At 67.0% G+C, this 56608-nt stretch carries 53 protein-coding genes, 1 tRNA gene and 1 pseudogene (2 of these 55 only partly in view); 28 read left to right on the plus strand and 27 right to left on the minus strand.

Annotated elements, in window-relative coordinates; all coding sequences use genetic code 11:
• Nucleotides 1–381, minus strand: partial view of an FHA domain-containing protein gene (locus tag JOF48_RS19060; protein WP_209683772.1) — the 5' portion only. It extends 102 nt beyond the left edge of the window; 381 of the gene's 483 nt are visible here — the first part of the coding sequence; its start codon is at nt 379–381; its stop codon lies beyond the left edge, outside the window.
• Nucleotides 382–517: 136 nt separating this feature from the next.
• Nucleotides 518–904, minus strand: a complete 387-nt coding sequence (gene gcvH, locus JOF48_RS19065; protein ID WP_209683775.1) for a glycine cleavage system protein GcvH — start codon at nt 902–904, stop codon at nt 518–520.
• Nucleotides 905–1127: 223 nt separating this feature from the next.
• On the opposite strand from gcvH, the gene JOF48_RS19070 reads away from it, so the two are divergent.
• From JOF48_RS19070 to crcB, 3 genes are read left to right on the plus strand one after another with little or no spacing between them, the layout of a single operon-like run.
• The gene (locus JOF48_RS19070) at nt 1128–1805 is read left to right on the plus strand and encodes a hypothetical protein (RefSeq protein ID WP_209683778.1); all 678 of its coding nucleotides are present in this window, start codon (nt 1128–1130) and stop codon (nt 1803–1805) included.
• Entirely contained in the window at nt 1806–2261 is a 456-nt protein-coding gene (locus JOF48_RS19075; protein WP_209683781.1) for a fluoride efflux transporter FluC, read from the plus strand.
• Nucleotides 2258–2635, plus strand: coding sequence for a fluoride efflux transporter CrcB (crcB, locus tag JOF48_RS19080; protein WP_209683784.1), 378 nt, complete (start codon nt 2258–2260; stop codon nt 2633–2635). Before JOF48_RS19075 ends, crcB begins: the two co-directional genes overlap by 4 nt.
• Here crcB and JOF48_RS19085 read toward each other — a convergent pair.
• Both JOF48_RS19085 and JOF48_RS19090 read right to left on the minus strand, forming a co-directional pair.
• Nucleotides 2624–3091 (minus strand): GNAT family N-acetyltransferase, encoded by a 468-nt coding sequence (locus JOF48_RS19085; protein ID WP_209683787.1) that lies wholly within the window; start codon nt 3089–3091, stop codon nt 2624–2626. The two genes, crcB and JOF48_RS19085, sit on opposite strands and share 12 nt — an antisense overlap.
• Before the next feature lie 322 nt (nt 3092–3413).
• Entirely contained in the window at nt 3414–4244 is an 831-nt protein-coding gene (locus tag JOF48_RS19090; protein WP_209683790.1) for an SMP-30/gluconolactonase/LRE family protein, read from the minus strand.
• A gap of 155 nt (nt 4245–4399) precedes the next feature.
• On the opposite strand from JOF48_RS19090, the gene JOF48_RS19095 reads away from it, so the two are divergent.
• Nucleotides 4400–5233: a hypothetical protein gene (locus tag JOF48_RS19095; RefSeq protein WP_209683794.1), complete on the plus strand. Its 834-nt coding sequence runs from the start codon at nt 4400–4402 to the stop codon at nt 5231–5233.
• A gap of 27 nt (nt 5234–5260) precedes the next feature.
• Here the strand turns inward: JOF48_RS19095 and JOF48_RS19100 are convergent, their stop codons facing one another.
• On the minus strand, nt 5261–6004 hold the full coding sequence (locus JOF48_RS19100; protein WP_342591312.1) for a TSUP family transporter: 744 nt from the start codon (nt 6002–6004) through the stop codon (nt 5261–5263).
• A 186-nt stretch (nt 6005–6190) separates the two neighbouring features.
• Here JOF48_RS19100 and JOF48_RS19105 point away from each other — a divergent pair, with 186 nt between their 5' ends.
• Nucleotides 6191–7987: an acyl-CoA dehydrogenase gene (locus JOF48_RS19105; RefSeq protein WP_209683800.1), complete on the plus strand. Its 1797-nt coding sequence runs from the start codon at nt 6191–6193 to the stop codon at nt 7985–7987.
• Between the two features lie 4 nt (nt 7988–7991).
• Here the strand turns inward: JOF48_RS19105 and JOF48_RS19110 are convergent, their stop codons facing one another.
• Nucleotides 7992–8663, minus strand: coding sequence for a GyrI-like domain-containing protein (locus JOF48_RS19110; RefSeq protein ID WP_209683803.1), 672 nt, complete (start codon nt 8661–8663; stop codon nt 7992–7994).
• An 83-nt stretch (nt 8664–8746) separates the two neighbouring features.
• Between JOF48_RS19110 and JOF48_RS19115 the strand changes: the two genes are divergently transcribed.
• Nucleotides 8747–9454: a lysoplasmalogenase family protein gene (locus JOF48_RS19115; RefSeq protein ID WP_245346616.1), complete on the plus strand. Its 708-nt coding sequence runs from the start codon at nt 8747–8749 to the stop codon at nt 9452–9454.
• 39 nt (nt 9455–9493) lie between these two features.
• Entirely contained in the window at nt 9494–10156 is a 663-nt protein-coding gene (locus tag JOF48_RS19120; RefSeq protein ID WP_209683809.1) for an HAD-IA family hydrolase, read from the plus strand.
• Between the two features lie 26 nt (nt 10157–10182).
• On the opposite strand, the gene JOF48_RS19125 is transcribed toward JOF48_RS19120, so the two are convergent.
• The 10 genes from JOF48_RS19125 to JOF48_RS19170 all read right to left on the minus strand — a co-directional run bounded on the left by JOF48_RS19125 (nt 10183) and on the right by JOF48_RS19170 (nt 18423).
• On the minus strand, nt 10183–10413 hold the full coding sequence (locus JOF48_RS19125; protein WP_209683813.1) for a DUF488 family protein: 231 nt from the start codon (nt 10411–10413) through the stop codon (nt 10183–10185).
• A 209-nt stretch (nt 10414–10622) separates the two neighbouring features.
• Nucleotides 10623–10696, minus strand: a tRNA-Pro gene (locus JOF48_RS19130).
• A 147-nt stretch (nt 10697–10843) separates the two neighbouring features.
• Nucleotides 10844–12385, minus strand: a complete 1542-nt coding sequence (der, locus tag JOF48_RS19135) for a ribosome biogenesis GTPase Der (protein WP_209683816.1) — start codon at nt 12383–12385, stop codon at nt 10844–10846.
• Nucleotides 12382–13074, minus strand: a complete 693-nt coding sequence (locus JOF48_RS19140) for a lysophospholipid acyltransferase family protein (RefSeq protein WP_425353749.1) — start codon at nt 13072–13074, stop codon at nt 12382–12384. Before JOF48_RS19140 ends, der begins: the two co-directional genes overlap by 4 nt.
• 30 nt (nt 13075–13104) lie before the next feature.
• Entirely contained in the window at nt 13105–13869 is a 765-nt protein-coding gene (gene cmk / locus JOF48_RS19145; RefSeq protein WP_209683819.1) for a (d)CMP kinase, read from the minus strand.
• Nucleotides 13866–14969, minus strand: coding sequence for a prephenate dehydrogenase (locus tag JOF48_RS19150; RefSeq protein ID WP_209683822.1), 1104 nt, complete (start codon nt 14967–14969; stop codon nt 13866–13868). The genes cmk and JOF48_RS19150 overlap by 4 nt, the downstream gene beginning before the upstream one ends.
• Nucleotides 14970–14977: 8 nt before the next feature.
• Nucleotides 14978–15976, minus strand: coding sequence for a pseudouridine synthase (locus JOF48_RS19155; protein WP_209683825.1), 999 nt, complete (start codon nt 15974–15976; stop codon nt 14978–14980).
• Nucleotides 15977–16099: 123 nt separating this feature from the next.
• Nucleotides 16100–16693: an SMC-Scp complex subunit ScpB gene (gene scpB, locus JOF48_RS19160; protein ID WP_209683828.1), complete on the minus strand. Its 594-nt coding sequence runs from the start codon at nt 16691–16693 to the stop codon at nt 16100–16102.
• Nucleotides 16683–17540, minus strand: a complete 858-nt coding sequence (locus JOF48_RS19165; RefSeq protein WP_209683831.1) for a segregation and condensation protein A — start codon at nt 17538–17540, stop codon at nt 16683–16685. Before JOF48_RS19165 ends, scpB begins: the two co-directional genes overlap by 11 nt.
• Nucleotide 17541: 1 nt before the next feature.
• A complete protein-coding gene (locus JOF48_RS19170) occupies nt 17542–18423 on the minus strand; it encodes a ParA family protein (RefSeq protein WP_209683833.1) in 882 nt (293 codons plus the stop codon).
• 195 nt (nt 18424–18618) lie between these two features.
• On the opposite strand from JOF48_RS19170, the gene JOF48_RS19175 reads away from it, so the two are divergent.
• Nucleotides 18619–19353, plus strand: a complete 735-nt coding sequence (locus JOF48_RS19175) for an ABC transporter ATP-binding protein (protein WP_209683835.1) — start codon at nt 18619–18621, stop codon at nt 19351–19353.
• A 3-nt stretch (nt 19354–19356) separates the two neighbouring features.
• Nucleotides 19357–21042, plus strand: coding sequence for a DUF6297 family protein (locus tag JOF48_RS19180; protein ID WP_209683838.1), 1686 nt, complete (start codon nt 19357–19359; stop codon nt 21040–21042).
• Between the two features lie 25 nt (nt 21043–21067).
• Here JOF48_RS19180 and JOF48_RS19185 read toward each other — a convergent pair whose 3' ends face one another.
• Complete coding sequence (locus JOF48_RS19185) at nt 21068–22111, minus strand: LacI family DNA-binding transcriptional regulator (RefSeq protein WP_209683841.1); 1044 nt, start codon at nt 22109–22111, stop codon at nt 21068–21070.
• Between the two features lie 193 nt (nt 22112–22304).
• Here JOF48_RS19185 and JOF48_RS19190 point away from each other — a divergent pair, with 193 nt between their 5' ends.
• The 5 genes from JOF48_RS19190 (at nt 22305) to JOF48_RS19210 (ending at nt 27314) form a co-directional block, all read left to right on the plus strand.
• Nucleotides 22305–23627: an extracellular solute-binding protein gene (locus JOF48_RS19190; protein WP_209683844.1), complete on the plus strand. Its 1323-nt coding sequence runs from the start codon at nt 22305–22307 to the stop codon at nt 23625–23627.
• Nucleotides 23624–24568 carry a carbohydrate ABC transporter permease gene (locus JOF48_RS19195; protein ID WP_245346617.1) on the plus strand — a complete coding sequence of 315 codons (945 nt, stop codon included), beginning with the start codon at nt 23624–23626 and terminating at the stop codon, nt 24566–24568. Before JOF48_RS19190 ends, JOF48_RS19195 begins: the two co-directional genes overlap by 4 nt.
• Nucleotides 24569–24629: 61 nt before the next feature.
• Nucleotides 24630–25463, plus strand: coding sequence for a carbohydrate ABC transporter permease (locus JOF48_RS19200; protein ID WP_245347131.1), 834 nt, complete (start codon nt 24630–24632; stop codon nt 25461–25463).
• A gap of 49 nt (nt 25464–25512) precedes the next feature.
• Nucleotides 25513–26208 carry a ThuA domain-containing protein gene (locus JOF48_RS19205; protein ID WP_209683850.1) on the plus strand — a complete coding sequence of 232 codons (696 nt, stop codon included), beginning with the start codon at nt 25513–25515 and terminating at the stop codon, nt 26206–26208.
• A gap of 17 nt (nt 26209–26225) precedes the next feature.
• Nucleotides 26226–27314: a Gfo/Idh/MocA family protein gene (locus JOF48_RS19210; protein ID WP_209683853.1), complete on the plus strand. Its 1089-nt coding sequence runs from the start codon at nt 26226–26228 to the stop codon at nt 27312–27314.
• 248 nt (nt 27315–27562) lie between these two features.
• Here JOF48_RS19210 and JOF48_RS19215 read toward each other — a convergent pair whose 3' ends face one another.
• A complete protein-coding gene (locus tag JOF48_RS19215; protein WP_209683859.1) occupies nt 27563–28846 on the minus strand; it encodes an FAD-binding protein in 1284 nt (427 codons plus the stop codon).
• A gap of 738 nt (nt 28847–29584) precedes the next feature.
• Between JOF48_RS19215 and JOF48_RS19220 the strand changes: the two genes are divergently transcribed.
• Nucleotides 29585–30850, plus strand: a complete 1266-nt coding sequence (locus JOF48_RS19220) for a dicarboxylate/amino acid:cation symporter (protein WP_209683862.1) — start codon at nt 29585–29587, stop codon at nt 30848–30850.
• Nucleotides 30851–30936: 86 nt separating this feature from the next.
• On the opposite strand, the gene JOF48_RS19225 is transcribed toward JOF48_RS19220, so the two are convergent.
• Entirely contained in the window at nt 30937–32292 is a 1356-nt protein-coding gene (locus JOF48_RS19225) for a cation:dicarboxylate symporter family transporter (RefSeq protein ID WP_209683865.1), read from the minus strand.
• Between the two features lie 126 nt (nt 32293–32418).
• Between JOF48_RS19225 and JOF48_RS19230 the strand changes: the two genes are divergently transcribed.
• Together JOF48_RS19230 and JOF48_RS19235 are read left to right on the plus strand one after the other, a co-directional pair.
• Nucleotides 32419–34080, plus strand: a complete 1662-nt coding sequence (locus tag JOF48_RS19230) for a sensor histidine kinase (RefSeq protein ID WP_245346618.1) — start codon at nt 32419–32421, stop codon at nt 34078–34080.
• Nucleotides 34081–34083: 3 nt separating this feature from the next.
• Nucleotides 34084–34785, plus strand: coding sequence for a response regulator (locus tag JOF48_RS19235; protein WP_209683868.1), 702 nt, complete (start codon nt 34084–34086; stop codon nt 34783–34785).
• 83 nt (nt 34786–34868) lie between these two features.
• On the opposite strand, the gene JOF48_RS19240 is transcribed toward JOF48_RS19235, so the two are convergent.
• Both JOF48_RS19240 and JOF48_RS19245 read right to left on the minus strand, forming a co-directional pair.
• Nucleotides 34869–35438, minus strand: coding sequence for a dihydrofolate reductase family protein (locus JOF48_RS19240; RefSeq protein ID WP_209683870.1), 570 nt, complete (start codon nt 35436–35438; stop codon nt 34869–34871).
• Nucleotides 35439–35596: 158 nt separating this feature from the next.
• Nucleotides 35597–37501: an AMP-binding protein gene (locus tag JOF48_RS19245; protein WP_209683872.1), complete on the minus strand. Its 1905-nt coding sequence runs from the start codon at nt 37499–37501 to the stop codon at nt 35597–35599.
• A gap of 202 nt (nt 37502–37703) precedes the next feature.
• Here JOF48_RS19245 and JOF48_RS19250 point away from each other — a divergent pair, with 202 nt between their 5' ends.
• The 5 genes from JOF48_RS19250 to JOF48_RS19270 all read left to right on the plus strand — a co-directional run bounded on the left by JOF48_RS19250 (nt 37704) and on the right by JOF48_RS19270 (nt 42590).
• Nucleotides 37704–38363, plus strand: coding sequence for a GntR family transcriptional regulator (locus tag JOF48_RS19250; protein ID WP_209683874.1), 660 nt, complete (start codon nt 37704–37706; stop codon nt 38361–38363).
• A 33-nt stretch (nt 38364–38396) separates the two neighbouring features.
• The gene (locus tag JOF48_RS19255; RefSeq protein WP_209683876.1) at nt 38397–39917 is read left to right on the plus strand and encodes an MmgE/PrpD family protein; all 1521 of its coding nucleotides are present in this window, start codon (nt 38397–38399) and stop codon (nt 39915–39917) included.
• 2 nt (nt 39918–39919) lie between these two features.
• Nucleotides 39920–40849, plus strand: coding sequence for a methylisocitrate lyase (gene prpB / locus JOF48_RS19260; RefSeq protein ID WP_209683878.1), 930 nt, complete (start codon nt 39920–39922; stop codon nt 40847–40849).
• Between the two features lie 49 nt (nt 40850–40898).
• Complete coding sequence (locus JOF48_RS19265) at nt 40899–42035, plus strand: bifunctional 2-methylcitrate synthase/citrate synthase (protein ID WP_209683880.1); 1137 nt, start codon at nt 40899–40901, stop codon at nt 42033–42035.
• 225 nt (nt 42036–42260) lie between these two features.
• Nucleotides 42261–42590, plus strand: a complete 330-nt coding sequence (locus JOF48_RS19270; RefSeq protein WP_203311678.1) for a cupin domain-containing protein — start codon at nt 42261–42263, stop codon at nt 42588–42590.
• An 8-nt stretch (nt 42591–42598) separates the two neighbouring features.
• On the opposite strand, the gene JOF48_RS19275 is transcribed toward JOF48_RS19270, so the two are convergent.
• Both JOF48_RS19275 and JOF48_RS19280 read right to left on the minus strand, forming a co-directional pair.
• The gene (locus JOF48_RS19275) at nt 42599–43123 is read right to left on the minus strand and encodes an 8-oxo-dGTP diphosphatase (protein ID WP_209683881.1); all 525 of its coding nucleotides are present in this window, start codon (nt 43121–43123) and stop codon (nt 42599–42601) included.
• A 62-nt stretch (nt 43124–43185) separates the two neighbouring features.
• On the minus strand, nt 43186–43671 hold the full coding sequence (locus JOF48_RS19280) for a nucleoside deaminase (protein WP_209683884.1): 486 nt from the start codon (nt 43669–43671) through the stop codon (nt 43186–43188).
• A 221-nt stretch (nt 43672–43892) separates the two neighbouring features.
• Between JOF48_RS19280 and JOF48_RS19285 the strand changes: the two genes are divergently transcribed.
• The 6 genes and pseudogenes from JOF48_RS19285 (at nt 43893) to JOF48_RS19310 (ending at nt 52015) form a co-directional block, all read left to right on the plus strand.
• Nucleotides 43893–45392: a xanthine dehydrogenase small subunit gene (locus JOF48_RS19285; RefSeq protein ID WP_209683886.1), complete on the plus strand. Its 1500-nt coding sequence runs from the start codon at nt 43893–43895 to the stop codon at nt 45390–45392.
• Complete coding sequence (xdhB, locus tag JOF48_RS19290) at nt 45389–47818, plus strand: xanthine dehydrogenase molybdopterin binding subunit (protein WP_209683888.1); 2430 nt, start codon at nt 45389–45391, stop codon at nt 47816–47818. Before JOF48_RS19285 ends, xdhB begins: the two co-directional genes overlap by 4 nt.
• 6 nt (nt 47819–47824) lie before the next feature.
• Nucleotides 47825–48643 carry a xanthine dehydrogenase accessory protein XdhC gene (gene xdhC, locus JOF48_RS19295; RefSeq protein ID WP_209683890.1) on the plus strand — a complete coding sequence of 273 codons (819 nt, stop codon included), beginning with the start codon at nt 47825–47827 and terminating at the stop codon, nt 48641–48643.
• A 517-nt stretch (nt 48644–49160) separates the two neighbouring features.
• Nucleotides 49161–49454: pseudogene (locus tag JOF48_RS19300) on the plus strand (ABC transporter permease subunit); the annotation flags it as partial.
• Nucleotides 49455–49526: 72 nt separating this feature from the next.
• Nucleotides 49527–51200 (plus strand): beta-N-acetylhexosaminidase, encoded by a 1674-nt coding sequence (locus JOF48_RS19305; protein WP_245346619.1) that lies wholly within the window; start codon nt 49527–49529, stop codon nt 51198–51200.
• Nucleotides 51197–52015: an IclR family transcriptional regulator gene (locus JOF48_RS19310; RefSeq protein ID WP_342591313.1), complete on the plus strand. Its 819-nt coding sequence runs from the start codon at nt 51197–51199 to the stop codon at nt 52013–52015. Before JOF48_RS19305 ends, JOF48_RS19310 begins: the two co-directional genes overlap by 4 nt.
• Nucleotides 52016–52132: 117 nt before the next feature.
• Here the strand turns inward: JOF48_RS19310 and JOF48_RS19315 are convergent, their stop codons facing one another.
• The 4 genes in view from JOF48_RS19315 to JOF48_RS19330 are tightly spaced (at most 24 nt apart) and all read right to left on the minus strand, a layout consistent with a single transcriptional unit that may run on beyond the window.
• Nucleotides 52133–53527 (minus strand): GntP family permease, encoded by a 1395-nt coding sequence (locus JOF48_RS19315; protein WP_209683894.1) that lies wholly within the window; start codon nt 53525–53527, stop codon nt 52133–52135.
• A 24-nt stretch (nt 53528–53551) separates the two neighbouring features.
• Entirely contained in the window at nt 53552–54187 is a 636-nt protein-coding gene (locus JOF48_RS19320; protein WP_209683895.1) for a bifunctional 4-hydroxy-2-oxoglutarate aldolase/2-dehydro-3-deoxy-phosphogluconate aldolase, read from the minus strand.
• Nucleotides 54184–55815: an N-acyl-D-amino-acid deacylase family protein gene (locus JOF48_RS19325; protein WP_209683897.1), complete on the minus strand. Its 1632-nt coding sequence runs from the start codon at nt 55813–55815 to the stop codon at nt 54184–54186. The genes JOF48_RS19320 and JOF48_RS19325 overlap by 4 nt, the downstream gene beginning before the upstream one ends.
• 3 nt (nt 55816–55818) lie before the next feature.
• On the minus strand, nt 55819–56608 hold the 3' portion of the coding sequence (locus JOF48_RS19330; RefSeq protein ID WP_209683900.1) for a type III PLP-dependent enzyme domain-containing protein. It continues 569 nt past the right edge of the window; 790 of the gene's 1359 nt are visible here — the last part of the coding sequence; its start codon lies beyond the right edge, outside the window; the stop codon is at nt 55819–55821.

Raw genomic sequence — 56608 nt, forward strand, 5'->3', positions numbered from 1 at the left:
GTCCCCATTGACATACGTGCCGTTCAGGCTGCCGGCATCGATGACTTCAAAGCCGCCGTCGTACTTGATGAAGTTCACGTGGCGGCGCGAAACCGTCACGTCATCCAGGAAGATGTCGGCATCGGGATGCCGGCCTGCGGTGGTTACTTCACTGTCCAGCAGGAAGCGTGCGCCTGCATTGGGGCCCTGGTGGGCGATCAGCAGTGCCGAACCTGCGGGAAGCGAGTTCACCGCGTTTTGCTCATCCGGTGCCAGCACCGGAATTGACGTTGGCCCGGCCTGGACGGGAGGGAGCTGAATCGAGGTGGTATCAGATGCACCGGGCTGATCCTGGGAGCTCGCCCGACCCTGCACCTCGGCGCCGTTACCCGTGTCAACCATTGGTACTCCTCCTTGCTGAGTTGTTGCCTGGGTGCGCTTGCGCCCAGTTCAGAAAAATCTACGGGCTTCCGCTGGGAAAGCCCTGACCGGGAGCTGCAACAAAGTGATGTGCACTCCGGGCAAATCCTCGATCCTACTAGCCTACCTTTTCCTGGTAGTCCCCGGCGCTGAGCAGGGAACCATGGCTGGCGGCATCGCTGAGCGTGATTTCCACGAGCCAGCCGGCACCGTAAGGATCGGAGTTGATGAGCGAAGGATCTGTGTCCAGTGCCTCGTTGCGGGCCGTGACGGTTCCGGTCAGCGGCGCATAGATGTCGCTGACGCTCTTGGTGGACTCGACTTCGCCAACAACGGTGTCGGCAGTGACATCCGTGCCAACCTCGGGCATCTGGACGTACACAACGTCGCCCAGGGCGTCCTGGGCAAAGTCGGTGATGCCGACGCGGACAACGCCGTCGGCGGTGGGGGCCGCAACCCACTCATGCTCTGCGGTGTAGGACAGATCTGCGGGAATGTTGCTCATTGTGCGCACCTTTCGGGATTCATCGCTGCCGCGTGAATGTAACGTGAAGTCTCAAGTCAATCATGGTCCGGGGCCGATTGCCCCCACCAACCACAACCAGTCTTTAGTGTATGGGCGATCTTGACAAGTCGCCCCGGATCTCGAAAGAACCTTCTACGGATTTTTCGGCGAAATAGGGCCCGCCAGGGACCATTCGACCCCCTGACTCTGACATGATTCAACTATGACTGAATCAACATCCCCCGCCCCGGCCGGCAAGGCGACCAAGGCAAAGATGGCCCCCTGGCTGTTCTGGACCATCTTTGGCGTGGCAGCGGCCGTGTTCGTGGTGCTGGTTTACCTGGTCGCCTCCGTGACAGTGCCGCTTATGTGGGCCACCGCCATCCGGGACCAGGTGGCGGGCAAGCTGGGCAATGCCATCCCGATCGGCATGTTCTACGGGTTCGTGTTCACGTTTGCGCCCATCACCATCGCCTGGCAGGCCCGCCGGCGCAGCCTGAACAAATGGGTGCGCGTGGGGCTGCTGGTCCTGGGCGTCCTCCTGCTGATCCCGAACCTGCTGACCCTGGGCGTCATGTACGGCTCTTCGGCAACCGCCGCCGACGCCCGCGCCATCTGGGCCACCGGCGCCAACTGGTTCGGCACCTGGAGCCAAATCTTCATGGTGGTGGGTGTGGTGTGCGCCGTCGCCTCCATCGTCCTGGTCCGCATGTGGCTGAGCCGCGGCAGGGCGCTGCGCGCCGTGAAGGCTGCCGAAAAGCAGGAGCGCGAGGCGGTGCGGGTGCAGGAGCGCGCCGACAAGGACGCGGCCCGAGCCGCAGAAAAGGCCGCCCGGGCAGCTGCCAAGGACAACCGGAACGGTCCCGGCGCAGGGAACCCCGCCGAGCCGCCGCAGGCATAAATGCCTTCGCTGCGCAGCCTGGCGCTGGTGGTCGTGGGCGGTACTGCCGGTGTTGCCGCCCGAGAGGCCGTGGCCCTTGTGCCGGGAATGTTCGACGCCGGTCCCCTGCCCTGGGCGGTCATCGCCGCCAACCTTGCTGGTGCGTTTCTTTTGGGCCTGCTCTATGGTGCGCTGGCACACCGGCCCGCCATCCACCATACGACCCGGGCCGGCCAGGCCCTGAGGCTTTTGCTGGGCATTGGTTTTTGCGGAGGCTTCACCACTTACAGCACGTTCGCCGTGGGGGTTGTCCTGCTGTCCCAGTCTTCGGGCTTCGGCGCGGCGGCGGCGTACGGCCTGGGCACAGTCTTTGCCGGGGCGCTTGCATCCTGGGCCGGCCTGGCACTCTGGCACGGCCACGCCCATCCGAGCGGCCCCGCCCACGCCGGAAGAAGCACCCCGGGAGGACGGACATGAGCGTCTGGCTGTTTCTGGCTGCAGCCGTGGCAGGCGGCCTGGGCGCCGCCACCCGCTTCGCCCTGGACAGCTCCATCATCAACAAGTTTCACCTGAACTTTCCGTGGACAACCTTCGCCATCAACGTTTCCGGTTCCCTGGCACTCGGGTTTCTGGCGTCGCTGGCTGCCGGGGCGCTGGTTCCGGAAGGCATGCTGCTGCTCCTTGGCACGGGTTTCCTTGGCGGCTACACCACCTTCAGCACCACAAGCTTCGACACGGTGCGGCTGCTGCAGGAGAAGCGCCACCTGGCGTCCCTGGCCAATGCCATGGGTTCTCTGGCTGCCGGCGTTGGCGCCGCCGCACTGGGGTATTGGTGCGGTTCACTGTTCTAGCGAGGAGTCCCACACCATGTGCAACAGCGGGTGCGGCAGCCCCCGCGCATCCGTTTCCGACCGCCCCACAGGGACGAAGCCGCGCTTGGCGTAGAAGACGGCGGCACGGGGGTTTTGCTCATTGACATCCACACTCAGCTGCGGCCACTGCCCCTTGGCCCATTCCATGAGCCTGCTGCCAACACCCATGGACCGGGCTTCGTCCGCAACAAACAGCATGGACACGTGGTGGGCAGCCATGCCGATGAAGCCAAGAATGCAGCCGTTGCGTTCGGCGACCTGAAGCGTCAGCTGGGGCAGGTACTCGTCCCGGATCAGGGGTTCCAGCGTGTCAATGGCGTCCAGGGAGAGGAAATGGTGCGTTGCCTCGACGGAGTCGCGCCACACATTGGTGAGCTCCTCGACGTCGTCCGCAATCCGCCCGGGACGCAGCACAACTAGGGAAGCAGCATTCATGATTCCCCGATTCTTTGGCAATTTTCCCCACATTACAGCCGCGCTGGGGGGCGCCATGGGGAAGTGGCTGAATCGTTACGACTGTTGCCAAAACGTTGCAGTGCATGGCAGGCCGCGCGTCGATGCGGCCGCGGAGGCGCATGTTGCTTAAACAAGTCGACCCGCAGGAGCATCGGCGAGATACTCAAGCGGGTCTAACCGCAGCTGACTCTGAGAAGAGCGCCTTGGCTACCAAGAACACTACCTGCCGCCTCGCCTGCGGACCGCATCCAGGTGTCCGGTTGAGCTGTATTTCACACTTCGCACAACAGGCACCGGCATTTCATGTTTCTGCCCCGACGGCAAGGGACACGGCAACGGCACGCCCCGACGCCGCGGCAGCAGGATCCATGGCGTCGGGCCACTTCGCTGCCATGACCAGCAGCGTCCCGGCATCCTCCCCGCCCACGGCGCACGAGAAGGCTCCCCGGTCCAGCTCGACGGTGCGCAGCACTTCGCCGCCGCGGGCCACCAGGACGCACTGCCGGTTGGGGACGTCGGCATACCAAATGCCGCCCTTCCCCGGGCAGATCCCGTCCGGCGCGCTGCCTGGAACGGCAGCCCAGACGTGCCGGCCGCCCAGGGAACCGTCGGCACGGATGTCGAAAGCCGTGAGGCACCCGGCATTGGATTCCGCCACGAGCAGGGTGGTGCCGCCGTCCACCACCGCCATCCCGTTCGGGAAGGCGAGGTGCTCGGCAACCACCGTGGCGCTGCCGCCGGGCCGCACCAGGGCGATGATTCCGGAGTCCCGGGCGGGGCCGGGGTAGTTGTAGCCGATGCAGTTGACATAGGCGTTCTCGCCGTGGGCGGCGACCTCATTCCATGGCGTGCCGGAGAGCTGGTTGAGCGAGGCAACGTGGGCGAAGTCCCCAGTGGGTGTCAGGGTTAGCAGTTCGCCGGCAGACCCGGAAACTGTCAGAAGTTCGCCGTCGGGAAGCCAGTCAAAGGTGATGGGAAAGGTGGGCACGGAAAACTGTTGGTGTTCGGTGCCGTCCGGATCCACCGCGTGGATGCTGCGCCGGGTCCAGTCCGCGAACCAGAACCGGCCTCCGTGCCAGCGTGCCGACTCCCCCAGCCCGATGCCTTCCGCGATGATCCGGCGGTTTTCCATTGTTCTCCTGCACCAAGCGTTGGAAGTGGAACAGGGCCAGTTTAGGCTTCTGCCGAACGGTGCGAATGGGTCCGCTTTAATGACACTCACAGATGCGTCGATAGCCTTCGGGGAACAGGCCAGGTGGCAGGGCCCACCCGGGATTTTCTTGCAAAATGAAATGGGGTTCCATCATGGGCGAAGATTCGCGCCGCACCCGTCCGCCGGCTGCTGCCTGGCGGCCGGCACTGGCCGCCACCCTGGCATTTGGCATGGCGCTGGCCGGTTGTTCGGCAGCAGGCGAAACGGGGACGGGCGTCGTCCGGTCCGTGGCAGCCCGGGCCGGCGACGGACCGGCGTCGGACCCGCCCGCTGCCGAGACCACAGCCGCCGCTCCGGAAACGAGCTCCGAGCCGGCGCCGGGACGCTCCCCCGCGCCAACGCCTGGCCCGCCCGCGGCAACCACGAAACCGGCCGGGGCCACCGCAGTGCCGGTCCCGTCCGCCTGCCTGAAGGGAAAGTGGCAGCTTAAGAATGAAACTTTCGCGGACGTCTTGAACAGCATCATGCAGGAAGCCGAGGAGGTGCCCGCCGAGTTCAAGCTGGACGTAGGCGTCACCGGCGAGAGCCTGATGCACTTTGGAGACGACGGATTCTACGGCCAGTCCCTGGAGAACTTCTCAATTGTCATGGGCGCCGGTGCCGCACAGGCCACGCACGTCCAGTCCAGCGCCCACAGCGGCAGCTACGAGGCCACAGACGAACATGTCCAGATCTCGGGGCTCGACGAGCTGTTCTTCGACGCGACGATGAAAGTCGGCGAAGAGGTCACCGTGGTTGCGAGTTCGTCGGAGGCGGGGGCGGCGGTGTCCGTCTTTGGCTACACCGCACTGGTCCCGGGCATGGACACCAGCGCGGCCGACGGTGTGGCCCGGTACAGCTGCACCGGGGCCGTGTTGACGTTGGAGTCCGACGGCGGTGGTTCCGCCCAGTTCTCCCGCGTCGGTTGATCGGGCCTGCCCCGTGTGGCTGCGGGATCAGCCTGCCAGGACCGCAATTCCCCTGATGGTGGCTGCCGTGGCGCCGCCGTAGGCCAGCACCACCATGAGGACGCGCGCCTTGTTCGGGGTGATCCACCTGGCCATGACCTCCCCTGCGACCAAGCCGGCGACGATGGCGGCACAAACACCGGTCCACTCCCACACGTCCATGACGGGCATTGAGGACGGCGATGCCACATACTTGGCAGCGACTGAGGCGACACCGATGGTGAGAAAGTAGGGCTGCATGGTTGCCGCAAACGAGCGCTGCTCCCATTTGGAGGCGACGGCGTAGACGCTCATGGCCGGCCCGCCCACCCCGGCAGTGGTGTTCATGATGCCGCTGGCGGCGCCGGCTACCAGCATGGGCTTGACCCCGGGCTCCGGCGGGAACGACTTCATCCGCAGCGACACCGTCAGGCTGGCCAGCACAATGAGGCCCACGCCGACCTGCAGCCAGGCCCCGGGCACATACTTCACAATGACCGCCCCCGGCACGACGCCCACGACCGCAGCAGACGCCAGGATGAAGAATTTCTTCCAGTCCACGTACCGAAACACCCGAAACAGCACGAGCAGCGAGGCAGCCACCCCGCAGATGTTGACCAGGACGATGCCCGTGACGGGCCCCATCAGCAGCACCACAAAGGGTGCGGCCACGAGCGCGAATCCCATGCCCGTCAGGCGCTGCATGGCGGCGCCAACAAAAATGGCGAGCAGGAGAAGCACAACCACTGCCACTTGTTCGCCCCTCCACTTTGCGTCCCGGTCGATTGTGCCACACACGGCGCCGCGGCTCCTGCCCGGGCCCGGTTTTCCGTCCCGCGGACCCGTCCGCACCCCTGAAACGGGAGTGATCCACGCAACATTACTGGTTAGTAACAAATTTCCCCCACATTCGGCCCAACCCGGGGTACGCTGGCGATTATGAGCCAATACCAGCCTCCAATTGCAGACATCGCCTTCGCCCTTGAGCATGTTGTGGGTTACCCGGACATCGCAAAACTGCCGGGCTTCGAACACGCCGACCTCGACACCGTCGTCGAGCTTCTTGACCAGTGCGGGGAGTTCATGGCGGAGGCCGTGGCACCCCTGAACCGGCAGGGCGACGTCCAGGGATCGCACCTCCAGCCCGACGGGACCGTCAAGACCCCTGACGGATTCAAGGAGGCTTACCAGCAGTACGTCGACGCGGGATGGGGCGCGGTTCCGCTGCCGGAACAGTACGGCGGAGGCGGCTTCCCACGCACCGTCGGCCTGGCCATCCAGGAGATGTTCAACAGCGCCAACCTGGCCTTCTCGCTGTGCCCGCTGTTGACCCAGGGAGCCATCGACGCACTGCTGCATTATGGCAGCGACGAGCTGAAGGACCGCTACCTGCCCAAGATGGTCAGCGGTGAGTGGACGGGGACCATGAACCTGACCGAGCCGCAGGCCGGATCGGATGTTGGCGCGCTGACCACCAAGGCCGTCCAGAACGCTGACGGCAGCTACGCGATCACCGGGCAAAAGATCTTTATCACCTACGGCGACCATGACATGGCCGAGCAGATCATCCACCTGGTGCTCGCCCGCACCCCCGGCGCACCGGAGGGCACCCGCGGCATCTCCTGCTTCATCGTGCCGAAGTACCTGGTCAACGACGACGGTTCACTCGGGGCGCGCAACCCGGTGGAGACGGTCTCACTGGAGCACAAGATGGGCATCCACGCCTCCCCCACCTGCGTACTGTCCTACGAGAACGCCACCGGCTACCTGATTGGCGAAGAGAACAAGGGGATGCGCATCATGTTTGTCATGATGAACGCCGCCCGCCTGGGCGTTGGTGCACAGGGCCTGGCCGTCGCGGAACGCGCCTACCAGCAGTCCCTCGAGTACGCGCAGGACCGCCGGCAGGGCCAGGCCATTGGCGCCGCGGGTGCCAGCTCGGCCATCATTGAGTTCCCGGATGTCCGCCGGATGCTGATGACCCAGCGCGCCAGCATCGCCGCACTCCGCTACCTGTTGCTGCTGGATGCCAGCTACGTGGACAGCAGCACCAACGATCCCGACCCCGCCGTCCGGGCGAGGGCCGACGAGATCGTGGGCCTGCTGACCCCGATCTGCAAGTCGTTCGGCACCGACCTGGGCAATGAGCTGACCTCCCTGGCCCTGCAGATCCATGGCGGCATGGGCTTCATTGAGGAAACGGGCGCAGCCCAGCACGTGCGCGACATCCGCATCGCGGCCATCTATGAAGGCACCAACGGCATCCAGGCCGCCGACCTCGTGGGCCGCAAGCTGGGCATCCGGGGAGGCGCCTCCATCATGGAATTTCACGCCACCATGCGCGAAATTGATGCCGAACTGGCCGCTGCCGGCCCGGATTTCGCATTGGTGCGCGAAGAGCTGGACCGCCAATTCACGGCGCTGGAAACGGCGACCAAGTGGATGCTCAAGACCGGGCTGGGCGATCCCAACTCCGTCCTGGCCGGTTCCTCACCGTACCTGCGGATGTGGGGGCTGTGCACGAGCGGATGGATGCTGGCGCGGGCTGCCGTTGCGGCAGCAAAGACGGACGACGCGCGGCTGGCCCAGGAGCAGCTGGTCCTGGCCCGCTTCTACGCGCAGCAGCTGCTGCCCCAGTGCGCCAGCCTGCTGGGTGCCGCAACGGCCGGCGCCGACGACCTCTTTGCGCTCGATGCCCACAGCCTGGCGGGCGCCAGTTTCAAGGTCAACAGCTAGCCCGCTACTCCTTGGCGGTGCCGAACACTGCGGCACCGCCAACGGGCGCGGCGACGCCCACGGCGGGTTTGACTGGCTGGCGCAGGATGGTTTTCAACTTTTCCGGTGCCGCACGGCGCGGATCGCTGAGGTAGATCTCATGGTGGCGTCCGTTGAAGTCCAGGCTGTTGGCGGGCATGAACTCGCCGTGGAGCTTGGCCAGGACCGGGCCTTCGCCACTGTAGGGGCCAATGTGCAGGATCTGGACGCACAACCCCTCGGACAGCGTCTCCACGCGCACGAGGGGAAGTGCGGGCACGTCCTTCTTGGCTGCCACCTGGCCGGCCACGGCGGCGACCGTCTCCGCCGTGATCCATTCAGGCACGCCGAGCATCATGGTCCAGTCCCAGCTGTCCTTGTCCCCGGCGGTGAAGGCACCCGTGTCTTCGGCGGACCACAGCCCTTCAAGGGGTGCCACCACGTAGTCCCGGCCCAGTTCCTTCTTGCTGTGGAATTTCACTGAGTAGGACACGGCATAAAGGGCCTCTACTGCCTGGACATAGCTTGCGGCGGTGTTGGGGTTCCCGTGACCGTCAACGGCGAGGTATTGCGCAGGCGGCACGTCCACCAGCGTGAAGTCCCTGGCGGTTGCCGTGTACAACGGCTTGAGTGCCTTTTTGACATCATATTTTTCCATGGTTTTGTTCCTTCGCGCCGGGGTTGTGTTCCAGCCTAGGCGCCGTCCGCGGCCACTGCAGCATGCCGCCCGCAAGGAGTCCCTTGACTTTCAATGTTGGCGCCCCCGTGCGCCGTGCCAGTCGGCTGTGGTGGGGCTTCGCACCCTTCGCCGCCTTTTCCGTCCTGCACGCTGCCATCCTGCTTGCCGGCGGCGGGCCCCTCGCCCAGCCCACCAAGTTGCTGCTCATGCCGGCCTTGGCTGTGGCGGTGCTGTGGGGCTTGCCCCGCGCCTCCCGGCACCCGTTGCGCGGAGGTCCGGGGCTGCTGTTGTCCGCCATCCTGTTTTCCTGGCTGGGCGACGGCGCCGGCACCTTCTTCCCCTTCGCACCGACACTGCCCTTGATGCTGGCGTTTTTTGGGGTGGCGCACCTTTGCTACATGCGCCTGTTTTGGCGCCGCCTGGCCCTGCGCCGGATCCCGTGGTGGGCGATCATTTACGCCGCCTGGTGGGTGGGACTGCTGTTGTTCATGTGGCCGCGCACCGGTCCGCTTGCCCCTGCCGTGGCCGCCTATGGCCTGGTCCTTGCCGGCACGGCGGCACTGTCCACGCGCTGCAATCCGTTCATCGTATGGGGCGCGGCACTGTTCCTGGCCTCTGACACCATCCTGTCCTTCACACTGTTTGCCCCGGAACTCATGCCTGCGTACTCGGGCGCGGCGGTCATGGCCAGTTACACGGCCGGGCAGGGGCTCATCGCGGCAGGCTCACTGGCGCACCTGGCCGGCACACGCCGTCGAACATCTCCATGACGCAAGGACCCGCAGGTGGCATCCCGGTAGGGTGGGCCCATGACACACCAGCCCCGCACACCGCGCACCATCACAATTGACGCCCTGCTGTTCGACCTGGACGGAACACTCATTGATTCCACCGCGGCCACGGAGCGGGCCTGGCGCACCTGGGGTGAACGGATGGGGCTGGACGGATTCAGCTACAGCAGCCACGGCGTGCCGGCGCGGGCGCTGGTGGAGCAGTCGGTGGAACCCTCCCGGCACGATGAGGCGTTCGAGCTGATCAAGGAGCTGGAGCTGGAGGACACCGCGGGCGTGGTGCGCAAGGAGGGGGCGGCGCGGCTGCTGGCATCGCTGCCTGGCAGGGCCTGGACGATCGTCGCCTCCTGCACTCGGGACCTCGCCGCGGTGCGGATGGCCGCCGCCGGCATCTCTGCGCCGGACCACATGGTCACGGCCGACCAGGTGTCCGCCGGAAAGCCGCACCCTGAGCCGTTCCTGCTCGGGGCCTCCCGGCTGGGTGTCGACATTGGCCGGTGCCTTGTGGTGGAAGACGCACCCGCAGGGCTCGCCTCCGGACGTTCCGCAGGCGCCGTGACGCTGGCCGTAGCGGGCACCAGCACGGCATCGGAGCTCGACTCCGACCATGTGGTCGGGAGCTTGGCGGACGTGGCGGCGGTCCCCCTCCCGGACGGCCGAATTCAAGTCACCCTGGCCTGAGGCGGCGGAGGGCGGAGTAAGCAGGCTCACCCAGCGGCGGGGCCGTCCTCCGGCGGGTACCAGACGCGGTTTCCCTCGGTCCGGGCAAAGCGGGTCAGGGTGTGCGGCCTGGCCGGCCCGGCGCACATGATGGCGGTCACCTGTGTGGCGGCGGTTTCAACTAGTTCCTCGACGGCGACGGCAAAGTCCGGCGTCTGCATGTCGTCCGCGTAGTCGCGGAAGCTCTTGTTCCACCAGGCTCCGTTGGAGGAAGGCAACGAACTCCTCCAGCGGATGTGTCGAGTGCCCGATGGTGTAAATGGTGGTCCCTGCCATGGCTGCCTCCCCTTGTGCCCATGGTGGCCCGGCGGTTCAGGGACCCGCCCGTCCGGCGAGTCGGCGACGGCAAGGACGGAACCGGGTTCGGGGCAAACAAAAAACCGCCCAAACACCGGGTGTTCCCAGTGTTTGAGCGGTTTTTGATCGGTCGGGCTGACAGGATTTGAACCTGCGACCCCTTGACCCCCAGTCAAGTGCGCTACCAAGCTGCGCTACAGCCCGATTGTCCGGCCTTGGAAATTATCTCCCTTGGCTGAACCACCGGAAAAAGTTTACCCCATATTTTGGGGCCGTTTGACCACTTTTGCTGTGATGGCCGTCTCACCTCCCGCCCGGACCGAAATCCGGGCGGGAAACAAGGTCCACAGACTACTTTTTCTTGCTGCGCTTTTCGCGCACGCGCATGCTGACCTCGATGGGCGTGCCCTCGAAGCCGAACGTCTCACGCAGGCGGCGCGTGATGAAGCGGCGGTAGCCGGGATCCAGGAAGCCGGTGGTGAACAGCACGAACTTCGGCGGCCGGCTGGAGGCCTGGGTGCCGAAGAGGATGCGGGGCTGCTTGCCGCCGCGCACGGGGTGCGGGTGCTCGGAGACGAGTTCGCCCAGGAACGCGTTCAGGCGGCCCGTGGGGATGCGGCGGTCCCAGTTTTCCAGGGCCAGGTCCAGGGCAGGCACCAGCTTGTCCTTGTGCCAGCCGGTCTTGGCCGAGATGTTCACGCGCGGGGCCCAGTCGACGTGGGCCAGGTCGGTCTCGATTTCGCGTTCCAGGTACTTGCGGCGCTCATCGTCCATCAGGTCCCACTTGTTGTACGCCAAAACCAGCGCACGGCCGGACTCGATGGCCAACTGCAGGATGCGCACATCCTGCTCGCTCAGCACTTCGTCGACGGCCAGCAGCACCACGGCCACCTCAGCCTTCTCCAAGGCAGTCTGGGTGCGCAGCGAAGCATAGAAGTCTGCACCCTGCTGCATGTGCACGCGGCGGCGGATGCCGGCGGTGTCCACGAAGCGCCAGGTGCGCCCGCCGAGCTCGATCATCTCGTCCACGGGGTCGCGGGTGGTGCCTGCGACGTTGTCAACAACGACGCGCTCGGAACCGGCCAGCTTGTTCAGCAGCGAGGACTTGCCCACGTTGGGGCGCCCGATCAGTGCGATGCGGCGCGGCCCGCCGCTGCGTTCCAGCCCTGCGACGGCGGAGAACTCCGGCAGGACCTCCATGACCCGGTCCAGCATGTCGGCCACGCCGCGGCCGTGCACGGCGGACACCGGCAGGGGCTCGCCCAGGCCGAGGCCCCAGAGCATGGCTGCGTCGGCTTCCTGGACGAGGTCGTCGATCTTGTTGCCCACCAGGATCACCGGCTTCTTGGACCGGCGCAGCATCCGCACGATGGCCTCGTCGGAGGCGGTGATGCCGACGATCGCGTCAACGACCAGCAGCACGGCATCGGCCATTTCGACGGCGATTTCCGCCTGTTCGGCAACCCGCAGGTCCAGGCCCCGGGCATCGCGCTCCCAGCCGCCGGTGTCCACCAGAGTGAAGTGGCGCCCGTTCCATTCGGCGTCGTACTGCACACGGTCGCGCGTGACGCCGGGGGTGTCCTCCACCACGGCCTCGCGGCGGCCCAGGATGCGGTTCACCAGCGTGGACTTGCCCACGTTCGGCCGTCCCACAATGGCGAGCACCGGGTTCTGCCGGGTCGGGTCCCAGCTGTCGCCGTCGTCGAACTCGCCGGACAGCAGTGCAGCGTCCGCCTCATCCAACTCGTAGTTGGCCAGGCCCGCCAGAAGTCCGGCAGCCCGCGCGTCGGCGTCCTCGTCGGAGATCTCCGCCAGCCGCTCAGCGATCTGGTCGGTGCCGGTGGGCACGTAGTCCTGGTCGTCGCCAGGTGTGGCTGACTTGTTCTCGCTCATGGTTGCTGTCCTTTGTGCATTGAAGATAGGTCATCGTCCGCAGGCAGATCCTGCCCTGTTGCGGTCTGGGCGCCGGCTATGTGGGCCGCCAGCCGAAGGCGGATTGTCTCGGTTGCTCTGTCCATTGAAACACGCCCGGAAACCCCGGGCTCGCGTGTCAGGGTGAATGGTTCACCAAACACCACGTGCAGCCTGCGCCGCGGTGCCGGAATTGTGTCGCGGTGCTCCCCGGTGTGCCGGGTGCCGAGGATGGCAACGGGCACGACGGCGGCGCCTGAGTTAAGTGCCAGCCACGCCACCCCGCCGTTCATCGAGGCGGCGTCCCCGGTCCCCCGGGTGCCTTCCGGCAGGATGCCGACGCAGTCACCGCGCCCGAGCACGGCCTTGGCGTGCTGCAGGGCTGCCCGGTCACCCGCGCGGTTGACGGGGATCTGCCCGGAGGCGTGGAGCACCCAGCCCAGGAACCCCTTGAACATGTCGTGGCGGACCATGACGTGCATGTAGCGTGAACTGGCGCCCACCATGACGGGGCCGTCAAGGTAGCTCAGGTGGTTGGCGGCAAACACCACCGGACCCCGCGCCGGAATGTTCTCCCGGCCCGCCACTGCGGTGTTGTAGACCACATGGTCAAGAACCCTTCCCAGGGGCCTGCTCCAGCGGGTTTTCCAGGACGGCGGGGCGTCCGTCAAAACCCGCAGCGGCTTGATGCGTTCGCCCACTTACGCCGGTCCTGCATGGACGGCCTGGCGCACCACGGCAATGACGGCGTCCACGGTCTGCGCAAAGTCCAGGTCCGAGGAATCCACGGTGTAGACGCCGTCGGCCGCCTGGTGGAATTCCACCACGGTGGAATCCTTGGCGTCGCGGGCCAGCACCTGCTCGGCCAGCTGCTCGGCGGTCTGGGTGCCGCCCAGCTGCAGGCCGCGGCGGCGCAGCCGGGCCTCTTCGCTGGCGGTGAGGATCAGGCGGGCCTCGGCGTCAGGGGCCACCACCGTGGTGATGTCGCGCCCCTCCACCACAATGCGGCGCCCATGCGCGTCAATGAGTTCGCGCTGGCGGCGGACCAGTTCGGCCCGGGCGCCCAGGTTGGTGGCCACGGCGCTGACGGCCTCGGAGATCTTGGGTTCGCGGATGGCGTCGGTGACGTTGATGCCGTTGACCTTGAACAGTTCCGCATCCGGAACCATGGTCTGTTCCATGTTGATGGTGCGGGCGGCAGCCTCGACGGCGGCCGCGTTCGCCAGGTTGATGCGCCCGTTCAGGCAGTGCCAGGCCACGGACCGGTACATGGCGCCGGTGTCCAGGAAGGCCAGGCCAAGGCGGCGTGCCACTTCCTTGGACACGCTGGACTTGCCGGAACCCGAGGGGCCGTCCACGGCCACCACGAGGGAGCGGCCCTGGCGCAGGGCGCGTTCGTCGGAAGCTCCGGCCTGTGCCGCCTCGGCGCCGCCCGCGTTCGGGGTGTTCAGTTCGGTGTTGCTCATTGGACTACCTTCCAGCCACGTTCCATCAAATCCTCCACCAGCCCGGCCCGTTTGGCGGGAAGGACGGAAATCTCCACCATGCCCACCTGCAGCCCGGCCGAGTGGTCCATGCGCAAATCCTCCACGTTGACGCCGATCTCGCCGATCTCCGTCAGCAGGCTGGCGATCTGGCCGGGCCTGTCATCCACCAGGACAGTCAGCCACGAGTACTGCTGGGCCGGCCCTCCGTGCTTGCCGGGAATCCGGCTCTGCCCTTCGTTGCCCTCCGTCATCAGCTGCGCAAGGTCCAGCCGGGCCCCCGGTGCCGTGGGGGCGCTGAGCGTGTTGATCAGCCGGTCCAGGTCGGTGCGCACCCCCTTCATGATTTCCAGGAGCTTGGGCGCGTTGGCACCGAGGATCTGGACCCACAGCGAAGGGTCGCTGGCGGCAATGCGGGTGACGTCGCGCAGGCCGTTGCCGGCCAGGGACAGCGAGGACGCAGGCGTTTCCGCCAGCCGGCTCGCCACCAGCGAGGACATCAGCTGCGGCAGGTGCGAGACCAGGGCCACGGCGCCGTCGTGCTCGTCGGGTGTGAAGCGGAACACCACGGCGTCCAGGTCGATGGCCAGTGAATGTGCCACCTTGACCGCATGGGCGCTGCTGGCCTCCGACGCGCACAGCACCCACGGCATAGAGTTGAACAGTTCCCCGCGCGCAGCCGCCGGCCCGGACAGTTCGCGGCCGGCCATGGGGTGGGTGCCCACATAGCGGCTGAGGCTGTCCTGCGGCAGCCCGTCCATGGCCTGCAGTTCGGCCAGGATGGCGCCCTTGACGCTGGCAATGTCCACCACGACGGCGGACGGGTACCCTGTGAGGGCATCGGCCACGACCTGGGCGGTCACGTCCGGCGGCGCGGCGACAACCACCAGCTGGGGCGCCAGGGCCTCAGCCTTGTTGAAGGCGCGCCCGGCACCGATGTCGACGGCCACGGCCTGGGCCGTGGGAGAGGGGTCGGAGACCACCACGTCGATGCCGCGGGCGCGCAGCCCCAAACCAATGCTGGCCCCCAGCAGCCCGCTGCCAAGGACCAGCACAGGTCCGCTCAAGTGCGAAGGATTCATGGGGCCGCTTACATCCCCACGTCTGAGCGGAGGTAGCCCACCTCGTGGCGGCCGAGCATGCGGATGCTGCCCTGGCGCTGGTCGCCCAGGGCGATGGGGCCGAACTTCACGCGGACCAGGCGCTCGACGGGGTAGCCCACGGCGTCGAACATGCGGCGCACGATCCGGTTCTTGCCGGAGTGCAGGACAACCTCGGCCAGGACGTGGCCCGGGGTGGAGTCGACGAGGCGGAAGGAGTCGACCTTCTGCCAGCCGTCCTCCAGCTCCACGCCGTCCTTGAGCTGGGCACCGACGCCGTGTGCCATGGGCCCGCGGACCTGGACCAGGTAGGTCTTGGGGATGCCGTACTTGGGGTGGCTGAGGCGGTTGGCCAATTCGCCGTCGTTGGTCAGCAGGAGCAGGCCCTCGGTGCTGGTGTCGAGTCGGCCCACGTGGAAGAGGCGCTCATTGGTCTGGCGCTTCTTCAGGTAGTCGCTGATGCACGGGCGGCCTTCGGGGTCCTCCATGGTGGAGACGACGCCTCGGGGCTTGTTGAACACCATGTAGACCATGTTGTCGTTGGTCTGGATGGTCATGCCATCCACCACGATCTCCACGGTGTCCGGATCCACGCGCAGGCCCAACTGGGTGACGGTGATGCCGTCCACCTGGACGCGGCCTTCCAGGATCATGTCCTCGCACAGGCGGCGCGAGGCCACGCCCGCCATGGCCATGACCTTCTGCAGGCGCACGCCTTCGGCATTGTGGATGTCGATGTCATCCGTGGTGCGCTCGGGCCGGCGGTTCTGCTCGGTGGGGCGGTTCACCGGCTTGACCGTGCGGCCGTACTGTTCGTTCTTGAACGGGCGCGCACCCGTCTGGCTCGGCTTGCGGGCACCGGACTTGGGTGCGCCTGACTTGAAGCCGCCGGACTTCGGGGCACCGGACTTGGGTGCACCGGAGCGGGGCTTGCCGCCGCGGGGCTGGTTCTTGCCGGAGGAGCTCCCGGATCGGGGCGAGCTTGTCATTGAGTAATCCTTAAAGTGCTAAGTGTTGTGGTGGTGCTAAAAGTGTGAATCGTCCTTGGCTTCAACGGTTCGGCCGGCCGCCAGGCCGTGGCCGGACTGCTGGGTCGTCCGGCCGGATGTGCCCTAGCCGTCGGAATAGTTGAGTTCTTCGAGGTTTTCCAGGCCGGGCAGGTGGGGGGCGATCTTTGGCAGTTCTTCCACGCTCCCCAACCCCAGCCGTTCCAAAAAGTACGCCGTGGTCCGGTACAGGAATGCCCCGGACACCGGATCGGTGCCCACTTCCTCAATCAGCCCCCGCTGGGCAAGCGTCCTGACCACGGAGTCCACGTTGACGCCTCGAATGGCGGAAACGCGGGCCCGTGACACCGGCTGGCGGTAGGCAATCACCGCCAAGGTTTCCAAGGCCGCCTGCGTGAGCCGGGCCGTCTGGCCGTCCACAACAAACTGTGACACGATCTCGGCATACGCGGGGCGTGAATAAAAACGCCAACCCCCGGCAAGTTGCCGAAGTTCAAATCCGCGGACCGGTACAGTGCCACCTTCCCTAGTATAACCGTCATACTCCCTCGCCAGTTCGTGCAATAGCTCACGTATGGCGGGTGCGGGAACGGCGGTGACTTCCGCCAGGGCCTCCTCTGAAACCGGCTCGTCCACCACCATCAGCACCGCTTCAAGTGCCGCCTTCACGCCGGCGGCGTCCAGGTCCTCAATTGGCATCGGGGCCCCCTTCGTCGTCAAAATCACTTTCCGCGGCCGCCTGCGGCGCGGCCCCGGGGTTCCAGTGCACCTGCAGTTCCCCGAGCGGGTTGGGCTGGTCAAAGGAAATGAGCTGGTCCCGGAACATTTCCAGCAGCGCCAAGAAGCGGGCGATGACCACCATGGAGGAATCGGCGTCGGCCGTCAGCTCGGCAAAGGAGAGGGCGTCGGCCTCCTGGAGCATCACCATCATCAGGGCCGCCTGGTCCCTGACGCTGACAGGGGCCGAGTGCAGGTGTGCCAGGCCCACTTCCGTGCTGGGGGGCTGCCTGGCTTCCATGGCCTTGGCGGCCAGTTGCGCAAATTCCTCCGGGGTATGGCGCCAGACAAGCTCCGGTAGGAGTGCGGCAAAGTGGGGTTCCAGCCCGGCCTGGCGGGGGAAGCGCCTGGCCTCGCGCTCCAGCTCGCCGCCCATCAGCGCTGCGACTTCCTTGAAGGCCTTGTATTGCAGAAGCCGTGCGAAGAGGAGGTCACGGGCCTCCAGAAGGGCCAGGTCGTCGTCGCTCTCCACCTCGCCGGCCGGCAGCAGCCGGGCGGCTTTCAGGTCCAGGAGGGTGGCGGCGAGGACCAGGAATTCGCTGGCCTCGTCCAGCGCCCACTCCCCGCCGAGCGCCTGAAGGTCCTTGAGATAGCTGATGAACTCGTCCGTGACTGTGGCGATGGCCACGTCCGTGATGTCCATTTCATGCTTGGCAATCAGGCCCAGGAGCAGGTCAAAAGGCCCGGTGAAGTTTTCCAGCCGGACTTCAAAGAGCCGCTTTTGTTCCGGCTCTGCCGCGATCCCCGCGGCCTGTGGTGCTTGAGTCAAGTTAGGGTGAACCGCCGCGGGCGATCAGTTCCTTGGCCAGCCGGCGGTAGGACTCGGCGCCCTGGTGGTTGGCGGCGTAGGAAATGATGGGTTCGGCCGCCACGGAGGCGTCGGCGAACTTGATGGTGCGCTTGATGACGGTCTCGAAGACCTTGTCACCGAAAGCCTCCACGAGCCGGGCCAGGACCTCACGGGCGTGGAGGGTGCGGGCGTCGTACATGGTGGCGAGCACGCCGTCGACCTGCAGGCCGGGGTTGAGGCGGTCCTGGACCTTGTCGATGGTCTCCACCAGGAGCGCCACGGCGCGAAGGGCGAAGAATTCACAGATCAGCGGGATGATGACGCCGTGGGCGGCCGTCAGGGCGTTGACGGTCAGCAGGCCCAGGGAGGGCTGGCAGTCGATGAGGACGACGTCGTAGTCGTCCTCGACCTTGCGCAGGGCGCTGGCAAGGACCTGTTCGCGGGCAACCTCGTTGACCAGCTGGACCTCGGCGGCGGAGAGGTCGATATTGGCCGGGAGGATGTCAATATTCTCCACCTCGGTCTGGATAATGGCGTCGCGGATGTCCACTTTGCGGTCCATGAGCACGTTGTACACGGTCAGGTCCAGCTCGTGCGGGTTGGTGCCCAGGCCGGCGGACAGCGCACCCTGCGGGTCAAAGTCCACGAGCAGCACGCGGCGGCCCTGTTCCGCGAGTGCCGCGCCAAGGTTGATGGTGGAGGTGGTCTTGCCCACCCCGCCCTTCTGGTTGACCATGGCGATGATGCGGGCCGGCCCGTGCGATGCCAGCACCGGGGGGTCGGGGAATTCCGTCAGGGGACGGCCCGTGGGGCCCAGTACGTCCTCGCCGGCAAGTGCCGTTGCGCCCTGCTCGTTGCTCACCTGTCAGTCCACACTTTCATCAATCCACGCTGCTTCATCAATCCACACTGCCCGTCCGGCAGCATCGTCTCAACGCTGCCGTGTACTACGTTACCGGTTGCAGCGTGCATGTTTTGGACATTTGCCCCCGGCTGTCCGTGAGCCTTGACCTTCAAGCTGAGGCTGAACGTTGCCGCGCGCCTATACTTTGCAGTGATGAGCAAAGCTACCAGACCCTCCCCCAACACTCCCCCGAGGCAGCCGGATGTGGTGCGTGCCGAGAAGCTGCAGGCCGGTTATGCGGGCAAGGCCGTGTGCGGGGTGGTGAGCTTCAGCGTGCACGCCGGACAGTCCATGGCCCTGGTGGGACCCAACGGCGCCGGCAAGTCCACCGTGGTGAAAACCGTGGTGGGCCAGCTCGAGGCTGTTTCGGGCACAGCGCAGGTCAACGGCGCCGAGGTTGACGACCGCACGCTGGACTTCCGCCGCGACGTGGCCGTGGTGTTTGACGACGATGCCTTCTTCCCCGCCCTGACGGTGGAGGAGCACCTGGCCATTGTGGCCGCCGGCCACGGCGTGGAGGACGTGGAGGAGGTCATCGCCTCGGAACTGGAGTTCTTCGGGCTCACGGGACAGGCCAAGTCCCGGCCCTACAACCTCTCCTCCGGCCAGCGCCGGCGCATGCTGCTGGCCGCGGCCTTTGTGCGGCCGCGCTCCCTGCTGGTCCTGGATGAGCCGGAGCAGCGCCTGGACACGTCCATGCGCCACCGCCTTGCCGGCCGGCTGCGTGCCGAGGTGGATGCGGGCCTGGCGCTGCTGGTTGTCACGCACGATCCCGACTTCCTGTCCACGGTGGCCACCAAGGCGCTGTTCATCGCCGACGAAGTCCATTCCATGACACCCAAACAGGCCGCCGTCGCGATCGCTTCCGAGAACCCGCACGCGGACTGATCCATGGCCCTGAAGATCAATGAGCGCTTCAGCGCCCGGGAAATCCGCCAATACACGTTCCGCGCCGGGCTCAGCCGCACCGAGGGCGGGATCATGGAGCTGGTCTCCGAGGTATACACCTCCATCCTGGGCGCGTTGACCCTGCTCACCATGGCCGGGGCGCTCGTCGTGGCGCTGCGGCACAGCCTGGGTGTCGGCGACGTGTCCGCCCTGGCCGCATCCGCCGTCGCGCCCGGATTTCACTCGGTGACGCTCCTGCAGGCCAGCGCCACGGTCCTGCTGACGCTGGCCGCATCGCTGCTGGCGGTCGAGATGACCATGGGGCCGGTGGCCATGACGCTGCCGCAGACGGCCTGGTGGCTGGGCCTGCCGGTGCGCCGCCGCGGCTTCATCCAGCCCGGATTCCTGAAGTCGCTGCTGTGGCCGTCCATTGCGGCGGTGCTGGTGGTGCTGCCTCTGGCGCTGGGCATGGCCGCCAACCCCACGCCCGGAAACCTGGCCCTGTCGGTGCTGTGCGGGCTGGGCCTGGCGTGGCTGCTGTACGGGATTGCCGGGTGGTGCCAGGTCACCGGATCCGGCGCGTGGCTGAAGAAAGCCATGGGCGCCATCACCCTGCTGGCGCCGCTAACCCTGGTGGCCACGGCCCTCTACAACAACGTGGCCGGCACGCAGGCGGTGACCGGCGCGCAGACCGCCTGGCTGGAATACCTCCCAACCAGCTGGCCGCTGCTGGTGGCCGACGGCGCCACCTGGCCGCTGCTCCTGGTGGCCCTTGCGCTGGGGCTGCTGGCCCTGGTGTACCTGAACCTTGAGCGGATCACCACTGCCGCGCTGAAGGAGAGCGCGGCGGCGGGCGCCTACGCTGCGAGCTCGCTGCTGTCGATGGACGCCACGGAGCTGTCGCGGTCGCTGGGCGCGGGGCAGTCCAGCAGCAACTCCAAGGTGCGCCTGCCCATGGTGTTCCGCCGCGGAACAGTTCTGGCCCGCAGCGTCAAGACCCTGGCGAGCACCCATGCCACGATGGCGCTGCGCTCCCCCGCAACACTGCTGCGAGTGCTGGTGCTGGCCGCGATTCCGGCGTCGCTGGCGTCCGTCGAGTTTCTGGGCAATGCCATCCTGATTGCCGTGGCCGTGTACCTGTGCGCGTACTTTGCGGCCACGTCCATGGGTGCCACTGCCCGTTTCGCCAATGGCAACCCTGCCGTGGACATGCTCATGCCGCTGCCGGCGAAGACGGTCCGGCAGGTGCATTTCATTGTTCCGGGCGTGGCGATGACGCTGTGGGCCGCCACGTGCTTTGGCCTGCTGCTGGCGCTCGGCGTGGGGTCCCCGGCGCTGCTGCTCCTGGCCGTGCTGGCGGGTCCGGGGGTGGGTGCTGCCACGCTGCGTGCCGGCTTCCGCCCGGCACCGGACTGGAACATGCCTGCCGTTGCCACCGCATCCGGCCCGATCCCCACGGGCGCCATCCGCGCCTTTCTGGTGGGACCGGACCTGACGTTGATCGTGCTGCTGCCGGTGTTGATCTGCCTCATCGCCGGAGGCGTCCCGTCCATCGCCTTCCCCTTCCAGCTGACGCTGACGTGGCTGGCACTGCTCTGGGGAACGCACATCCGCAAGCCCAAGTCCGCGACCGACGGCGGCCTGTTCGGCATGCCGGCACCGGGAACCACAGGCGCCGCGGGCAAGTAGTTCCGGCGGGCCGCATTGGCCCGGCCTACGCCGCGAGGCCGGCCGGGGCGGCCGTCGAATCCCTGATGACGAGCTCTGTGGCGAGCTCAACGCGGCGCGAATCAAGCACCTCACCGTCGGCCATTCGCAGCACCGACCGCAGCGCCACCCGCCCCATCTCCTTCAAGGGCTGGGCGACGGAGGTCAGGCGGGGCAGGGTTTGTTCGGTCACATTTGTCCCGTCGAAACCCACCAGGCTCAGGTCCTCGGGAATGCGCAACCCCTGCCGCCTGGCTTCCTCAAGCACGCCCAGCGCGGTTGAATCGCTGCCGGCAAAGATGGCGGTGGGACGATCGGCAAGTGCCAGGAGGGCGCGCGTTCCCCTGACGCCAAAGTCATGGCTGAATGACTCGCTCACCATGTACTCGGGCCGTGAGGGGACACCCCGGGCCATGAGGGCTGCGAGATACCCGTGCTGGCGGGCCACGCTGCATTCAGCCCCCGCCGGACCACCCAGATACGCGATCCTGCGGTGCCCCAGGTCCAGCAGGTGCTCCGTGGCCGCCTTGCCGCCGGCCCAGTTGGTGGATCCCACACTGACGATCCCGTGGTTCGGCGGGTTCAGCGGGTCAATGACCACCACGGGAATGTTGCGGCGGTGGAAGGATTCAAGTTGTTTCGCAGTGACTTCCGACGTCACCAGGATCAGCCCCTTCCTTCCGGATTCCAGCATGTGCTGGGCCCACTGTTCATGGTTGGCGCTGCGCATCTTGCCCGGCGTGATGTTGCCCAGCACGATCTCAACGCCGGCAACGGCCGCATAGTCCAAAATGCCGGTCAACACCTCCAGTGGGTAATAGGTCTTGATGCCGTCGATCACCAGGTCCACCATGGCCGGCCCTGAGGAACGGGCCCGCCGCTGGACGGGCGATTCGTAGCCCAGTTCCTCCAGCGCCGCCTGAACCCGGGCCCGGGTGGCCGCTGAAACGTCATCACGGCCGTTGAGCACCTTGGAAACCGTGGGCGCAGACACTCCTGCGAGCGCCGCCACAGTTGCCAGCACCGGCTTCTTCCTGTCAGTTGACGCCATATTCATCCCCAGTTCCATTCTTCGCTTTCGCAACATTTCTATAGGCAAAGTGTCCATCAAGGGCAGGATCTCGTCAATATATGCAGGAAACCTCTTGACGTGTGATGCAAAGCACGGTTAGATACTTGGCACACGCAGAATTAGTTGCGAAATGTTTCGAAATGGCCGCGAGGCCCCGTTCAATGGAGACACGATGAAACACCAGCCAACATCCCGCCGTTCGTTCCTTTCCCTCGCCGCGCTGCTGCCCCTGGCTGCGGCAGGCATCAGCGCCTGCGGCACCTCCGGCCCGGGCGGGGTGGCCTCAGGGGCTTCCATGTGGTCCGTCAGCGGCGACCCCAACGAGACCATCCGCAAGAACTCGGTCGAGGCATTCGGCAAGGCAAACCCGGACAACACCATCAAGGTCACGTTTTTCCAGAACGATGCCTACAAGACCAAGGTCAAGACAGCCATTGGAGCCGGACAGGCCCCCACCATCATCTACGGCTGGGGCGGCGGCATCCTGAAGTCCTATGCCGAGGCCTCACAGGTGGAAGACCTGACCGGCTGGTTTGCCGACAACCCCGACGTCAAGGACCGGCTCTTCGCCTCGTCGTTCGGAGCGGCCACGGTGGACGGCAAGATCTATGCCATCCCAGCCACCACCGTTCAGCCCATCATCTTCTATTACAACAAGGAACTGTTTGCCCAGGCCGGTGTGCAGCCACCCAAGACCTGGGACGATCTGATGTCCCTGGTCAAGACCTTCAATGCGAAGGGGATCGCGCCGCTGTCGCTCGGCGGGCAGTCGCGCTGGACGTCAATGATGTGGCTTGAGTACATGTTTGACCGCGTGGGCGGTCCCGAGGTGTTCAATGACATCTACGCAGGAAAGCCGGAGGCATGGTCCAACCCGGCCGCGATTGAGGCCCTGGCCAAGATCCAGGAACTGGTCGCGGCGAACGGCTTCATCAAGGGCTTCTCCTCCATCACCGCAGACAGCAACGCCGACCAGGCCCTGCTGTTCACGGGCAAGGCCGCCATGATGCTCCACGGCAGCTGGACCTACGGCAGCATGAAGAACGACGGCGCAGGGTTCGTCCAGGAAGGAAAGCTCGGCTGGGTGGACTTCCCCGCCGTCGCCGGCGGCAAGGGCGACGCCAAGAACACCGTGGGAAACCCGTCCAACTACCTCTCCATCTCCGCCCAGGCAACGGACGCTGACAAGGAATCGGCGAAGAAGTTCTTCAAGGAGGGACTGCTGCAGGAGGACGAGGTGTCCGCCTACATCTCCAACGGCGGCGTTCCGGTGGTCAACGGCATTGAGGACAAGCTCGCAGCAACTGACGACGCAGATTTCCTCGGCTACGTCTATGCCTTGAGCAAGAACGCCCCGAACTTCCAGCAGTCCTGGGACCAGGCACTGAGCCCCGTCGCCTCCGAGGCGCTGCTGAACAACATTGACCAGCTGTTCGTCATGTCCATCACTCCGGAGCAGTTCGCCACCAACATGAACGCGACCCTGGGCAAATGAGCACCGGGCAGATGACCGCCCCGAAGGTGCACCGGGAGCAACGCCGGACGGCGGCGCCTGAACCCACCCGCGGGCGCGCGGCACCCCTGGCCTGGCTTGCCGTTCCGGCCCTGATCTTCTTTGTGGCCTTCGCCGTGGTCCCGCTGGCCGGCGTGCTGGTCTTGAGCTTCACGAACTGGGACGGCATCGGCGCCATCACGCCGGCCGGTGTTTCCAACTGGCTCAATGCCTTTGCCGATCCTGGCATGTACCACGCACTGTGGCTGACGTTTGTGGTCATGGTGGTTTCCTGGCTGGTGCAGACTCCGATCAGCCTCCTGCTGGGAGTGTTCACCGCCGGCAGCCAAAAGTACCGTGCCCTGCTCGCCGTGCTGTACTTTCTCCCGCTGCTGCTGTCGTCGGCCGCCATCGCCATCGCCTACAAGGCGCTGCTGGACCCCAATTTTGGTCTCGCTGCCGGCCTGAACATGCCGCTGCTGGCCCAGGACTGGCTGGGCGACCCCGGTCTGGCCCTGGGAGTGGTCATTTTTGTCATCGCCTGGCAGTTCGTCCCCTTCCACACCCTGATCTACCAGGGCGGGGTGCGCCAGATCCCTCGTTCCATCTACGAGGCCGCGGAGATCGATGGTGCAGGCAAGGTCAAGCAGTTCTTCTTCATTACGGTCCCCCAGCTGAAGTACACCATCATCACTTCCTCCACCCTGATGACCGTGGGCGCGCTGACTTACTTTGACCTGATTTTCGTCCTGACGGGAGGCGGCCCCGGCAACGCCACCCGAATCCTGCCCCTGGACATGTATCTGACGGGCTTCCGCGCCAACCTAATGGGCCCGGCCAGCGTCCTTGCCGTGATCCTTGTGGTGATCGGCCTGGCCCTGGCACTATTCCTGCAACGCCTTGGCGGCAAGGACCGCACCGGCAGCCAACTGGAAGGCATGTGAGATGGCAACCGCACAGATCCCCGCAACCACCCGCCACACAGGCGGCCGCGCGCCGTCGGCCATGAAGGGCAGGCGCCGTCTGGGCCGGCTCAACCTGCCCGGAGGACTGGCCGGCTGGCTGTGGCTTGGCATCACCATTGTCCCCATCTACTACATCGTCATCACCAGCCTGAAAACGCAGGCTGGCTACTTCGGCCAGAACCCGCTGGCGCCGCCGGTCTCGCCCACCCTGGAAAACTACCGGATGGTGATCGAGGCCGACTTCACCCGCTACTTCTTCAACAGCGCCATAGTCACCGTTGGCGCCGTCATCCCCACCCTGGCGGTGGCGTTCATGGCATCGTTTGCGATTGTGCGCGGCAAGGGGAAGTTCCTGGCCGGCGTCAACGCCCTGTTCCTGATGGGCCTTGCGATTCCGCTGCAGGCCACGATCATCCCCATCTACCTGATGATCATCAAGATGAACCTCTACGACAGCCTGCTGGCCATCATCCTGCCGTCCATCGCCTTCGCCATCCCACTGAGTGTGCTGATCATGTGCAACTTCATCCGCGACGTGCCCAACGAACTGTTTGAGTCAATGCGGCTGGACGGCTGCAGTGAATGGCAGACGATGTGGCGCCTGGCGCTGCCGCTGACGAAACCGGCCATCGTCACCGTGGGCATCTACAACGGCCTCGGCGTGTGGAACGGCTTCCTGTTGCCGCTGATCCTCACCCAAAGCCCGGAACTGCGCGTCCTTCCGCTGGGCCTGTGGACATTCCAGGGTGAGTTCAGCGTCAACATTCCGGCAGTCCTGGCCTCCGTGGTGCTCACCACCATCCCCGTCCTGGTCCTGTACATCGTGGGCCGCCGCCAACTCCTGAGCGGACTGACCGCCGGATTCAGCAAGTGAACCACACCGCCAAACCCCCGCCAACGGACAACCATCAAAGGAAACACCCATGAACCACAAGAATGCACTCGTCGTGCGCGGCGGCTGGGACGGGCACCAGCCCGTCGAGGCCACCGAACTGTTCATCCCGCACCTGGAAGCCAACGGCTTCACCGTGCGCATCGAGGAATCCCCGGCCGTCTACGCCGACTCCGCAGCCATGGCCGCGGTGGACCTCATCATCCAATGCAACACCATGGCCACCATAGAAAAGGACGAGTTTGAGGGCCTGCGCGGCGCGATTGAATCCGGCACCGGCATGGCCGGCTGGCACGGCGGCATCGCCGACTCCTACCGCAACAACTCCGACTACCTGCACCTGATCGGCGGCCAGTTCGCCTGCCACCCCGGCAAGCACCCCGACGAACGCACCGGCGAACAGCCTGACAACTATGTCCCGTACACCGTCAACATGGCCCCGGCCGCCGCCACGCACCCCATTACGGAGGGCATCGGCGACTTCCACCTCGTCACCGAGCAGTATTGGGTGCTGGCCGACAGCTACATCGACGTCCTCGCCACGACCACCCAAAAGGTGCGCGACTGGGACCCGTGGCACCGCGAAGTCACCTCCCCCGCCATCTGGACGCGCCAGTGGGGCAAGGGCCGGATCTTCGTCGCCACCCCGGGCCACAATGTGGACGTCCTGCAAGATTCCAACGTCAAGACCATCATCGAAAGAGGCATGCTGTGGGCCAGCCGCTAACCACCCAAAACACCCCCATGAACGTTGGCATCGTCGGCTGCGGCAACATCATTGCCCAGTACCTGGCCACGCTCCCCGCCCTGGATGCCCTCCGGCTGGTTGCCGTGGCTGACATTGACGCCGCACGGGCGGAGTCCGTGGCCGCCGGGCTGCCGGGGGTGCGTGCCCTGTCAGTCCAGGCGTTGATGGACGACGACGAGGTGGACCTGGTCCTAAATCTCACCGTTCCTGCCGCGCATGCGCAGGTTGCGCTGGCCGCCATTGCCTCCGGGAAGCACGTGTACGGCGAAAAGCCGCTCGCCGCCACAACCGCCGAGGGCCGTGAGGTGCTTGAAGCCGCCGCTGCGGCCGGTGTCATGGTGGGATCCGCACCTGACACCGTGCTGGGCACGGGCACCCAGACGGCCCGGCGGGCCATCGACGACGGCCTGATCGGCCGGCCCATCTCCGCAACCGCCACCATGATGTGCCCCGGACACGAGCGTTGGCACCCCAACCCCGACTTCTACTACGTCCCCGGCGGCGGGCCGCTCCTGGACATGGGACCGTACTATGTTTCCGCGCTCGTGACGCTGCTGGGACCCGTAGCTTCGGTCATGGGGGCTGCAAGCCACACGCGCAGCGAACGCACGATTGCCTCCGGCCCCCGCGCCGGGGACGCCATCCCGGTCAGCACCGACACGCATGTCACCGGCGTGCTGGTCCACGAGTCCGGAGCGTTGTCCACCCTGGTCATGAGCTTTGACGCCGTGGCAACGAAGGCCGCCAACATTGAAGTCCACGGCGAAACCGGATCACTCATTGTGCCGGACCCGAACCACTTCGACGGCGAGGTCCTGTTGCACCGGCTGGGCGGCGACGGCTGGGAAACCCTGCCGGTCTCCGGCGGCTATATTGATTCCGGCCGCGGCTACGGCGTGCAGGACCTGGCACTCACCGCCCCGGGGCAGGAACCCCGCGCCGGCGGACGGCTGGCCTTCCATGCCCTGGAAATCATGGAATCGGTGCTGCAGTCGGCCCACACGGGCCGGGCTGTCACGATCACCAGCAGCTGCGAGCGGCCGTCACCGGTCCCGCTGGCCCGGCCGGCCGTGGCCGCGCACTGATCCGCCCGGGCACCGCCCGAACCTACTAGCCGGGCCCGGTGCCCACCCATGTCAGACCAATAACGCAGTTGCTGGACCAAGGCCGCCATTCTGCGGCTGGCTTGGTCCAGCAACTGCGTTGAGGATTCGGGGGTTGGCTGCGTTTAAGGGCCCGCGAGCGTGCTTGTCTGACAGGGCTTCAAGGAGTGCCCTGAAAGCTGAGGCTGCCACCGCCGGAGGGGCGCACGTCCCCGCCCGAGCAACGCCCCCTACTCCGCGAACACCACACGCCGCAGGAAGTCGTTGCGGAACTTGCCGTCCGGATCAAGCCTGCCGGCCAGCGCCTTGAAGTCCCCGAAGTGCGGATACAGCGGCGCCAGGGCTGCGGCCTCGGAGTCGAACACCTTGCCCCAGTGCGGCCGGGCACCAAACGGGGCGAGCGCTGCCTCAACAATCTTCACGACGTCCTCCACGGCCGCCTGGTCCCGGAACCAGGTGAAGTGGAAGGCCACGGAGTCGCGGCCGCCGGCAGTGCTGAGCCAAAGGTCGTCGGCCGCGACGGACCGGATCTCCGCCACCTGCAGCAGCGGCGTGATGACCCCACTGAGCCCGCGCAGCGCGTTGATGGCAGCAACGGCGTGGACGCGGTCCACCAGGTACTCGGACTGGATCTCCTCCCCCGCGCTCGGCATGAACTCCATGCGGAAGTGCGGCAGCCGGTCCTGCCACAGCCCGGGCACGCCCAGCTGCTGCGTGCAGTTCACGGCCTCCACGCCGGGCAGCGGGTGCACCGCCTCGGTGGCGGCGTACCCGCCCAGCAGCCCCGCCGGGAAATCTGTGGTGCGCCCGTCACCGACGCGCTGCTTGAACCACACCTGCCCCACCGTGTCCCCGCTCCAGTCCGTGAACAGGCTGACCGAGTACGCCCGGCCGGTCACGGCGCCATAGTCCGCCAGCACCTGCGCCCACTCAACATCACGGTAGACGTGCTGCGCCACAGTGAACGACGGCTCAATGGCCAGCGTGACCTCGGTAACGATTCCCAGCGCACCGAGCCCCACCACATACCCGGCAAAATCGGGCGTGTCCGCACGGCTGGCGGTGCGCACCTCCCCCGTGCCGTCCACCAGCACAAGACGCACGACGGCGGCGGCCAGGTTGGCGTTGCCGTCGCCTGAGCCGTGGGTCGCGGTGGCAATCGCCCCGGCCACGGAGATGTGCGGCAGGGAGGCAAGGCTGGCCAGGGCGAGCCCGCGCTCCGCGAGGGCCACGGCCAACGTGCCATAGTTGCTGCCGCCGCCCACAGTCACGGTCATGGACTGTTCGTCAACGTCCAGCACGGGCGGCATCCGCTCCAGCGAAACTTGGATCTCGGCACAGTCGGCGATGGCATTGAAGGAGTGGCCCGACCCCAGCGCCTGGATGGACGAGGCGCTGCGCACGATTGCCTGCAGTTCCTCCACACTTTCAGGACGCCGGAGCTCCGGCGCCCCGTAGCGGTAGTTGCCGGCCCAGTTGCTGTCCCGTTCACTGCGTACTGCCTGCTGCGTCATGCGGTGGCCTCTTTCAAGAGATGCTCAAACTATTTTGATGTGACTAACAACATATCAAGCCGCTGCGTCCCGCACCAGCAGGGCAGGCCGATGCTCACAGCCATAGCGCTTTTCGCGCCACCCACCCCCGGCTGCCGCGATGCCCACTACCCACGCATCCCCCAGCCCCGGCGCCTTCTCCACATTCCCATGATCCTGAACACGGGCCAGGAACAGCCGTGTGCAACCCACACAGGGGGACGCCGTGACCTTATGCGCCGCACTGGCGACAGATCCTGCGCACAGTCCACGATGCGCATAGGCCGGAACCCGATGAGCGCATAATTCCTGCCCACCAGCGAACTTATGCGCCTCAGCGGCGACGGATCCTGCGCATAGGCCACTATGCGCAGCGCCCGGAACCCGATGAGCGCATAAGTTCAGGGGAACTGTTGAGCGCATGAATTCCGGGAAAGCGTGCGCAGAACCGGCGGGCTGCGGCGCGCCATCCCACCCAAGGCGCGGCGGGCGCCGTCGGGCCTGGAAAAATCTGGGGCCGCGCCCTGCTCTGCGCAATGCCGGCTCCCGGCGCGGAGCGAAACAGAGCCACGCCCCGCCAGGCACTCTCCCCAACAGCCCGGCAGCAGCCCGCGTTTTCGGGAACCCGCCGGTAACCCCTACTATGGCTAAGGCGCGCTCCACGCCACAATCACACTTGCGCACATCCCGCGCGCCCCGCCCCCTTACAAAGAGGAAACAATGACGTTTTTGAAGAAAATACCCTTGCTCGGCTGGATAGTCCTGGCCATCATCCTGGGCATTCTGGCCGGCCCGGTCATGCCGGCATGGCTCGGCGGCGTGTTCATGACCTACAACTCGGTCTTCTCCGGCTTTCTGGGCTTCGTTGTACCGCTGATCATCCTGGGCCTGGTGGCCCCCGCAGTCGCAGAACTCGGCAAAGGCGCCGGCAAGTGGCTCGGAATCACCGCGGCAATCGCCTACGGCTCCACCATCCTGGCTGGACTGCTGGCGTACTTCGCCAGCCGCTGGCTGTTCACGGCCAGCATGTCCGGAGCCGGCATGCAGTCGGCCGGCGAGGAATCCAGTTCCGGGTTCACCCCGTACCTGTCGGTCGTCGCCAGCGCCGGCGACTCCGCAACGGAAATTGTCCTGCCCCCGGCCATCGGTGTCATGAGCGCCCTGGTCCTGGCCTTTGTCATCGGCATCGGCCTGACCTCCTTCCACAGCAAGGTCCTCTTCCGCGGCCTGGTGGAATTCCGCACCATCATCGAGGCCGTCATCCGGCGCATCATCGTCCCGGCACTGCCGCTGTTCATCTTCGGCATCTTCCTGGACCTCTCGGCCAGCGGCTCCGCCATGACGGTCGTGAGCAAGTTCCTCTTTGTGGCGCTCGTGTCCTTTGCCCTGACACTTGTGGTCCTGCTGCTGCAGTACACGGTGGCCGGGACCCTGAACGGCATCAACCCGTTCAAGGCACTGTGGACCATGCGCGACGCCTACTTCACCGCCCTTGGCACTTCTTCCTCCGCCGCCACCATCCCGGTGACGCTGGAATCCACCAAGAAGAACGGCGTCTCCAACTCCGTCGCAGGCTTCGTGGTGCCCCTGTGCGCCACCATCCACCTCTCCGGCTCGATGGTGAAGATCACCACCTTCTCCATCGCCGTGCTCCTGCTGACCGGCGGCGACGTCTCCTTCGGCGCCTACCTGCCATTCATCCTGATGCTCGGCGTCATGATGATCGCCGCACCGGGCGTCCCGGGCGGTGCCATCGCCGCCGCCGCGGGACTGCTGGGCCAGATGCTCGGCTTCGGTGAGATGGAAGTGGGCCTCATGTTCGCCGCCTACATCGCCCTCGACAGCTTCGGCACGGCCACCAACGTCACCGGCGACGGAGCCATTGCCCTCATCATGGACAAGCTCACCGGCGGCAAGCTGAGCGTCCTCGACAAGGAAGAGGCTGCCGAGGTCGCCGAATCCCTGGAGCCGGCCCTGGCCCCCTAAGGGATTTTTCTTCACGCGCTAGCACGACGGCGCCGGGTGCCTTCCAGCTGAAAGGCACCCGGCGCCGTCGTGCTTTTCGGGGAACGCTACACTCCGGCCGGAACCCGCTCCCCCGGGGCTGCCTCGGCCGAGGCGGGGACGCCGCCGTGGTCGTCGAAGTCCAGGGCGGATTCGTCGAACGGCACGGCCCCGGAGAGGACGGCGCGGGCCTGGGGCACGTCGAGCTCATGCGTCCACTTGCCGATGAGCAGTGTGGCCACGGCGTTGCCGGTGAAGTTGGTGAGGGCGCGGCACTCGGACATGAACTTGTCGATGCCCACGATCACGCCCATGCCGTCCAGCAGCACAGGCTTGTGGGCGGCCAGGCCTGCGGCGAGCGTTGCCAGCCCGGCACCGGTGACGCCGGCGGCGCCCTTGGAGGCGATGACCATGAACACGAGCAGGCCGATCTGCTCGCCGAGATTCATGGGCAGGCCCATGGCGGTGGAGATGAAGATGGAGCTCATGGTCAGGTAGATGGCGGTGCCGTCGAGGTTGAACGAGTAGCCGGTGGGTACCGTGATGCCCACAACGGGCTTGGAGACGCCCGCGTGCTCCATCTTGGCGATGAGGCGCGGCAGGGCGGACTCGGAGGAGGAGGTGGCGAAGATCAGCAGGTATTCGCGGGCCAGGTAGCGCATCAGGGCGAAGATGTTCAGGCCGGTGACGACTCGCAGGATGGAGCCGAGGATGACGACGATGAACACGGCGCAGGTCAGGTAGAAGGCGCCCATGAGGATGGCCATGGAGCCGATCGCGGCCCAGCCGGTGGCACCGACCACGGCGGCGATGGCACCGAAGGCGCCGATGGGGGCAACCCACATGATCATCATCATGATCTTGAACACGAGCTTTTGCAGGTGCTGGATGAAGTTCAGGATGGGCTCGCCCTGCTTGCCCATGGACTGCAGCGCGAAGCCCACCATGAGGGCCACCACGAGGGTGGGCAGCACGGGAATGTCGCCGGGGATCATCTCCAGCAGGAACTTCACGGTGCTGTTTTCTTCGGAGGCCGCCGCCTTCTCGTACGGCTGCAGGTGCAGGCCGGAGCCGGGGTGGATGAGGTTGCCCACCACCAGGCCGATGGCGAGTGCCACGGTGGACATGGCCATGAAGTACAGCAGGGCCAGTCCGCCCACCTTGCCCACGGTGGCGGCCTTCGCGATGGAGCCGACGCCCAGGGCGATGGTGCAGAAGATGACCGGGGCGATGATCATCTTGATCAGCGCGATGAACATCGTGCCCAGCGGCTTGAGCGCCTTGCCGAGCTCCGGCGCCAGCAGGCCGATCGCGGCGCCAAAGACGACGGCGGCGATGACGGCCACGTAGAGCCAGTGGGTCTTGTCCAGCTTGCGGCGTGCGGGCCTGGCCTTGGCGGCGGAGCCTCCCCGTTGAGAGCTCATGGTCACTCCTGGTGTTGGTTGGTGGTTAGCATTGGTGGGTGGCGTGCGATCCGCCTCACACAAGACTGCCCCCGAATGTGACCGTCCTCACGGTTGTGTTCATATTGGTCGCATGAAAGGTTCACTATGTTGTGGCGAAGCTGGAGCATTGCCGCCCGGCTCTTCGCAGCCAACCTGGTTTTTGTCCTGCTGCTGGCGGCGGGGATGGCTGTTGCCCTGGTGCTCGACGCCGGTTCCCGCACCCATGAGCAGACCCGGCTCCGCATGGAATCGGTGGTGATGGCACTGGCGGACTCCCCCATGGTGCTTGAGGCTGCGGAGGGCACGGACCCGTCCGCCGTGCTGCAGCCGTACGCGGTGTCCGTGATGCGCGATGCCAGGGTGGATTTTGTGACGTTCATGGACCCCGCCGGCATCCGCTGGTCCCACCCGAACCCGGAGCAGATCGGGAAGCCGTACGTGGGGTCCATTTCCCAGGCGCAGGCCGGCCAGGTGCACTCGGAAACCACGGCGGGCACGCTCGGCCCGTCCGTGCGCGTCATCGCACCCATCAAGGATGCCTCGGGAACCGTCCGGGGCATGGTGGCTGCCGGCGTGACGGTCAGCAACGTCCAGGTCCTGGTGGCGGCACGGATGCCCGCCGTGGCGGCCCTTGCGGCAGCCCTGTTTGCAGCCGGGTCGCTGGCTGCGTGGCTGCTGGGCCGCTACCTCAAGCGGGTAACCCTGGGCTGGGGGCCGAAGGAGCTGGGCCAGCTGTTTGTCTATTACGAATCCGTGCTGCACTCCGTCCGGGAGGGGCTGGTCCTGGTGGACCCGTCGGGCCGGCTGGTCCTGTACAACGACCACGCCGCCAAACTGCTTGGCCTGGCCGAGCCTCCAGCCGGGCCCGCCAACGGCAGGCCGTCGTTCACCACAGTCGACTCGCTCGAGCTGCCGGACTCCCTGGGCGGGCTGCTGCGCAGCGGGCGCACCGCGACGGACGAGGTCCACCTGGCCGGGGACCGGATGCTGGTGGTCAGCCAGCGCCCGGCTGTGGTCTCCGGCAGTGCCGCCCCGTCGGGGACGGTGGTGACACTGCGCGACCACACGGAGCTGACGCGGCTGGCCGGCAGCCTCAGCAGCACCGAAACCCTGGTGGAGGCGCTGCGTTCCCAGACGCATGAACACGCCAACCGGCTGCACGCCATCATCTCCCTGATCGAGCTGGGCCGCACCGGCGAGGCGCTGGAATTTGCCGCGGCCGACCATGCCGCCGCGGTTGCGCTCGCGTCCGAGCATGTGGGCTCGCTGGACGAGCCGTACCTGGCGGCCCTGCTGCTGGGCAAGCAGGCGCAGGCCGGCGAGCGCGGGGTGGCGCTGGACATCAGCGGTTCCGGCACGCTGCCGCCCGGCGCCCTGGATGCGCGGGAACTTGTCACACTTTTGGGCAACCTGGTGGACAACGCCATTGACGCCGCGGCCGGCCACTCCCCCGAACCCACGGTCTGGGCAGACCTGCTGGTGGCCGACGGAACCTTGACCATCACAGTTGCAGACAACGGGCCCGGCCTGCCCACCACCGACCTGGACGTGCTGGGGCGCATCGGCACCAGCGGCAAGGAGTCAGTGGCGCCGGGAGGCCGCGGTTACGGCATCGCACTGATCAGGCGTGCCGCGGCCGCCCTGGGAGGCACCGTGGCAGGCGAGAACGACGGCGGGGCCGTCATGACCGCCGTCGTGCCGCTACCGCCGCAGACTTCATTGCAGGCACAGGCAATTCCAGGCGAGCACAGCGGAAGGCAGGACTAGGGCATGGGCACACGTGGACCGATCAGGGTGCTGGTGGTGGACGATGAGCCAATCGCCCTGGCCGCCCATGCCGACTATGTGCGGCGGCTGGACGGCTTTGAGGTGGCGGCGCAGGCCCACGGAATGGGTGCCGCGCTGGCCGCCATACAGGATCCGGCGGTGGCTCCCGTGCACCTGGTCCTGCTGGACATGAACCTGACCGACGGACACGGCCTGGACCTGCTGCGGCGCATCCACGGGCTGGGCTTGCTGCCTGACGTCGTGGCCATCACTGCCGTGCGGGACGTCCATGTGGTGCGCTCGGCCATTGCGCTGGGCATCACCGCCTACCTGGTCAAGCCATTCACCTTCGCGGCGTTCCGGGAGAAGCTGGAGAACTACCGCAACTACCACGCGGCCTTGGCGGACTCGGCGCCCACCTCGCAGGACGCGATCGACAGGGCGCTGTCCGCGCTGCGCCCCTCGGGGAAGGTGGCGCTGCCCAAGGGGATGCTGCCGGAGACGCTGCGGGCCGTGGCGGACTGGCTGCGGGCGCAGCCCGAGCCTGCTTCTGCCACTGAGGCGGCGGCCGGGCTGTCGATGTCCCGGGTCACGGCCCGGCGCTACCTGGACTACCTGGTGGAGACGGGCTCAGCTGCGAAGGCCCCGCGCCACGGCTCGCCCGGCCGCCCGGAGCTGGAGTACCGCTGGTCCCTCACCCGTTGAGGTGTGCCGGCCAACCCGGAACCCTGAAACGACGGTTCTTCCGGGCCACGGGCCCCAGGCAACGGACAATTGGCCAGGACGTCTCAGGCTGTTGCCCGCATGGGCCGGTAGCGCAGTGCGACTGCCCCCGATCCGAACTCATGGCGGTCCACCTGCTCGAGCGGGATGCGCTCTCGCAGGCCCGCGAGCAGCGTCGGACCGTGTCCGGCAAGGACCGGCTGCACCAGGAAGGCGTACTCGTCGATCAGCCCCAAGTCCGCCAGTGCCCGGGGAAGCGTCACACCGCCAACCCACAGGCCCCCGCCCGGCTCCTGCTTGAGCCGCTGAACCGCTTGCCCCGCGTCGCCCCGCACCAGCTCGGCATTCCAATCGACCCCCGCCAGCGTGTTCGACACGACGTACTTCCTCGCCCCGTCGATGGCCTCGGCGAACGGAATCTGCCACTCCTCCATCCAGTCAGGCCACCTGCCCGTGGCCGGCTTCCGCCACGCCGACTCCATCATCTCGTACGTCACCCGGCCGAACAGCAAGGCATCGGCCCGCTCCATCTCGGCTGTCCAGAAGCGCATCGACTCCTCGTCCGGCGGGAGCCCTGCCTCATGATGGCAGCAGCCGTCGAGAGTTACGTTAATCGAGTATCGAAGTGGCCTCATCTCGCTGTTCTCCCTTGATGCGCTCAGCGTGTTTTAACGGAACGGACAGTCAGCCAGGCCCCGGCTTCGCTTGAACCGCCCATGGTCTGAGGATAGGCACCGTTGCCGGCCAGCGGAAGTGCCGGCGCACGGGCGGCCGGGCACATGATGCCCGCGCCTTACGGCAGATTCTCCGTGAGGACCGGAATGAGTGAGTCAATCACGGAACGGTCCTCAATGGTTGAGGGCACCACGTAGTCGTCGCCGTCGGCGATCTGGCGCATGGTCTTGCGCAGGATCTTCCCCGAGCGGGTCTTGGGCAGGGCCTCCACCACCACGGCGGTCTTGAAGTCGGCCACGGGGCCGATCTCCCGGCGCACCAGGGCCACGAGTTCCTTCTCCAGCACCTCCGGCGCAATCGAGGCACCGGCCTTGAGCACCACGTACCCCACGGCCTTCTGCCCCTTGAGCGCATCGGCCACGCCGAGCACGGCACACTCGGCCACGGCGGCATGTGTGCCGACCACCTGCTCGATGGCGCCGGTGGACAGCCGGTGCCCGGCCACGTTGATGACATCGTCCGTGCGCCCCATGACAAACACGTAGCCGTCGTCATCGACGTAGCCTGAGTCGCCCGTGGCGTAAAAGCCGGGGAAGGCGCTCAGGTAGGAGTCCTTAAACCGCTGGTCATCCTGCCACAGCGTGGGCAGCGTCCCCGGCGGCAGCGGCAGGCGCAGCACAATGTTGCCTTCCTCCCCTGCTGCAACCTCGGCACCCAGGCCGTCCACGATCCGCAGGTCGTATCCGGGCATGGGCAGGGTGGGTGAGCCTGCCTTGATGGGCAGCGGGTCCAGGCCGCGCGGATTCCCCACAATGGCCCAGCCTGTTTCCGTCTGCCACCAGTGGTCCACCACGGGAACTCCAAGCACCCGCCCGGCCCAGTGGTACGTGTCCACATCCAGCCGCTCACCGGCGGTGAACAGCGTTTGGAGGTGTCCGACGTCGTGCTTCTTCAGCAGTTCCGCCTCCGGGTCCACCTTGCGGATGGCACGCAGGGCCGTGGGCGCCGTGAACAGCGCCTTGACCTTGTGCTGTTCAATGACCCGCCAGAACGCGCCGGCGTCGGGGGTGCCCACGGGCTTGCCCTCGTACATGAGCGTGGTCGCCCCGGCCAGCAGCGGCCCGTAAACAATGTAGGAATGCCCCACCACCCAGCCAACATCCGAGGCCGTCCACCACACGTCGCCCGTGTGGATGTCGTAGAGGTTGGCCATGGACCACAGAAGTACGACGGCGTGTCCCCCGTTGTCGCGGACCACCCCCTTGGGCGTGCCGGTGGTTCCGGAGGTGTAGAGAATGTAGAGCGGGTCGCCCGCCTTCACAGGCACGCATGCGGCGGGTTCCGCGTCTGCGAGCGCGGTGTCCCAATCCACGGTGTTCAGTTGCCGGCCCTCCGGGAGCCCAGCAAAGCCGTCGCGGTGCTTGGTGATGACCGGCAGCTCGGGCATGCCGGCCTTGGCGAGGGCCTCGTGCACGGTGGGCAGGTACTCGATGGCCCTGTTGGGCTCCAATCCGCCTGAGGTGGTGACCACAACCTTTGGCGCGGCGTCGCTGAGCCGGGTGGCGAGCTCGCTGGCGGCGAACCCGCCAAAGACCACGGAGTGGATGGCGCCCAGGCGGGCTGCTGCGAGCATGGCGATGGCGGCCTCGGGGATCATGGGGAGGTAGATGAGCACCCGGTCGCCCCTGCCCACGCCCTGGGCACGGAGCACGCCGGCGAAGCGTGCCACCTGGTCCGTGAGCTCGCGGTATGTGTACGTGCGCTGCACCCCTGTCATGGCGGAGTCGTGAATGAGGGCGGTCCGGTCGCCGTGCCCGGCGGCGACGTGGCGGTCCAGGGCGTTGAAGCAGGTGTTCAGTTCTCCGTCCGGGAACCAGCGGCCGGCCGGCGGCAGCGAGCCGTCAAACGCCCGGGCAGGCGGCGCCGTCCACTCCACGGCCTGCGCCGCCCCGAGCCAAAACCCTTCCGGGTCGCTGAGGCTGCGCTGATATTCTTCCCGGAAGCCGATGCCAGTGGGGCCCATGTGCGTTCTCCATCCACGTTGATGTGATGTGTGCCATGCTAGCGGCGATTCCATGCCACTGACAACCCGTCTATGTATACACAAGTTGCGCCATTGGGGAAAAATTCATGATTAATCCCCAATTTGGCCACTTCTTGTATACACTGGATGGGTACTGTTGATTCCACGCCACACCGTGGATGCCGTAGCCGGAAGGAGGGCCATGCGGGCGAGTGAACGTGCCTATGCGCAGTTGCACAGTGACATCATCAACTGGCGCCTGGCCCCCGGCACCACGCTGGGCGAGGTGGAGCTCTCGGAGCGCCTGGGCGTTTCCCGCACCCCCATCCGCGAGGCGCTTGCGAAGCTGACGGCCGAAGGCCTGGCCGAACCGCAAAGCGGGCGAGGCACAGTGGTCAGCGGCATCTCCCTGGACCACCTGGACGAACTCTTTGAACTGCGCTCCGCCCTTGAATGCCGGGCCGCCGAACTGGCTGCCCGCCGCGGGGACCGGGACACCTTCCTGGAACTGCACCGCAAGCTGGCCAACGCCGGCGAGCTGATCACGGAGGACGACCCCAGCCGCAGCGGCTACTACCGGCTGGCCGGCGAGCTGGACAGCGCGGTGGACGCCGCCGTCGCAAACCACTACTTGAACCAGGCACTGAAGAGCCTGCGCGTGCACCTGGTGCGGGTGCGGCGCCTCGGCAAGGACAACCCCGCAAGGCTGCGCGATGCGGCCCGGGAGCATGCGGCCATCGCCCTGGCCATTGCGAACGGCAACCCCGCCGTGGCCAGCGCCGCCACCACCGTCCACCTCGACAACAGCCTGCGCCACCTGCTGAGCACGGCCCCCGACATTTCATCCGAACCCCATGACTGACCTGCGTTTTGCAAGCACTGTGAAAGGAACACCATGACCATCGATCACAACGTCCGCGTGTACAAGTCCGAAGAGAACCTGGCCCACGAGGACCAACTGGCCTACAAGATCGCCAAGGTTGCCGTTGACCCCGTAGCTGTCACGGATGAGGTCACTGACATGATCATCAACCGCGTCATCGACAACGCCTCCGTGGCCATTGCCTCCCTGAACCGCGGCCCCATTGTTGCGGCCCGCGCCCAGGCGCTCACCCATGCACCGTCAACCGGCGGCTCCGGCGCGTCCGTCTTCGGCATCACGGAGAAGGTGTCCCCCGAGTGGGCGGCCTGGGCCAACGGCGTGGCCGTGCGCGAGCTCGACTACCACGACACCTTCTTGGCAGCCGACTACTCCCACCCGGGCGACAACATCCCGCCGATCCTGGCCGTCGCCCAGCACACAGGCGCCTCCGGTGCAGACCTCATCCGCGGCCTGGCCACCGGCTACGAAATCCAGGTGGACCTGGTCAAGGCCATCTGCCTGCATGCTCACAAGATCGATCACGTGGCCCACCTCGGCCCGTCCGCCGCCGCCGGCATCGGCACCCTGCTGGGCCTTGATGTGGAAACCATCTTCCAGGCCGTGGGCCAGGGACTGCACACCACCACCGCCACCCGCCAGTCGCGCAAGGGTGAAATCTCCACCTGGAAGGCCCACGCACCCGCCTTCGCCGGCAAGATGGCCGTCGAAGCCGCGGACCGCGCCATGCGCGGACAGACCTCCCCCGTCCCGATCTACGAAGGCGAGGACGGCGTCATCGCCTGGCTGCTGGACGGCCCCGATGCTGCGTACACCGTGCCCCTGCCCGCCGACGGCGAGGCCAAGCGCGCCATCCTGGACACCTACACCAAGGAGCACTCGGCCGAGTACCAGGCGCAGGCCTGGATCGACCTCGCCCGCAAGCTGCACGGCGAACACCCGGAGGCCACGGACCCGGCCAACGTTGCCAGCATCCTGATCAAGACCAGCCACCACACCCACTACGTGATCGGCTCCGGCGCCAACGACCCCCAGAAGTACGACCCCACCGCCTCGCGGGAAACACTGGACCACTCCATCCCGTACATCTTCGCCGTCGCCCTGCAGGACGGTTCCTGGCACCACGTGGACTCCTACTCCCCCGAGCGCGCCGGCCGGCCCGACACGGTTGAGCTGTGGCACAAGGTCACCACGGAAGAGGACGCCGAGTGGACGCGCCGCTACCACTCACTGGACATTGCAGAGAAGGCCTTCGGCGGTTCCGTGGAAATCACCCTCAACGACGGCACGGTCATCACGGATGAGATCGCCGTGGCCGACGCCCACCCGCTCGGCGCCCGCCCGTTCGCCCGCGAGCAGTACATCAACAAGTTCCGCACCCTGGCCACAGGCCTGGTCACGGAAGAAGAGATCGCCCGCTTCATCGCGGCAGCGGAGAACCTCCCCAACCTGGCCGCCGGCGAACTGGACCAGCTCAACATCACCGCAGCGCCCGGCGTCGTGGATCTTGCGGCCGCACCCAAGGGACTGTTCTAGCCATGCTGTACTCCAAGAAAACTGCTGAGGAGAAGCGCCGGGACCTGCGCGCCATGCTGGTCCCGGGCGCCGCCCGCCAGTTCCCGGGCGCGTTCAACCCGCTCTCGGCCCGCCTCATAGAGGAAAAGAAGTTCGACGGCGTCTACATCTCGGGCGCCGTCCTCGCCAACGACTTGGGCCTGCCGGACATTGGCATGACCACGTTGACCGAGGTGGCGGCCCGCGGCGGGCAGATTGCGCGCATGACGGATTTGCCATGCCTGATCGACGCCGACACCGGCTTCGGCGAGCCCATGAACGTGGCCCGCACCATCCAGGAGCTGGAGAATGCGGGGCTGGCCGGCTGCCACATCGAGGACCAGTTCAACCCCAAGCGCTGCGGCCACCTGGACGGCAAGAACATGGTGGACCTGGACACGGCGGTCAAGCGCATTGCCGCAGCCGCCGACGCCCGCCGGGATCCGAACTTCCTGATCATGGCCCGCACCGACATCCGCGCCGTGGAGGGCCTGGCTGTGGCGATCGACCGGGCCAAGGCCTTGGTGGACGCCGGGGCGGACGCGATTTTTCCGGAAGCCATGAAGGACGTCTCCGAATTTGAGGCCGTGTGCCAGGCCGTGGATGTGCCGGTGCTGGCCAACATGACCGAATTTGGCAAGTCCGAGTTGTTCACCCGCGACCAGCTCGCCGCTGCCGGCGTCGCCATGGTCATCTACCCCGTGACGCTGCTGCGCAGCGCCATGGGTGCAGCCGAGCGTGTGCTCGATGCGATCAGCACCCACGGCACGCAGGAAAGTGCTGTGCCGGAAATGCTGACGCGGGCCCGTCTTTATGATCTGGTTGACTATGAGGCGTACAACCAGTTCGACACCGGGATCTTCAACTTCCAGGTCCCGGGCCTGGACATCACGGGGAACAACTCAAACCTCTAGGCCTGCTGTCGAACACTTTTACAAAGACGTATGAAAAGGAGTGCACACTGTGAGTGAAGAAGAAGTACGCAAGGGCCTGGCCGGGGTCGTTGCCGACTACACCGCCATTTCCAAGGTCAACCCCGAGTCCAACTCGCTGCTGTACCGGGGGTATCCGGTCCAGGAGCTTGCCGCGGGCAAGTCCTTTGAAGAAGTGGCACTCCTGCTGTGGACGGGCGAGCTGCCCACGGAAGAGGAACTGACGGTCTTCGAGGCCTTTGAGCGGGCCAACCGTGCGCTGGACTCGCAGGTCAGGGCGGCCATCGACCTGCTGCCGCTGGACTGCCACCCCATGGACGTGGGACGCACCGCGGTCTCGGTCATGGGCGCCGTCCATGCCCTGGCGGAAGATTCCTCCCCCGAGGCTGAGATGGACAAGGCCCAGTCGCTCTTCGCGCACTTCCCCGCCGTAGTGGCCTACGACCAGCGCCGCCGCCGCGGTCTGCCGCTTGTGGAGCCGCGCACGGACCTGGACTACTCGGCCAACTTCCTGTGGATGGTGTTCGGCGAAGAGGCGGCCCCGGCAGTGGTGGACGCATTCCGCGTTTCCATGGTCCTCTACGCCGAGCACTCCTTCAACGCCTCCACGTTCACGGCCAGGGTCATCACCTCAACGCTCTCGGACCTGCACTCGGCCGTCACCGGCGCCATCGGCGCGCTGAAGGGCCCGCTGCACGGCGGCGCCAACGAGGCCGTCATGCACACCTTCGACGAGATCGGCGTCCGCGCCGAGGAGTCCCGCGAGGAGGCGGCCGCCCGCGCCAAGGCGTGGATGGAGGACGCCCTCGCGGCGAAGAAGAAGGTCATGGGTTTCGGCCACCGGGTCTACAAGAACGGCGACTCCCGCGTGCCCACCATGAAGGCGGCACTGGAGCGCATGATCGACCACTATGACCGCCCCGAAATGATGGGGCTGTACGACGGCCTGGAGCAGGCCATGGCCGAGGCCAAGGCGATCAAGCCGAACCTCGACTACCCGGCCGGCCCCACCTACCACCTGATGGGCTTCGACACGGACATGTTCACGCCTCTGTTCATTGCCTCGCGCATCACCGGCTGGACGGCGCACATCATGGAACAGCGCGCTGCGAACGCCCTGATCCGCCCCCTGAGCGCCTACAACGGCGTGGCCGAGCGCCACCTGTAGGGCACGCCAACATCTATGGGCGGGCCAACCCGCATACAGTTCGACGGCGGCGGGCCACCTTTGTTTCCAAGGGTGGCCCGCCGCCGTCGAACTTTAAGGGCGTTGGAACACACCCTGCCCCACACCCCCAGCAGCATCGGTGGCGTTTTCCCCATCGCAGCACCACATCCTGCCACGGTCGGGGTACTGTGAAGAAACATACTTGCAGCCGCCCAAAGGAGCATCGTGGAAAAGTCATCCCTGACAGCGCTGGCCCGGGAACTGATGGTTTCAGCCAAGACCAAGAGCAGCGGCCGAAGCGCCCGAACCGTGTACGGCGGGCATGAGCGGATCCTGCGCCAAACGGTGGTGGCGCTGACGGCCGGGTCAGCCCTCGACGAGCACGACAACCCCGGCGAGGCCACGGTGCAGGTGCTCAGCGGCAAGCTGGTGCTGCGCGCCGGGGACGTCTCCTGGGAGGGCTCGCCCGGCGACCACCTGGTGGTTCCCGTGGCACGCCACTCCGTGGACGCGCTGGAGGACTCCACGTTCCTGCTGACGGTGGCAAAACCCTAGCCAGGCCGTCAGCTGCCCTGTTCCTCCCGGGGAACGGGGCCGCGCGGCGGCGTGTGGGTGCTGGAGGCGACGGTTTCGTTGTCACCGTTCAGGACCACACGCCAGTGCCCGCGCCCTCCGGCCAGAAAGGCGGGCAGCCAATGGCTGGCGTCGGCCCACATCTGTTCATGGGGCAGCCGTTCCACGGGGTACCAGGTGGGCGCTATTTCGCTGCTTTCGGTGGCTTCCCCGGCAAACGTCCGGCAGAGGAACACCGTGGTGAACATGTCCCACTCGGGCTTGGCCGGGAAGACAAACTCCACCGTGCCGGCCGGAATCAGGTCCATCGCCTCCACCACCAGGCTGGATTCTTCAGCCACCTCACGGCAGATGGCTGCCACAACGCTTTCCCCGGGTTCCACGTGCCCGCCGATCCCCACCACTTTTCCGGTGCCGAAGCCTGTTTTTTTCAAGCCCAGCAGCACCTCCTCGCCGGTGCCGCCGTCGGTGCGGGGACGGATCGGAAAACAGAGGGTCACGGCGGCAGCAGTCATGGAACCAGCCTAGCCCCGCAGGCAGGGCCCCTCCGGCCGGCCCGGACCCATCACGAAAACCGTCAGTAGTCGATGCGCGCGGCGTTGGCCCGCCATTCGTCGAACGGGTCGACCGGCGTCCCGGCGGACGGACCAGCCTGCGCCACGGGCATGAGGGCGCCGTCATTTCCCGGGGCAAAGTACTCGTAGAAGAGCGCATCGTCGAAGCCGGCATCGGCCGCATCGTGCCGGTCGGCCGCGAAGTAGACCCTGCCAATCCGCGCCCACAGCGACGACGCGAGGCACATGGGGCAGGGCTCGCAGCTGCTGTAGAGGGTGGCACCGGAGAGGTCGAAGCTGCCCACCCCTTGGCAGGCGTTGCGGATGGCTGTCACCTCGGCATGGGCGGTGGGGTCCAGGTTGGCCGTCACCCGGTTCACGCCCGCAAATTGGCGCCCGTCTGCCATGACAACAATGGCCCCAAACGGGCCGCCGCTGCTGCGGACGTTCTCCACGGCGAGGGCCACCGCCTGGGCCAAGTAATCTCCCGTGCCCTGCGATGAATCCATGGGACTGCTCCTTGTTCGGGGCGCCGGCCGCACCGGCCGTGTGGAATCGACCCTAACAAGCGGGCGCGGCGCTGACAACGCCAGCCGGCACCGAACGCCTGCGGGCCGCCGCCACCCGGCAGATCGGCACGCACCCGCGGCCGGGCCTGTACGCTCTGTGGTAAGAGGAACGCCCTGATGCATCGGGGCACTGCTTGCGACAATGAAGTTGGAGCACCACTATGGACAACAATGAACTCCTGGCGGGCACGGACCCCGCATTCACGGTCAATGGAGCCCCGCGGCAGTTCGGCCCGGGCCCCGCAAACACCACCGCCCTGGACTGGCTGCGCAGCAACGGACTCACCGGTGCCAAGGAAGGCTGTGCGGAGGGCGAATGCGGCGCGTGCGCCATTCTCGTGGCTCAGCCCGACAGGCACGGCGGAACTGCCTGGACCGCCGTCAACTCCTGCCTCATCCCCATGGCATCCCTCGACGGCCAGGAACTGCTCACGGCCGAGGGGCTCGGAACCCCCGGATCACTCCACCCGGTCCAGGAGGCCATGGCCGGCGCCGGCGGATCACAATGCGGCTACTGCACGCCCGGCTTCGTGTGCAGCATGGCCGCGGAGTACTACCGCCCGGACCGCGGGGCCCCCGCACAGCGCCCGGCGGACAGCGGCGCAGCCCAGCCCTCCGAAACCGGCCCCAACGGCTTTGACCTGCACGCCCTCAGCGGCAACCTCTGCCGCTGCACGGGGTACCGGCCCATCCGCGACGCCGCCTTTTCCCTTGGCCGGCCTCCCGCAGTGAAGCCCGACGGCGACCCCCTCGCCGCCCGCTGCGGCTCACCGGCACCGGCGCTTCGCACCACCCTCCTGGAGCGCGGCGACGGCGTCTTTGTGCGGGCCGCGACACTGGAGCAGGCCGCCTCGCTTTTGGCCGCCAACCCGGGTGCCGTGCTGGTGGCGGGCAGCACCGACTGGGGCGTCGAGGTCACCATCCGCGCACGCCGCGCCCCGCTCGCCATTGCCATCGACCGGATTCCGGAGCTGGACGCCATCGACGTCCGCGAAGATGAAATCGAGATTGGCGCCGCCGTGCCGCTGAGCGAAATTGAACGCGTGCTGGGCGCCCGGGTGCCCCTGCTGGGCCAGCTCATCCCCCAGTTCGCCTCCCGCCTGATCCGCAACCGCGCCACCCTGGGCGGCAACCTCGGCACCGCATCCCCCATCGGCGACAGCCCGCCCGCCCTCCTCGCCCTGGACGCCCGGCTCATCCTGGCCTCCGCGGCCGGCGAGCGCACGGTGCCCCTCTCAGAGTTCTTCACCGGGTACCGCTCCACGGTCCGGGCAGCCGACGAGCTCATCAAGTCGGTCCTCATCCCTATGCCCCTGGCCGGCCTGACAGCATTCCACAAGGTGGCCAAGCGCCGCTTTGACGACATCTCCAGTGTCGCGGCCGCTTTCGCCCTGACGCTCGACGGCGGACGGCTCACCCGGGTGCGCATCGGCCTGGGCGGGGTGGCGGCCACCCCGCTGCGGGCCCGCGCCACGGAGGATGCCCTGGCCGGCCGGCCGTGGACCCGGGAAACCGCGGAGGCGGCCGCGGCCGTGCTGGAAACGGAGGGAACACCCATGGACGACCACCGTGCCAGCGCCCGCTACCGGTCCGCGATGCTCGCCAACGCGCTGCTGAAATTGCACGCGGACAGCACCCAGAAACAGGAGGAGCAGTCATGAGCAGCTTGTCCCAGCGCCCGCAGGCGCCGGTGGTGGGCCTGGCCGTGCCGCATGAAAGCGCCCGGGCGCACGCCACGGGCCAGGCACTGTACACGGACGACATCGCCCAACGCACCGCCAACACCCTGACCGCCTGGCCGGTGCAGTCCCCGCACGCGCACGCCCGGGTCCGCTCCATCGAGGCAGGGGCGGCGCTTGCCGTACAGGGTGTTGTCCGTGTGCTGACGGCAGCAGACGTGCCCGGAATCAACGACGCCGGCATCAAGGGCGACGAACCGCTCTTCCCGGCCGAGGCCATGTTCCGCGGCCATGCCGTGGCGTGGGTGCTCGGCGAAGACCAGGCAGCCGCCCGCGCCGGGGCGGCCGCCGTCGCCGTGGACTGGGAGCCGCTGCCGTCCATCATCTCCCTGGCCGAGGCGATCGAGGCAGGCTCCTTCCAGGGCGTCGCCCGCACAGTGCGCCGCGGAGACGCCGGAGCGGGTCTCGCCACAGCCCACCTGGTGGTGTCCGGCACCACCGAATGCTCCGGCCAGGAACACTTCTACCTGGAGACCCAGGCGGCGCTGGCGGTGGTGGATGAGGGCGGGCAAGTCTTCGTCCAAAGCAGCACCCAGCACCCGTCCGAGGCGCAGGAGATCCTGGCGCAGGTGCTGGGGCTGGCCAGCCACGACATCACGGTGCAGAGCCTGCGCATGGGCGGCGGCTTCGGCGGCAAGGAGATGCAGTCCCACGCCTATGCCGCCGTCGCCGCACTGGGCACACTGCTGACCGGCCGGCCCGTCCGGGTCCGCCTCAACCGCACCCTGGACATGACCATGACGGGCAAGCGGCACGGCTTCCTCATGGACTGGGAAGCCGGCTTCGCCGAGGATGGCCGGCTCCTGGCGCTGAAGGCGCAGCTGACGTCCGACGGCGGCTGGTGCCTAGACATGTCCGAGGCCGTCATGGCGCGGGCGCTATGCCATGTGGACAACGCCTACTACATCCCCGACATTGAGCTGCGGGGGCGCATCGCCCACTCCAACAAGACCTCACAAACTGCCTTCCGCGGCTTTGGCGGGCCGCAGGGCATGCTGCTGGTGGAGGACATCCTGGGCCGCAGCGCACCCCTGCTGGGCATTGCACCCGAGGAGCTGCGGCGCAGGAACTTCTACAGCGAGGGCCAAAGCACGCCGTACGGCATGCCGGTCCGCGACGCCGGCCGGATCACCGGCATCTGGGAGCAGCTGCTCGAACGCAGCGACTTCGCGGTGCGCCGCCGCGAAGTCGACGACTTCAATGCCGCCCACCAGAACCGCAAGCGCGGACTGGCCGCCACCCCGGTCAAGTTCGGCATCTCCTTCAACCTGATCGCCTTCAACCAGGCCGGCGCACTGGTGCATGTCTACAAGGACGGCTCCGTGCTCATCAACCACGGCGGCACCGAAATGGGCCAGGGCCTGCACACCAAGATGCTGCAGGTCGCCGCAACTGCGCTGGGACTGCCGCTGTCCTCGATCCGGCTCGCCCCCACCCGGACCGACAAGGTGCCCAACACCTCGGCCACTGCGGCAAGTTCCGGGTCCGACCTCAACGGTGGCGCCGTGAAGGACGCCTGCGGGCAGATCCTGGCCCGGCTCGCCCCCGTGGCGGGCGCCATGATGGGGGTCCCTGCGGGCGATGTCCGCTTTTCCCGGGGCATCGTGACGGGCCTGGGTGTTGCGGGCCCGGGCGTTCCCTTTGCCGACGTCGTCAGGCAGGCCTACCTACAGCGGGTCCAGCTGTGGGCGGCCGGCCACTACCGCACGGAAGGGCTGCACTGGAACCCGGAGACCATGCAGGGCGAGCCGTTCAAGTACTTTGCGTGCGGTGCCGCCGTGGCGGAGGTTGAGGTGGACGGCTTCACCGGCGCCTACACGCAGCGCCGCACGGACATCATCCATGACGCCGGCGATTCCCTCTCCCCCATGGTGGACATTGGCCAGATCGAGGGCGGCTATGTGCAGGGGGTGGGGTGGCTGACCCTGGAGGACCTGCGCTGGGATGACAGCGGCGGGCCCAACCGCGGAATGCTGCTGACCCAGTCGGCCAGCACCTACAAGCTGCCCAGCTTCTCTGAAATGCCGGAGGTGTTCAACGTCCACCTGCTCGAACATGCGGTGGAGGAGGGTGCGGTGTACGGCTCCAAGGCCGTGGGCGAGCCCCCGCTCATGCTGGCCTTCGCGGCCCGTGAGGCGCTGCGCGACGCCGTCGGCGCCTTCGGGCCCGCCGTCCGCAGCACCACCCTGGCCTCCCCTGCCACGCCGGAGGCGGTGTTCTGGGCAGTTCACAGCGCCAGCGACGCCGCGGCGCGCGGCCACGCAAACGGCGGGACCGGGCACACGCCGGGGACTCCCGCACCTGAGCCTGAATCCGGCCAGCCGCAGCCGGCCGCCGTGCGGCCGTAGGCACCCATGGACTGGCTTGAAGCAGCCACGCACCTGCGCAGCCTGAACGAGCCGGCGGTCATCGCCACGCTCGTCCAGGTGCGCGGCCACGCACCGCGGGAACCGGGGGCCAAGATGGTGGTCTCCGCCGCCGGCTCCTGGGGAACTGTCGGAGGCGGCAACTTTGAGGCCGAGGTCATCGACCGCGCGCGTGAACTGATGTCGGGCGGAACAGGCGGCCCGGAGCTCATGTCCTTTCCGCTCAGCGACAAGGCGCCCACCCGGCACGGCGTGCAGTGCTGCGGCGGGGAGGTCTCGGTGCTGCTGGAGCTGCTGCCCTCCCGCCGCACGGTCGCTGTCTTTGGCATGGGGCATGTCGGCTTCGAAATAGCCCACATCCTGTCCCGGCTGCCAATCGACCTGGTGCTCGCGGACTCCCGCCCGGACGCCGTCGAGCCCGCAAGGATGGAACCGCTGACCCGCGGGCCGGCCACCACCACCATCCACCATGCCCCGGCGCCCGAGACCGTGCTGCAGGGGCTGCCGGCCGGGGCGGCGGTGCTCGTGCTCACGCACGACCACGCCGAGGACCTCATCCTCTGCGACACGGCCCTGCGCGCGCAGGCGGCCGGGGCGGGTCCGGGCTACCTCGGGCTGATCGGCTCCCGCAGCAAGTGGCAGCGGTTCCGCAAGCGGCTCCTGGAGGAAGGGCACACCGAGGAGGAGCTGGCCCGCATCACCTGCCCCATCGGCCTCGCGGAAATCACCGGCAAGGAACCCATCAGCATTGCGGTCGGTGTCGCCGCAGACCTCGTACTGCGCTGGGAGCGGGAAAAGGACTCCTGAAGCATCGCCGGCTCCCGGCACGGCGGAGGCACGGGACCAAAACGGCGGAAAACCCGCACCCGGGCGGGACAGCCGAGACGCAGTCGGCGGACCTGACATTTTTTCAGGCCCCGGGCGGCCAATTCGAGGTGCCTGCGGCGTCCGCCACAGCGCAGGGAAAACACATTTTCACCAGGCCCACAGCTGCACAACCGGCACCGAAAATCCAATATTCAACATTAGGTTTTGCAGGGCAAAACATTCATTCTTTGTACTTCCAGCACCGGCCGGCGCACTTCTATGGTCATCTCATGCCGGCGGCCAGCGCCGCAGGCGGCAACCAACGTCCACGCAAACCATGGAGCCAGCCGTGAAGTTCACACGGTCCCAGATGTTCAAGGCCGCCTTCAGCGACCCCTCCAACGCCCCCGATGTGACCGAGTTCGGCAACACGGACCTGGCCGGCCATGTGGGCGCCAATTGCTTCGCCATGGGCGATCTTTGCGCACTCGTTGCCGGCTTGGACGCGGCCACGTCTTGGATGTTACGCAGCTTTGTCGCGGCAGTGCCCGTGGAATTGGGGGAAGCCGCTAAGCTCGACGGCGCCAGCAGCTTTCGTTTTGTCCGCTCCGTGCTCTTCCCCCTGGTTGCGCCCGGCGTGGTGGCCTGCTCCGAGTTTTCCGTCATCTCCACCTGGAACGACTTCCTGTTTGCCAAGACGTTCATCATCTCGGCGCAGGAAAATTCCATCATGACCGACCCGGTGCTGATCTTCTTCATCGCCGTACAGCGCAGGCTCGTCTCCGGCTTGGCCGGCGCCGTGAAGGGATAGCCGTACGGGCACCGCCCCGCCGGCAACCACCACAACTCCAGTACCCACCCCATTTCAACAAAGGATGCTTCATTGACTGCCCCCAACCTGGTCCCCGTCCCCTGGTCCCTTCAGGACAACCCCCTGGGTGCCGCCGTGCGCCTCGATGGCGGCACCACCCTGTCCAGCGATCCGCAGCTGGCCCCGGCCAGGCGCTGGCTGGCGCGTGCACTGGGCGCGGCCACCGGATGGGACCTGCCGCCGCATGCCGCCGGCACCGAAGCGGCCGACATTGCCTTCGTCCTCGACGGATCATTGGCGGAGGAGGGCTACACGCTCACCGTGGATGCCACGGTGCAGGTCCGTGCAGCCGGCAGCGCCGGAGCCTTTTATGCCGCCCAGACACTGCTGCAGCTGCTCGGTGCGGGCGCATTCCGCCAGGCACCGCTCGCAGAAAAACAGGCCTGGCTGCTGCCGGCCCTGACCATCGCGGACAAGCCCCGGTTTGGCTACCGCGGCGTCATGCTCGATGTGGCACGCCACTTTCTGCCCAAGGATGACGTGCTGCGGTTCATTGAGGTGGCAGCCATGCACAAACTGAACATCCTGCACCTGCACCTCAGCGATGACCAGGGCTGGCGTATGGAAATCAACCGCTACCCCCTGCTGACGGAGGTCGGCGCCTGGCGGCGGGAATCCTCCCTGGGCGCCTGGCGCGCCGGCGTCTACGACGGCCAGCCGCACGGGGGCTTCTACACGCAGGACGACCTGCGTGAAATTGTGGCTTTTGCCGCCGAGCGCAACATCACGGTCATCCCGGAAATTGATGTTCCCGGACACAGCCAGGCCGCCATCGCGGCGTACCCGGAACTGGGGCCGGCCGGCGGACCCGTGGAGGTGTGGACCCGCTGGGGCATCAACACCACGGTCCTGGATCCCAGCGACTTCGCCGTGGACTTCTACAAGAACGTCCTGGATGAGGTCATGGACATCTTCCCGTCCCCGTGGATCAGCGTCGGGGGCGACGAGGTGCCGCCCGGGCAGTGGGAGGCCGGCACCGCGGCGCGGGACAAGGCTGCGGCCCTGGGCCTGGACTCGGTCGCGGGGCTGCACGGCTGGTTCATCGCCCAGCTGGCGGAGCACCTTCAGGCCGCGGGCCGCAAGACTGCCGTGTGGGACGAGGTGGGCGAATTCGGCCTGCCCGACGGCGTCCTCGTCCATGCCTGGCGCGGCAGCCAGGGCGGCCTGGACGCCCTGGCCGGCGGCCACGACGTCGTGGTCTGTCCTGAGCACCGCCTCTATCTTGACCACCGCCAGGCCGACGGCGACGGCGAACCCGTGCCGGTCGGCTTCGTCACCACGCTGGAGGATGTCTACAGCTACGACCCCTCCGAGGGTATGGCAGGCGGGGAATTCCCGGGCCGCCTGCTGGGGGCCCAGGCCAACATTTGGACAGAGCACCTGCCCACGGCCCGCAGGGTCGACTATGCGGCCTACCCCCGGCTCAGCGCCCTGGCCGAAGTCTTTTGGTCCAATCCATGGCGGCGCGACTTCAGCGAGTTCCAGGGCCGGCTCACCGGCGGCCACCTCGACCGGCTGGCGGCCATGGGAGTCGAGTACCGCCCGCTGGACGGCCCGCTTCCTTGGCAGCAGCGGCCCGGAATTGCCGGGTGGAAGAGGGACTACGAGCAGGAATGCCGGGATGCGGCGGCCGGTATCGCCGTCGGCGAACCCACCGGAACCGGCCTGCAGGCCGACGCACTGTGACCGCAGCCGCCCCCGCCGGCGAGCAGCGCAACACGTCCTCGTCCCTTCGCAAGGCCCTGCTGCTCCTTGACGTGGTGTCCAGCCACGCCCCTGCGGACGGGCTGGCCCTGGCCGAGCTGGCGGATCTTTCGGGGATCAACAAGAGCACGCTGCTGCGCCTGGCCGGGCCCCTCATTGACGAGAACCTTGTGGAGCGGGACAGGGCCACGGGCCGGTTCCGGCTGGGGTTTGGCAGCCTTCGGCTGGGGCAGTCGTACCTTGATTCCCTGGACCTGCGCAGCTCCGCCAACGAGGAACTTCGCGCACTCATGCGCACGACCTCCAACACGGTCCACCTCGTGGTGCTGTCCGGACATGATGTGGTCTACCTGGACAAGGTCGAGGACGAGGCCACAGTGCGCATGGCCTCCCGGGTTGGCGCATCCATGCCCGCCTATTGCACCGCCGTGGGCAAGGCCATCATGGCCTTTAGCCCGGACGAGGTGGTGGGCCCCATCCTTGCCGCGCCGTTGGCCGCCATCACGCAGCGAACCATCACGGATCCGGCTGCCCTGAGGCTCGAACTCACCGCGGTGCGGCGCCGCGGCTACTCGGTCGACGACCGTGAAAACGAGCCCGAGGTCCGCTGCGTGGCCGCCCCCATCTTCAACCACGACGACCACGTGGTCGCCGCGCTGAGCGTGTCCTCCCTGGCCTCGCGCATGACCCCCGCCAAGGTCAGGGAGGTGGGGCCCATGGCAGCGGGGGCGGCGCTGCGCATCTCTGCCAGGCTTGGCTCGCGCAAGGCCGCATCGATGCTCACGTCCCAGTCCTGAGCCGAAGCGTCGTTCCCTGCGGTCCGGCAGCAGCGCAGGCGCCAAAAGCACGACGGCGGGTGCCCACCTTCCATGTCAAAGGTGGGCACCCGCCGTCGAAAATTTCTATGTGCGGTGCTAGACGAACTGCCAGATCAGGGCAGCCATGCCAAAGCCCACCACGGAAAGGACGGTTTCCAGCACGGTCCACGTCTTCAGGGTGTCCTTGACGGACATGTTGAAGTACTTGGAGATGATCCAGAAGCCGCCGTCGTTGACGTGGCTGGCAATGACGGAGCCCGAGGCGATGGCCATGACAACCAGGGCCAGCTGCGGCTGTGAATACCCGGCGGCGAGAACGCTGGGGGCCAGGATGCCGCCGGTGGTCACGATGGCCACCGTGGCCGAGCCCTGGGCAATGCGCATGCCGGCGGAGATGACGAACGCGGAGAGCAGCAGCGGCAGGCCGGCGGTGGACAGGGAATCGGCCACGGCCTTGCCCACACCGGTTGCCCCCAGCACGGCGCCGAAGAAGGCGCCGGCACCGACCACGAGCAGGATCATGCCTACGGGACGCAGCGAGGTGGAGGTCAGCTCGGCCAGATCGTCCCGGCTCATGCCGCGGCGTGTGCCCAGCAGCCACATGGCCAGCAGCACGGCCACGGTCAACGCGATGGCCGGGTTGCCAAGGAACTGCAGGGTGGTGCGCAGGCCGCCGTCGGGCAGGGCAATGTTGCCGAAGGTGCCGCCCAGGATCAGGATCATGGGCGTGCCGATGGCCAGGAGGACGGTGCCCAGGGAGGGATCCCCCAGCGCCTTGGCCTGGTCCGACTCCGGCAGGACGCTGTCCTCGGGAACGTTCACCATGACGCGCTTGCCAATCCAGGTCCCCCAGAGGATGCCGGAGGCAAACCAGGCCGGAATGCCGCAGGCCAGGCCCATGATGATGATCCAGCCCAGTTCCACGTGGAAAAGCCCGGCAGCGGCAACGGGGCCTGGGTGCGGGGGCAGGAACGCATGGGTGACTGACAAACCGGCCAGCAGCGGCAGTGCATAGAGGGCCAGCGACTTCCCGCCCTTGATGGCGGCAACATAGACCAGCGGCGCCAGAACGAAGATGCCGATGTCGAAGAAGACGGGGATGCCCAGCACAAAGCCGGTGATGCCCATGGCCAGGGGCGTGCCCTTTTCGCCAAAGATCTTCACGAGCCGGCCCAGCAGCACTTCCGCGCCGCCGGAGCGTTCCAGGATGGCGCCCAGCACCGTGCCCAGGCCGATGATGACCGTGATGTGGCCCAGGATTCCGGCGAAACCCTTTTCAATGATGGCGTCGCTGCTCTTGGTGGCCGAACCGACCAGGTCCTGCACGGACACGCCGCCGGCCAGTGCCACCAGGACACCCACCACCAGCAGGGCAATAAACGGTTCCAGCTTGACCTTGATGATCAGGACCAGGAGGAGGGCAATTCCCAGACCGGCCAGGAGCAACAGCCCTGCCGTGTCGTGGTGCAGCCAGTTAACAAACTCTGTCATGAGGGAACTTTCCAAAGAGGACGATTAGCGAAGAATGCTGGTGAACGCTGCGGCGCGTTCGGTGATGTCTGCCCAGGTGCCGGCGGCGACGACGGCGGGCGGCACCACTGCCGTGCCGCAGCAGACGGCGAGGGCGCCGGCGGCCAGGAAGTCCTGGGCGTTGGCGGCGTTGATTCCCCCTGAGGGAAGCAGCTTGATGCCCGAGTAGGGGCCCTGAAGGTCCTTCAGGTAGGCCGCACCCATGGCACTGGCCGGGAAGATCTTCACGACGGCGGAGCCCAGGTCCAGCGCCATGGCCACCTCGGTGGGGGTCAGCGCGCCCAGGGAGAAGGGAATGCCGGCGTCGGCGGCCACGCGGGCCACCTCGGGACGGATCCCCGGCGTCACCAGGAACTGGGCGCCGGCATCAATGGCTGCCTTGGCCTGGTCGGCGGTCAGGACCGTGCCCACACCCACCACGGCGCCATGCTCGGCCGCGGTGTCCGCGGCACGGGCAACATGCTTGAGCAAGTTGGGGGTGGTGTAGGTCAGTTCAACCCCGGAGATGCCTCCGGCCACCAGTGCGCGGCAGAGTTCTGCGGCGTCGGCAATGTCGGGGGCGCGGACCACGGCAATGGTGCGGTCTGCCTCGAGACGGGCAATGAATTCGGTGTTGTTCATGGGGTGGATCGGGTTCCTTCCGGGGTGCGGCGCAGTGCCCTGCCGGCGAGTGCACCGGTGGGCTTGCCTGCCTCGATGGCGGCAATGCCGTTGACAAAGACGTAGTGGATGCCGGTCGCGGCCTGGCGGGGTTCGGCAAAGGTGGCCGTGGCGTTGACGGTTTCCGGGTCAAAGAGGACCAGGTCGGCGGCAAAGCCCGCGCGGACCAGGCCGCGGTCCACCAGCTTGAGCCGCGCGGCGGGGCGGCCGGTGAGGTGGTTGACGGTTTCTTCCAGGGTCAGCAGGCCGAGTTCGCGGCTGTAGTGGCCCAGGTAGCGCGGGAAGGTTCCCCAGGCACGGGGATGTGGTTTTCCGCCCACCAGGATGCCGTCGGAGCCCCCGGTGTGGGTCTTGTGCACCATGATGGCCCGAACATTTTCCTCGTGGCCCACGTGCTGCAGGATGCCGGTGGCCATCTTGTCACGCAGCAGGATGTCAACGAAGACGTCAAACGCGTCCTGCCCCGACTCGGCGGCAATCTGGGCCACGGTCTTGCCCACAAACGCATCCAGCCCCGGGTTCTTGACTCCGGATATTTCCAGCGTCTCCCACTCGGCCACCACGCCGTGGCAGCCGTCGGAGCCATAGATCTCAACGTTCTCACGAATGTGCATCAGCGTGTCCGGATCGCGGAGCCGTGCCATGGTGGGCTCCGATCCGCCGGCGGAGGCCCAGCTGGGCAGGATCGCGGACAAGGTGGTGGCGCCCGGCAGGTAGGGGTACGTGTCCAAGGTGATGTCCACGCCGTCGTCGAGGGCACGGTCGATGAGCCCCAGCAGGTCTGGGGCGCGGCCCTTGTTCGGGGCAAAGTTCATGGTGGCGTGGGAGAGGTGCAGGGCGCATCCAGTGTCGCGGCTGAGCTCAATCATCTCGTCATATGCCTCAAGCGCCCCCTTCCCGTAGGAGCGGTGGTGCGGGGCGTAGAAGCCGCCGAACTCGGCCACCGTGGAGCACAGTTGCGCCAACTCCTCCGTGGTGGCGTACATGCCGGGCGTGTAGGTCAGCCCGGAGGACATGCCAACGGCACCCTCGGCCATGCCCTGGCGGATGACGGCCTGCTGCGCGGCGATCTCCCCCGCAGTGGCCTCGCCCTCGCCAAAACCGCGCACCATGGCCCGGACTGTGCCCTGGGGAATCAGGTAGGCCGCGTTGGTGGCGATTCCCTGGTCGAGCCGGTCCAGGTACTCCCCCACCGTGCGCCAGTTGAAGTCGAAGTCCTCGGGGTTGTCGTTCCAGCCGGCGATCTTTTGCCGCACGCCGTCGAGCGTCACGTCGTCGATTGGAGCGTAGGAAAGCCCGTCCTGGCCCAGCAGCTCAGTGGTGACGCCCTGGCTGATCTTGGCGTAGTGCCCAGGGTTCAGGAACAGCTGCAGGTCCGAGTGGGCGTGCATGTCAATAAATCCGGGACTGAGGACCAGTCCAGTGGCGTCGATGGCGTCCGCATCCATGGCGTGCGTGCCGGGCGCCGCAATGCTGTGGATGGCGCCGTTTTCAAGGACGACGTCAGCGGCGAACCTGGGTGCGCCGCTGCCGTCAACAACGGTTGCGTTGGCAATGATGGTGCGCCTGGCGGCGGTTGGGGCGGCCACGACTTAGAAGAACGTGTGGATGAGATCCACCACGCGGTTGTCGCTGCCGGTGTCCGCCAGGACGGGAATCAGGGTCCATTTGTCAAAGGCCGTGCACGGGTGGGACAGGCCCAGGCGGACCACGTCGCCGATGTTCACCGTGGTGGTTTCAGGATCGTAGCGCAGGAAGCAGTGCTGGTCGTTGACGGCGCTGATGCTGGCCCCGGCCAGCACCGCCATCGGCCCGCCCAGGGACGTGCCCAGCATCTGCGGCTCCGGCAGGCCCTCGTCCACGGGCATGTCGCGCTTGCCGGCGTCGAGGATGGCCAGGCCAGGCTCCGGGGAGGAGACCACGCGGGCCCAGGCGTGCATGGCGGAGACAAACGGCGCCGCTCCGGAGCCGGCCTGCGCACCGCGGGAGAAGGGGGAAATCCCGCGGTAGAAACCGTCGTCGTGCACCATGTAGGCACCGCTGCGGATGATCACGTTGGTGCGCGGACCCCCGTTTGAGCCGTCGGAGGAGCAACCGGCCAAGACATCGACCACATCGTCAAAGTAGGCGCTGCCGCCGGCCGTGATGATGATCTCGGCGTCCTGCGCGTAGAGGTTCTCGGCCAGCAGCTGCTCATGGAGGTCCTTGATGCGGGACAGGTAGCCGCGCACGGCGGTGAGTGCGCCGGCGTCGGCAGTGTGGGCCAGCGAACCTTCATAGCCGCCCACACCGACCAGGCGCAAATGCTTGGCCGCGTCGACGGCCCGGGCAACCTCAAGGGCCTGGGCAACAGTGCGGATGCCGGTGCGGCCGCCGTTTCCA

The sequence above is a fragment of the Arthrobacter stackebrandtii genome (genome assembly GCF_017876675.1).
Taxonomy (GTDB): domain Bacteria; phylum Actinomycetota; class Actinomycetes; order Actinomycetales; family Micrococcaceae; genus Specibacter; species Specibacter stackebrandtii.

What these genes read in the sequence shown, in the direction of transcription:
- gcvH (WP_209683775.1), bottom strand. Translation starts at nt 904, where the DNA reads ATGAGCAACATTCCCGCAGATCTGTCCTACACCGCAGAGCATGAGTGG.
- JOF48_RS19070 (WP_209683778.1), top strand. Translation starts at nt 1,128, where the DNA reads ATGACTGAATCAACATCCCCCGCCCCGGCCGGCAAGGCGACCAAGGCA.
- JOF48_RS19075 (WP_209683781.1), top strand. Translation starts at nt 1,806, where the DNA reads ATGCCTTCGCTGCGCAGCCTGGCGCTGGTGGTCGTGGGCGGTACTGCC.
- crcB (WP_209683784.1), top strand. Translation starts at nt 2,258, where the DNA reads ATGAGCGTCTGGCTGTTTCTGGCTGCAGCCGTGGCAGGCGGCCTGGGC.
- JOF48_RS19085 (WP_209683787.1), bottom strand. Translation starts at nt 3,091, where the DNA reads ATGAATGCTGCTTCCCTAGTTGTGCTGCGTCCCGGGCGGATTGCGGAC.
- JOF48_RS19090 (WP_209683790.1), bottom strand. Translation starts at nt 4,244, where the DNA reads ATGGAAAACCGCCGGATCATCGCGGAAGGCATCGGGCTGGGGGAGTCG.
- JOF48_RS19095 (WP_209683794.1), top strand. Translation starts at nt 4,400, where the DNA reads ATGAAATGGGGTTCCATCATGGGCGAAGATTCGCGCCGCACCCGTCCG.
- JOF48_RS19105 (WP_209683800.1), top strand. Translation starts at nt 6,191, where the DNA reads ATGAGCCAATACCAGCCTCCAATTGCAGACATCGCCTTCGCCCTTGAG.
- JOF48_RS19110 (WP_209683803.1), bottom strand. Translation starts at nt 8,663, where the DNA reads ATGGAAAAATATGATGTCAAAAAGGCACTCAAGCCGTTGTACACGGCA.
- JOF48_RS19120 (WP_209683809.1), top strand. Translation starts at nt 9,494, where the DNA reads ATGACACACCAGCCCCGCACACCGCGCACCATCACAATTGACGCCCTG.
- der (WP_209683816.1), bottom strand. Translation starts at nt 12,385, where the DNA reads ATGAGCGAGAACAAGTCAGCCACACCTGGCGACGACCAGGACTACGTG.
- cmk (WP_209683819.1), bottom strand. Translation starts at nt 13,869, where the DNA reads ATGAGCAACACCGAACTGAACACCCCGAACGCGGGCGGCGCCGAGGCG.
- JOF48_RS19150 (WP_209683822.1), bottom strand. Translation starts at nt 14,969, where the DNA reads ATGAATCCTTCGCACTTGAGCGGACCTGTGCTGGTCCTTGGCAGCGGG.
- JOF48_RS19155 (WP_209683825.1), bottom strand. Translation starts at nt 15,976, where the DNA reads ATGACAAGCTCGCCCCGATCCGGGAGCTCCTCCGGCAAGAACCAGCCC.
- scpB (WP_209683828.1), bottom strand. Translation starts at nt 16,693, where the DNA reads ATGCCAATTGAGGACCTGGACGCCGCCGGCGTGAAGGCGGCACTTGAA.
- JOF48_RS19175 (WP_209683835.1), top strand. Translation starts at nt 18,619, where the DNA reads ATGAGCAAAGCTACCAGACCCTCCCCCAACACTCCCCCGAGGCAGCCG.
- JOF48_RS19180 (WP_209683838.1), top strand. Translation starts at nt 19,357, where the DNA reads ATGGCCCTGAAGATCAATGAGCGCTTCAGCGCCCGGGAAATCCGCCAA.
- JOF48_RS19185 (WP_209683841.1), bottom strand. Translation starts at nt 22,111, where the DNA reads ATGGCGTCAACTGACAGGAAGAAGCCGGTGCTGGCAACTGTGGCGGCG.
- JOF48_RS19190 (WP_209683844.1), top strand. Translation starts at nt 22,305, where the DNA reads ATGAAACACCAGCCAACATCCCGCCGTTCGTTCCTTTCCCTCGCCGCG.
- JOF48_RS19195 (WP_245346617.1), top strand. Translation starts at nt 23,624, where the DNA reads ATGAGCACCGGGCAGATGACCGCCCCGAAGGTGCACCGGGAGCAACGC.
- JOF48_RS19200 (WP_245347131.1), top strand. Translation starts at nt 24,630, where the DNA reads ATGAAGGGCAGGCGCCGTCTGGGCCGGCTCAACCTGCCCGGAGGACTG.
- JOF48_RS19205 (WP_209683850.1), top strand. Translation starts at nt 25,513, where the DNA reads ATGAACCACAAGAATGCACTCGTCGTGCGCGGCGGCTGGGACGGGCAC.
- JOF48_RS19210 (WP_209683853.1), top strand. Translation starts at nt 26,226, where the DNA reads ATGAACGTTGGCATCGTCGGCTGCGGCAACATCATTGCCCAGTACCTG.
- JOF48_RS19215 (WP_209683859.1), bottom strand. Translation starts at nt 28,846, where the DNA reads ATGACGCAGCAGGCAGTACGCAGTGAACGGGACAGCAACTGGGCCGGC.
- JOF48_RS19220 (WP_209683862.1), top strand. Translation starts at nt 29,585, where the DNA reads ATGACGTTTTTGAAGAAAATACCCTTGCTCGGCTGGATAGTCCTGGCC.
- JOF48_RS19225 (WP_209683865.1), bottom strand. Translation starts at nt 32,292, where the DNA reads ATGAGCTCTCAACGGGGAGGCTCCGCCGCCAAGGCCAGGCCCGCACGC.
- JOF48_RS19230 (WP_245346618.1), top strand. Translation starts at nt 32,419, where the DNA reads ATGTTGTGGCGAAGCTGGAGCATTGCCGCCCGGCTCTTCGCAGCCAAC.
- JOF48_RS19235 (WP_209683868.1), top strand. Translation starts at nt 34,084, where the DNA reads ATGGGCACACGTGGACCGATCAGGGTGCTGGTGGTGGACGATGAGCCA.
- JOF48_RS19240 (WP_209683870.1), bottom strand. Translation starts at nt 35,438, where the DNA reads ATGAGGCCACTTCGATACTCGATTAACGTAACTCTCGACGGCTGCTGC.
- JOF48_RS19245 (WP_209683872.1), bottom strand. Translation starts at nt 37,501, where the DNA reads ATGGGCCCCACTGGCATCGGCTTCCGGGAAGAATATCAGCGCAGCCTC.
- JOF48_RS19250 (WP_209683874.1), top strand. Translation starts at nt 37,704, where the DNA reads ATGCGGGCGAGTGAACGTGCCTATGCGCAGTTGCACAGTGACATCATC.
- JOF48_RS19255 (WP_209683876.1), top strand. Translation starts at nt 38,397, where the DNA reads ATGACCATCGATCACAACGTCCGCGTGTACAAGTCCGAAGAGAACCTG.
- prpB (WP_209683878.1), top strand. Translation starts at nt 39,920, where the DNA reads ATGCTGTACTCCAAGAAAACTGCTGAGGAGAAGCGCCGGGACCTGCGC.
- JOF48_RS19275 (WP_209683881.1), bottom strand. Translation starts at nt 43,123, where the DNA reads ATGACTGCTGCCGCCGTGACCCTCTGTTTTCCGATCCGTCCCCGCACC.
- JOF48_RS19280 (WP_209683884.1), bottom strand. Translation starts at nt 43,671, where the DNA reads ATGGATTCATCGCAGGGCACGGGAGATTACTTGGCCCAGGCGGTGGCC.
- JOF48_RS19285 (WP_209683886.1), top strand. Translation starts at nt 43,893, where the DNA reads ATGGACAACAATGAACTCCTGGCGGGCACGGACCCCGCATTCACGGTC.
- xdhB (WP_209683888.1), top strand. Translation starts at nt 45,389, where the DNA reads ATGAGCAGCTTGTCCCAGCGCCCGCAGGCGCCGGTGGTGGGCCTGGCC.
- xdhC (WP_209683890.1), top strand. Translation starts at nt 47,825, where the DNA reads ATGGACTGGCTTGAAGCAGCCACGCACCTGCGCAGCCTGAACGAGCCG.
- JOF48_RS19315 (WP_209683894.1), bottom strand. Translation starts at nt 53,527, where the DNA reads ATGACAGAGTTTGTTAACTGGCTGCACCACGACACGGCAGGGCTGTTG.
- JOF48_RS19320 (WP_209683895.1), bottom strand. Translation starts at nt 54,187, where the DNA reads ATGAACAACACCGAATTCATTGCCCGTCTCGAGGCAGACCGCACCATT.